A 55,371-nucleotide genomic window follows, 5' to 3' on the forward strand; every position below is an offset into this window, starting at 1 on the left:
GTGCGCGAGACGAAGAAGAACGAGAGGCGCGGCGCGAAGTCGTCGACGTCCATCCCGGCGGCGACGGCGGTGCGCACGTACTCGATGCCGTCGGCGAGGGTGAACGCGATCTCCTGCGCGGGCGAGGCGCCGGCCTCGGCCATGTGGTAGCCGGAGATCGAGATCGTGTTCCACTTCGGGATCTCGGTCTTGCAGTACTTGAAGATGTCCGCGATCAGGCGCAGCGACGGCTTCGGCGGGAAGATGTACGTCCCGCGCGCGATGTACTCCTTCAGCACGTCGTTCTGGATCGTGCCCGTCAGCTGGTCCGCCGGCACACCCTGCTCCTCGCCGACCAGCTGGTACATCAGGAGGAGGAGCGCCGCGGGGGCGTTGATCGTCATGGACGTCGAGACCTTGTCCAGCGGGATGCCGCCGAACAGGACCCGCATGTCGTCGATGGAGTCGATCGCCACGCCGACCTTGCCGACCTCGCCACTGGCGATGGCCGCGTCGCTGTCGTGGCCCATCTGGGTCGGCAGGTCGAAGGCGACCGAGAGGCCCATCGTGCCGTTGGCGATCAGCTGCTTGTACCGGGCGTTGGACTCCGTGGCCGTGCCGAAGCCGGCGTACTGGCGCATGGTCCACGGCCGGCCCGTGTACATCGACGGGTAGACACCGCGCGTGAAGGGGTATGCGCCGGGCTCGCCCAGCTTCTCCTGAGGGTCCCAGCCCTCCAGGGCGTCCGGCCCGTACACCGGCTCAATAGGCAGTCCCGACTCCGACTCGCGCGCCATCTGCTGTGCCTCCCGCTGAACGTACTGGCTGGTAATGAACCGACCCTCGCGACGGACTGTAGCGGCGGGCGTGCGGCCGGTGGAGAGCCGCAGGCTGGGACCTTGCTCACAACGTCGCTCCCCCCATCATGCGTGTGCCCGCGCGACCGGCGGCGGGTCGCGCGACCCGGGAGGGCTTTCGCGGGCGGTACGGGCTTTCGCGACCGGGCGCGGCGGGAATCATCCGGGGGACGGGCGAGTCACGGGGGCGGGGATGGACGTGAAGCTGCGCGGGAGCAGGCCGGGGCGGGCAGTGGTGGCGGTGGCGGCCGTTGCGGCGCTCGCGGCCGTCACGGCGGGATGCAGGCCCGCGACGGACACGGGGCCGGGCGCCGCCCGGCAGGCGGCAGCCGCCCCGGCGCGGAGCCCGGCCCACGCGCCCCCCGCGGCGGCGTACGAGCCGCCCGCGACCGTCGGTCCGCAGGGACTTGCAGGGCGGCGCACACCGCCCGGGCCGGCGACACCCCGGCCCGCCGCGCCGAAACCCCCGGCGCCCAGGATCCTCATGGCGAGCGGGTCCGACGGCGCCCAGGTACGGGAACTCCAGGCCAGGCTCCGCCGGACCGGCCACTTCCCGCGCACGCCGACCGGCCACTACGGTCCCGTCACCGCCGCCGCCGTCTCGGCGTTCCAGGCCGGGCGCGGACTGCCCCGCACGGGCACGACAGACACCGTCACCTGGAGCAGGCTGCTCGGGACGACCCGCGAGCCGACGCGCGCCGAGCTGTACCCGGCGACCGCCCGGCCGGTGGCACGGCCCGACCCGCGCTGCCTGACGGGGCGGGTGCTGTGCATCAGCAAGACCAGCCGCACGCTGTCCTGGATGATCGACGGGCGGGTCGTCTCGGTGATGGACGTGCGGTTCGGTTCGCAGTACACACCGACCCGCGAAGGCGTCTTCAGCGTGTACTGGAAGTCCCGGCACCACGTCTCGACGCTGTACGACACCCCGATGCCGTACGCCCTGTTCTTCAGCGGCGGGCAGGCCGTCCACTACTCGTCGGACTTCGCGGCGCGCGGTTACGGCGGCGCCTCGCACGGCTGCGTCAACGTCCGGGACGAGGGGAAGATCGCCGGCCTGTTCGCGCAGGTGCGCGACGGCGACAGAGTCGTCGTCCACTGGTAGGCGGCGACGAGGAGAAGGAGAAGAGTGGCGCGGGCGGGACCGGGGGAACGTGTCCCGCCCGCGCCTGTTGCGCGGAGCCGCAGGTACGGGGGGAACCCCGGCTCGTCGCGCTGCCGATGACCAGTCGGCTCACTCTCTACTGCGTCAGCGGCTCCAAAAACGTCACACCTGCCGGAGCGGAGATGAGAAAGCCCAGCTCAGCGAGGGTCAGTCCGCCTGCGTCAGCGCCGTGACCGGGGCGACGGACCCGGTGGCCGGGGAGGGCGGCGGGGTGTACGAGACCGCCGGCACGCGCCGCCGCACCCCGTCGGTGGCGCCCCCTCTCCCGTCGGCCGCCTCGCCGTCGCCGGTCCGGCCCTTGCGTCCGTCGCCGTGGCGGCCGTCCTCGTCACGGCCGCCGTTCCTCCCGCCGTCGGCGGAGCCGTCGTCCGGGCCGTCCCGGCCGTCGGAGCCGTCCAGCAGGTGGTCGCAGAAGCGCTCGACCCGGTCGGCGCCCCTGGCGGCCTCCTCCAGGCGCCGCTCGTGGTCGGGGGCGAGGCTGCCGGAGCGGTGGTCCCGGCACGCCCTGACCGTCTCGCGGTACCAGTCGTCGGAGCCCGGCACCGGGCCGTCACCGCCCGTTCCCGGGGCGCCGTCGCCGGGCCGGGTCGGGGACGTGGGCGGCGTGGCGGTGCCCGGTCCCGCGGAGGACTCGTGCGTATCGCCCGTTCCGCCGTCGTCCGGTGTCCCGTGCGCGTCGCCGGGTGTTCCGGTGCCGTCGGGGGACGGGCCGCCGGTGCCGTCATGTCCGGGGCCGGTGGTGCCGGGGGCGGGCGGGGGCGGTGTCGCGGCGGCGGACACGGTGGCCGCGGGCGCGGGGCGGTCGCCCGTGCCGAAGGGGCTGGGCAGCACGCCGGTGCCGGCCGCCACCGCGACGCCGCCGAGCGCGACGCCCGCGAGGGCGCCGGCCAGGCCGATGCGTACGGGACGCGCCCAGCGCAGACCCACGGGCGCCGCGCGGCCGATGCGCACCGTGGGGTTCTCGGGGGCGGCCGCCCTGGCCTTGCGGAACGCGGCGAGCGCGGCCGCCTCGCCGGGGAGTTCGCCGGACTCGTGGCCGCCGGCCCGGGCCACGCCGTCCAGGGCTGCGGCGAGGCGCTCGGCCTGGGCGCGCGCGTGGTCACCGACAGGCCCGACGGGTTCTCCGCGCAGCAGGCGCTCCGCCGCGTCCTTGTCGAGCCACTCGTACCGCTCGTCGGCCATCACATGTCCTTCTGCGTCCGCACGCGCCATTGCGTCACACCGGCGGACGTGACCCGGCCCCCCCGCGGACCCCGCTGCGGCGGCACCGCGCCGAGCTCCTGCCGCCCGCCGGCCGGGCCCGCGCCCGTACCGCTGACGCCTTCGCCGTTCTCGCGGCTGTCGTCGACACCACCCGCGCCGCTGCCGTCGGCGCGCGCACCGGAATCGGGGGCGTTCAGGAGTTCGGCCAGGCGCTTGAGGCCCCGGTGGGCGGCGGTCCGTACCGCGCCGGGGCGCTTGCCCAGAGTCTGGGCCGCGCTCTTCGCGTCGAGCCCGACGACGACGCGCAGGACGACCGCCTCGGCCTGGTCCTGCGGGAGCTGGGCGATGAGTGCGAGGGTGTCGCCGGTGGCGAGGGCCTCCATCGCCTCACCGGCGGTGTCGGAGACGCCGGGCTTCGCGGCGAGTTCCGTCTCGTCGGCGCCGACGACGGGTCGCCGGCCGCGCATCCGTATGTGGTCCAGGGCGCGGTTGCGCGCTATGCGCGCCGCCCAGCCCCTGAACCGGTCGGCGTCCCCGCTGAACCGGTCGAGGTCGCGGGCTATCTGGAGCCAGGACTCGGAGGCGACGTCCTCGGCGTCCGGGTCGCCGACCAGCGTTCGTATGTAGCCCAACAGCCGTGGGTGCACGGCGCGGTACACAGTACGGAAGGCGCTCTCGTCCCCGTCCTGTGCCGCGAGCACCGCGGCGGTCAGCTCCGCGTCGTCCCCCAGCACTCCCTCAACCTGTCCCGAGTCGCAGCTGGTCACCACTGCCGCGCAGCCCTGCGCGAGTCTGCACGCTACGGCGTCGCCGGGGGTCGCGTCCACGTCCTGCACACCGTGCGACCGCGCACTGACACAGAGCGGTGTGACAGAAAACGCATGCCCGGCGCTGAGAGTAGTACGGGCCGCCGCACGGTCCGCGGACGGCGACCGGGGCCTCTCCTGTGGGGGGTGGCGGCTCCGGTCGTCCTTCCGCGGCCGGCGGCGGCCCCATGCGCTGCCCGTACGGCGGATTCCGCTTCCGCGCCGGGGCGACCGGCTCGGCCCGCACGCCGGACCCCCTTACCCGCACCGCGACGACCGGCTCTCCCCGTACGCGAACGCCCGCGTCCCGCGCGGCCGCGACCGCCGTACGGCGAACAGCCTCCTCCCCGAGCTGCGGCGACCCGCTCTCCCCGTACGGCGAACAATCTCTTCCCGCGCCGCGGCGACCCGCTCTCCCCCGTACGGCGAACAGCCGCCTTCCGCGCCGCCGCGACCGCCGTACGCCAGGCACCCGCGTTCCGCGCCGCCGCGACCGCCGCGACCGCCGTCAGCGTGGGCCGGAATCGTTCGGGTCCTTGTCGCCCGTGCCGTCCCCGGAGCCGCCATCGGCCCGGGCGCCGTCGTCGCCGCTGCCGCCCCGCTCGTCCTCTTCGCCGCCCGGCCGGCCGTCCCCGGCCGCCGCTCCCCCGCCGTCGGCCCCGTCGGGGCGTGCGGCCGCGCCGCCTTCCGGCCCGGCCGGCGTCTTCGGCGCACCGGGCGCCGTGCCCGGCTGCGGGGCCTTCGTGCCACCGGAGGCTCCGGCGTCGTCCGGCTCCGCCGCGGAGCCCTCGCCGCCGGCGTCCGGCCGCCGCTCTCCAGCCTCCAGCAGGTCCTCGCAGTACGCCTCGACCGTCCGGTCCGCGTCGGCGGCGGCCGCCGCGAGCCGCTCGGGGACCGCACCCGGTCCTGCGACCGAGCGCCCCCGCGGCACGAGGTACGCGACGCAGTACGCCACCTCGTCGCGCGCCGCGAGCGCCGCCCACGAGGGGGTGACGCCGGCCGGCGGCGTCCGCGCCGCGTCCCGCTCGGCCGCCCCCGCGTCGTCCCCACGGCCCGTACCCGCCGGCACCCGCGCACCGTCGCCCGGGGCCGTCGCCACCGCGCCCGGCCCGCCCGAGCCGATCCCGAAGGGCGTCGGAAGCGCCCCCGCGCCGGCGGCCAGCGCCACTCCGCCCAGCGTCACCGTCGCCGCGAGCGAGGCGAACGCCGCCCGTACCGGCAGGGTTCCGCGCCGGCGCCGAGAGGGCCGCCAGTCGTCGCGCCCGCGCGCCCCCCACCGGCGGCGCCCCGGCGAGGCGAGCAGCCCCGAGTCGCGCGCCTCCCGGTACGCGGCGAGCGCCGCCCGCACGCCGGCCACCTCGCCGGACGCCGGCGACGACCGGCGTACGGCGGCCAGCAGCGCCTCGACCTCCGGCGCCGCCGGCTGTTCACCGGCCGCTTCCGGGCGCCGCGCGCGCGAGGCGGCCCCGCGCCCGGTCCGCGACCGTGCGCGCTCCTGTGCTCGTTCCGATGCCCGTCTCATGTCTCATCCTTCAGCGTGCGCGGCGCCGCAGACGTCACAACGCCGGGTCCGCCGTCCGCCAGTTGTTCGGCCAGCCGCTTGAGCCCCCGGTACGCCGACGTCCGCACGGACCCGCTGCGCTTGCCCAGCACCCTGGCCGCCGCGGGCCCGTCCAGTCCGACGACCACGCGCAGCAGCACCGCCTCGGCCTGATCACGCGGCAGCCGGGCGATCATCTCCAGCGCCTGCCCGGTCGACAGCGCCTCGATCGCGTCGTCGGCGGTGTCCTGCCGGCCGGGGAGCTCCAGCACGTCCTGCTCCATCAGCGACGTACGGGGTCTTCGCTTCTGCTTGCGCAGGTGGTCCAGCGCGCGGTGCCGGGCGATCGTCGCCGTCCAGCCGCGAAAGCCCGCCCCGTCGCCGCGGAAGCGCCCGAGGTCCCGGGCGATCTCCAGCCATGCCTCGGACGTCACGTCCTCAGCGTCCTCCCCCACGAGCCCCCGTACGTATCTGAGCAGCCCCGGATGCACCATCCGGTACGCCGCGGCGAAGCCTTCCTCGTCCCCCTGCTGGGCCCGCTCGACGGCAGCGCCCAGTTCCGCGTCGCACACCTGCGTACGACGCCGCTCCCCACCCCTGACCACACGTCCCTCTTCGTGCCGACCCGGCACTGGTCACCGTGCCCATGCCCCCTGGGAGGCACCGGCCCCCTCTTGCTCTGCGCCCGGGGGCGGAGAAACGTCACAGGGCGTCCGCCGCCGGGACTCAGCCGCCCATCTGCGCCTGGATGTGGCCGACCACCTCGTTGAACTCCTCGGTCGGCGAGAAGTCGACGTACTCGCAGTCCTCCAGCGCCTCGGGCACGTGACCGGGCGCCCAGTAGAACGCCTGGCCCGCCTCGTAGACCTGCTCGCCGTCCTTGGTGCGCATCCGCAGCCGCCCCTTGAGCAGGTATCCCCAGTGCGGGCACTGGCACATGTCGTCGGGCAGGCCCTCGGCCAGCGGACCCATGTCCGTGCCCTTGGGGAACCGCGCGAACGCGACCGTCATGTCGCCCCCGATCTCCCGCATGCGCAGCTCCACTCCGCCGCCTTCGATCGCGACAGGAGCGTCGTTCCGGGTCGTCGCCTGCATGACTCCTCCACGGCGGACCGGTTGCGGGGCTGAAATCTCCGCCTTCTCCCAGTCTGTCCCCGGCCGCGCGGCCGTGCGACAGGGCAGCCGGCGGACAGCGCGCGGTGATCCGCGCCCGCCCCGGTCCGCCCGGTCAGCCGTTGCTGCGGGCCCGGCGGGAGGCCGCGGCCCGCAGGACGCGCTTGCCCTCGTTGGAGAGCTGGAGGGCGTGGTTCAGGCCGCCGCCGGAACCCTCCGACAGCATGTCGAGGAGCTGGCACTGGCGGCGCAGTTCGCCGGCGGTGAGCGGGCTGATGCCGTCGGTCTCGCCGTGGCGGTACGCCTTCACCCGCTCCTCGTGGCCGCCGGGCGCCACCCCGTCGAGCCGCAGGTGGACCTCCAGCACGGCCGCCGAGCAGTCCTCGGCCCAGGCCCGCAGTGCGGGTCCGTCGTAGGCGGCGGGGACGGCGGCGGCCATGCGGATGGCGAAGCCGGCCAGTTCGCCGGGGGCCGCGCCCGCGACGCGCTCGACGACGGTGGCGACCCTGCGCAGCCGGCCGAGCCACGCGTCGCCGCCCTCCACCGCGACCCACAGCGGCCTGAGCGCCTCGTCCGTGTCGAGACCGATGCGCTCGGCACCCTCGACGTACTCCAGGAGGGGCAGGCAGCGGTCCAGGCAGGCCACCGCGCTCGCCGCCAGGGTCCGCTCGTCGGCACGGCCGATCAGTTCCACCAGGGTCACGGTGCCTCCCTCGGCACTGCTGGGCCCGCTCGGTGCGGGCCTTCTCCTTCCGACTGCGTACCGGGCGGCGATTACGTCACAGTGCGCTCATCGCCGCTCACAGCCCCAGGCGGTCAAGGAAGCGTGCGAAAAGCTCCTCGGCCACCGGATCGGCCTCTTCGCGCAGTACGTCGAGCAGCGCGCCGGAGGCCACCGTGCGTCCGGTGGCGGCCGCCCACTCCACGGCCTTCGCCGCGGCCCGCTCGGGCGGCAGGAACAGGTCCTCCAGGACCATTCCGTCGGCGCTCAGGTGTTCCGCCATGGCCTCGCGGCCCAGGCAGCCGAACCAGGACCCGTCCGCCGTGGCGGACGTGGCGGCCTCCACGACCACGCAGGCGCTGTCCATGACGAAGGCGAACAGCGCGGGCGTCCCCGTCTCCCCGCACACCCCGCGGGCGAGCGCCCCCATGTCACCGACCTGCGGCTCACTGGGCCGCGCCCACACCTGCCAGCCGTCGCCGCGCGTCTCGTGGAGCGACAGCCCCTCGCGTACGTCGGCGAGCGCCGCCAGCTCGGAGAGCGGCCGCGCGCTCCGGCCCACGACGAAGTAACCCCAGAAGCCCATGCCCCGATCCCCCCACGGTTTCCAACAGTGCTGTCATATTCTGCCCGCATCAAGTGCCTCTGAGGGCCGCTCTGTTGACGCGGCGGAGCGGGCTTCGGCCTTCAGGCGCTGCATGCGCGTCAGCGCGCGTACGAAGAGGATCGCGAGCACGGCGGACGCGATGTCGAGGAGGTCGGCGACGATGAGCTGGTCGAGGGCGTCGCGGATCGCGGCCGGCTCCTCGGCCGCCGCGTAGCGCCGCACGGCGAACCGGCTGAAGAGCGCCGAGACGACCCACAGCGTCCACCACGCGGTGAGGACGGTGTGCGGCTCCTCCTTGCGCGCGTTCAGGCCGTACGGGTCCTGCCTGCTGGCCGCCCAGACGTCCACGGCGACTCCGCGCGGGAGCCAGAAGTTGCCGATCGGGACGAACCAGGAGCCGATCGCCCAGCCGCGCCCCTTGCGCTGGAGGTCCGGCGCGAAGACGTCGGCGTTCTTCCGCACCCGGAAGAACCAGACGATGAACACGACGGCCGTGACGAGGAAGGCGCCGCCGTAGGCCACCGACGCGTAGGTCATCTGCGAGTCGACACGCTCCAGGTCGTCGACCGGCACGGCGGTGAAGCCCTCGGACGTCAGGTCGCTCCACATGCCCCGGGCGCGCATGGAGACGATCAGGGAGAACACGTCGGCCGCGACGACGGCGCCGAGCAGCACCGTCACGGCCTTCGCCAGCCCCACGGGCGAGCGCGGCACCGCGGGCCCTGCGGACAGCGGCACGGAGGGCGGCGGCCCCGCGGACAGCGGCACGGAGGGCGCGACGGGCGGCGGCGCGGCGTTCGCCGCGGCGACCGCACAGCCGTCGCAGAGCCCTTCGCCGGTGGTGACCTTGTCTTGACCGCAATTGGCGCACAGCACGGCTGGGCGACCCCCCAAGGTGACGGGACGCCCCTCCTCCGAGGCGTGGCGACGGCGCGGGCGCCGGCCGGCGCGCGCATGCGGAACATACGCGGCCGCCGGCCGGGCCGTCCATCGCGTATCGCCGGCTCAGCCCGTGCGCTCGGCGAGTGCCTTGAAGCCCTCCCAGCCGAGGGCCGGCGTGCCGGTGTCCCAGGTCTTCTGGGCCAGGGCGCGCATCGGGAGGTGGATGCCGCGCGCCACCTGCTCCTGGGTCTGCGCGTCCGCCAGGTCGCACCAGATGGCCAGGCGGCCGCCGAGGATCTGGTCCGCGTAGCGCGCGGGCACCGGGGTGGTGCCGCGCAGGACCTGCGGGGTCCAGGACTCGTAGATGCGGCGGCCCGTCGGGTACGTGAAGGTGTTGGGCTCGCCCAACACGTAGTACAGGAACTCGTCGTTGGCGTTGACCACCTTGCGGCCCTCGCTCAGGTACTCCTGCGGCTGGCGCGCGCCGATCTCCTTGCCGGTCCAGTACTCGACCTCGCGGTCCCGGTCGGCCGTGACGACGCCGCCGGCGTGCAGGCCGTCGTTCCACGCCTTGAGGGTCTTGCCGTGCGCGCGCAGCTTCGCGGCGCGGTCGTTGAGCCAGCCGGTGGCCAGGTCCTGGACCTTGGCGTTCGGGCCGTACTTGCGGACGGCCTCACCGGCGAGGCCCGGGTACGAGAGCTCCGGGTTCCGCTTGAGCAGGGCCGCGTACTCGTCGCCGCCGAGGTGCACGTACCTGCCGGGGAAGACGTCGGCGTACTCGCTCAGCAGGTCGTCCACGATCCGCGCGGACTTCGGGTCGGCGATGTCCACCGCGCCGGGTGTCGCCACTCCCCGCGAGTCGTGCAGCTGGAGGTCGGGGTGCGCGCGCATGACCGCGCCGAGGTGGCCGGGCGAGTCGATCTCGGGGATGACGGTGATGTGGCGGCTTTCGGCCAGCTTCACGATCCGCCGCACCTCGGCCTTGGTGAGGTGCTGCTGGGAGACGATCTCGGGGTGGCTGTCCGACTCGATGCGGAAGCCCTGGTCGTCGGAGAAGTGCAGGCCGAGCTGGTTGAGCTTGAGGTCGCCCATCTCGCGGACGGTGTCCTCGATCCAGTCGGCGGTGAAGTGCTTGCGCGCGGTGTCGAGCATGACGCCGCGCTGCGGCTTCGCCGGCCTGTCCCGTACGACGCCCTCGGACAGGCGGCCGTCGGCCGCCAGCGCCTGCTTGACGGTGCGGGTCCCGTAGAAGACGCCGGCCTGGTCGGCGCCCGTGACGCGGACGCGGCCGTCACGCACGGTGAGGGTGTACGACTCGGGCGCGCCGCCGGGGGCGAGCGCCAGCTCGATGTCCCCGGCGCGGCCGGACCCTGCGGCGTAGCCGCGCTCGATCTCCTGGGCCAGGAGCTTGCCCTCGTCGCCGAGCGCGCGGCTGTCGCCGGGAGCCACCACGACGCGCGTGGAGCGCTGCGGCCGCCAGCCGGGGCCGGAGGCGGCGTCGTAGTCCCGCACGGAGGGGACGGCGCTGGGCGCCTTCGTCGGGCCGGGCTTCGCGGACGGCTTCTTCGGCGGCGCGGCCGGTGGCGTCGCCGGGACCGTCCGCTTCGGCTGCGCGGCCGGGGTGGCCGGCGACGCCGAGGGTTCGGACGGTGCGGTCCCGGCGGACGGCTCCGCGTGGGTGACGGTGGCAACGAGCGGGACGGTCAGGGCGACCGCGGCTATGGCCAGCGGCCCACGAAATTGCGACATCATTGGACGAACGATGCACAACCAACCCCCCAATAGTCCACCAATCGGGCGGTATGTGTGGCCAACCTCTCCCGTTAGGGTGAGGTTCGCGCAACCGTCGGACAGGTGTCCCGGAGCGTCGTTAGCGTTCCGTCTCCACCACCCCGCCCGTCTCGCCGGCCCCATCCCGAGGAGCTCCCGCTGTCCAGCGAATCGCCGGGACGCACGGCCCTGCCCGCGCAGAACCGGGGAGCCGCCCCCGCCGGCTCCCCAGAGCCCCGCGCCGCCGTCGCGGCCGGGCTCGGCCGGTTCAACGCCGCGCCCGCCGGGGCCGCCGAGGCCGGCCTGCTCGCCTGCTGCGGCAGCCCGCGCTGGGCCCGGCGCGTCGCCGCGCACCGCCCGTACCCGGATCTCGGCGCGCTGCTGGCCGCGGCCGACGAGGCGTCGTACGACCTGTCGCACGAGGAGATCGCCGAGGCGCTGAGCGGCGAGTCCTCCGTCGGCCTGCGCGCGGGCGTGCCCGCCGTCGCGCACACCGCGCTGCGCGCCGCCCACGCGGCGTACGAGAGCAGCTTCGGCCACGCCTTCGTCATCTGCCTCGACGGCGTCCGGCCCGAGGAGCGGCTGGACCAGGTGCTCGCCGGAATCAGGTCCCGGCTGGGCAACGAGCCGGACGAGGAGCGGGCGGTCGCCGCCGACGAGCTGCGGGGACTCGCCCGGGAACGGCTCGCCCGTCTCGTTTCCGATCCACAGAAAGCGGACGTTTGTCCGACAAACCCCGATTGTGCAGGTCATAGCGGCTGTTCGGACCGGCCCGATAGCCCGTCCGTGCCCGTTTGAGTGCCACTTTGATCACACGTGTGGACCCCGCGCGAGCGAACCGACAACTCGTCGCTACGATGGCCGGGGCCGGTGGACCGTACCCGGCCGGGCCAGACCGACAGAGAAGCCGGCATGGCCCTGATCCCCGCTCCCGGAGGGTTTTTCCGTGCCGGCTGGAACGCTGTATCGCGGCCGGGAAGGTATGTGGTCCTGGGTGGCTCATCGAGTCACCGGCGTCCTCATTTTCTTCTTCCTGTTCGTGCATGTCCTCGACACCGCTCTCGTCCGCGTCTCTCCCGAGGCGTACGACGATGTCGTGGCCACCTACAAGACCCCGCTCGTCGCACTGCTCGAGTACGGCCTGGTCGCCGCCATCCTCTTCCACGCGCTGAACGGTCTCCGTGTCATCGCCGTGGACTTCTGGACGAAGGGCACGCGCTACCAGAAGCAGATGCTCTGGGCCGTCATGGCCGTCTGGATCGTGCTGATGGCAGGCGCCCTGTACCCCGTGCTCGGCCACGCCGCACGCGAAGTCTTCGGGAGCTGACGCACATGTCCGAGACCACCACTTCCGCTGTCGGTCCCGTGGAGGGCGCAAGCCTTTACGACGTGGACAACCCGGCTCCGCTCATCGAGCCGCCCCGCAAGCGCACCAAGAAGACCCCCAGGTCGACGCGCACCAACTTCGAGCTGTACGGCTGGCTGTTCATGCGGCTGTCCGGCATCGTGCTGGTCGTCCTGGTCCTCGGCCACCTGCTGATCCAGCTCGTGCTGGACGGCGGCGTGTCCAAGATCGGCTTCGCCTTCGTGGCCGGCCGCTGGGCCTCGCCGTTCTGGCAGACCTGGGACCTCGTCATGCTGTGGCTGGCGATGCTGCACGGCGCCAACGGCCTGCGTACCGTCATCAACGACTACGCGGAGCGGCCGAACACCCGCTTCTGGCTGAAGAACCTGCTGTACACCGCCACGGTGTTCACCGTCCTTCTGGGCACGCTGGTGATCTTCACCTTCGACCCGAACATCCGCTAGGCCCGGGGCTGAGGCAACCACCATGAAGATTCACAAGTACGACACCGTCATCGTCGGCGCCGGCGGCGCCGGCATGCGCGCGGCCATCGAGTCGACGAAGCGCAGCCGCACCGCCGTGCTGACGAAGCTCTACCCCACCCGGTCCCACACGGGCGCCGCGCAGGGCGGCATGGCCGCCGCGCTGGCGAACGTGGAGGAGGACAACTGGGAGTGGCACACCTTCGACACGATCAAGGGCGGCGACTACCTGGTCGACCAGGACGCCGCCGAGATCCTGGCGAAGGAGGCCATCGACTCGGTCCTCGACCTGGAGAAGATGGGCCTGCCGTTCAACCGCACGCCGGACGGCACCATCGACCAGCGGCGCTTCGGCGGCCACTCCCGCAACCACGGTGAGGCCCCGGTCCGCCGGTCCTGCTACGCGTCGGACCGCACCGGCCACATGATCCTCCAGACGCTGTACCAGAACTGCGTCAAGGAGGGTGTGGAGTTCTTCAACGAGTTCTACGTCCTCGACCTGCTCATGCAGGAGGTCGACGGGGTCCGCAAGTCCGCGGGCGTCGTCGCGTACGAGCTGGCGACCGGCGAGATCCACGTCTTCCAGGCGAAGGCCGTCATCTTCGCCTCCGGCGGCACCGGCAAGTTCTTCAAGGTGACGTCGAACGCCCACACCCTGACCGGTGACGGCCAGGCCGCGGCGTACCGGCGCGGGCTGCCGCTGGAGGACATGGAGTTCTTCCAGTTCCACCCGACGGGCATCTGGCGCATGGGCATCCTGCTGACGGAGGGCGCCCGCGGTGAGGGCGGCATCCTCCGCAACAAGGACGGCGAGCGCTTCATGGAGAAGTACGCGCCGGTCATGAAGGACCTCGCGTCCCGTGACGTCGTCTCGCGCTCCATCTACACGGAGATCCGTGAGGGCCGCGGCTGCGGTCCCGAGGGCGACCACGTCTTCCTCGACCTCACGCACCTGCCGCCGGAGCAGCTCGACGCCAAGCTCCCGGACATCACGGAGTTCGCGCGTACGTACCTGGGCATCGAGCCGTACACGGACCCGATCCCGATCCAGCCGACCGCGCACTACGCCATGGGCGGCATCCCGACGAACGTCAAGGGTGAGGTCCTCGCGGACAACACCACGGTCGTTCCGGGCCTGTACGCCGCCGGCGAGGTCGCCTGCGTCTCCGTGCACGGCGCCAACCGCCTGGGCACCAACTCGCTGCTCGACATCAACGTCTTCGGCAAGCGCGCCGGCATCGCCGCCGCCGAGTACTCCGCCGGGAACGACTACGTCGAGCTGCCCGAGGACCCGGCGTCGCTCGTCGTCGCGCAGGTCGAGCGCCTGCGCAACTCCACCGGCACCGAGCGGGTCCACGACCTGCGCCGGGAGCTCCAGGAGACGATGGACGCCAACGTGATGGTGTTCCGCACCGAGCAGACGATCAAGACCGCGGTCGAGAAGATCGGCGAGCTGCGCGAGCGCTACCTGAACGTGTCCATCCAGGACAAGGGCAAGCGGTTCAACACCGACCTCCTGGAGGCCATCGAGCTGGGCAACCTGCTCGACCTCGCCGAGGTCATGGCCGTGTCCGCCCTGGCGCGCAAGGAGTCCCGCGGCGGTCACTACCGCGAGGACTTCCCGAACCGCGACGACGTCAACTTCATGCGCCACACCATGGCGTACCGCGAGGTCGGCGACGACGGCACCGAGTCGATCCGTCTCGACTACAAGCCGGTCGTCCAGACCCGCTACCAGCCGATGGAGCGTAAGTACTGATGGCTACCCCGACTCTGGAAAAGGTCGACGACGCGAAGCCCGCGGCCGTCCCCTCTCCGTACATCACCGTCACGTTCCGGATCCGCCGCTTCAACCCGGAGATCTCCGCCGAGGCCGAGTGGCAGGACTTCCAGATCGAGATCGACCCGAAGGAGCGCGTGCTCGACGGTCTCCACAAGATCAAGTGGGAGACCGACGGCACGCTGACCTTCCGCCGGTCGTGCGCCCACGGCATCTGCGGCTCCGACGCGATGCGGATCAACGGCAAGAACAGGCTCGCCTGCAAGACGCTGATCAAGGACATCAACCCGGAGAAGCCGATCACGATCGAGGCCATAAAGGGCCTCACGGTCCTCAAGGACCTCGTGGTCGACATGGATCCGTTCTTCCAGGCGTACCGCGACGTCATGCCCTTCCTCATCACGAAGGGCAACGAGCCGACGCGCGAGCGTCTGCAGTCCGCCGAGGACCGTGAGCGGTTCGACGACACCACCAAGTGCATCCTGTGCGCCGCGTGCACGTCGTCGTGCCCGGTGTTCTGGAACGACGGCCAGTACTTCGGCCCGGCGGCGATCGTCAACGCGCACCGCTTCATCTTCGACTCGCGCGACGAGGGCGGCGAGCAGCGCCTGGAGATCCTGAACGACAAGGACGGCGTGTGGCGTTGCCGTACGACGTTCAACTGCACGGACGCCTGCCCGCGCGGCATCGAGGTCACCAAGGCCATCCAGGAGGTGAAGCGCGCGCTGATCACGCGTCGCTTCTGACCCTTCCGGCCGTACGTGCGAAGGCCCCGGCCCCCGGTTCTCTCCGGGGGCCGGGGCCTTTCGCCGTCATGTGCCAGTATCAGGACATTGCAGGCGCGCCGAGAGGAGCACCGGGGACCATGAGCGATCAGGATCCGAACCCGTACGCGGCGGACGGCGACCCGAGCGACTACCAGTGGGGCCCGGTCCCCGGTTACGGCTGTCCCGGCCCCGCGCCGGGCCAGGGCGCCGCACCGCAGTATCCGCCGACGTTGCCGGGGACGCCGATGCCCTGGGGCTTCGCGCCGGCGCCGCTGCTGTCGGTCGGGGACATCACCGTCCTGCCCGGGTCCGTCGTCACGCCGTCCGGCACGATGCCGCTCAAGGGCGCGGTGTGGACGGTCACGGACATGTCCAGGACCGAGGAGCGGATGCCGGCGGTCGCGGTCGTCCTCGCCGTCGTGTTCTTCGTCTTCTGCCTGCTCGGTCTGCTGTTCCTGCTGATGCGGGAGAAGGTGACGACCGGCTGGATCCAGGTCACGGTCACCAGCGGCGGCGGCCACCACTCCACGCTCGTCCCGGCCCTCGGCCCGCACACCTTCCCCCTGGTGATGGGGCAGGTCAACTACGCCCGCTCGCTGAGCGCCTGAACCGCGCGCGGCGCCGCCGGCGCCGCGTGCGGAACGTTCCCGGCGCGAGGCCGTCGGCGTACGCGCCGGGGCGTCAGCTCCCGGCCGGCATGTCGAGCGCGGCTCCGTAGAGGCGGGAGACCTGGATGCGGATCTCCACGCGCCGGTCCGGGTCCGGCTGCTCCTGGGACGCGGCGGCCGCCTCGCCCGCCGGGTCGATGATCTCCGCCTTGCCCTCGGCGACCGCGAACGACCAGACGTCCGGGCCGCTGACGTGCAGCGACGTGTGCGGGTCGCGGCGCAGCTGACGGACCTTGAGACGGGCCGCGGTGGACGAGACGCTCAGGACACGCTGCTCGTCGTCCCAGGTGTAGAGCACGGTCGACAGGTGCGGGTGGCCGGTGCTCCTGACGCTCGCCAGCACGCCGAACTGCCGCTGCCGCAGCAGGGCGGTCAGTTCGTCGTCCGTGAGCGCCCTGGGCGGCACACCGTCGTTCTTCGTGGGGGCGTTCGCGTTCATCGGGGAGCGGCCTTTCGTGTGATGGTCGGTCAGACACTAACGGTGTGAGGGGCGTTGGGCAGGCGGTCGGCCGGGGAGGCGCCGTCGTCCGCCCCGGCCGCCCCGGTGCGGGCGGGGCCGCGCAGCATCGTGGCGGCGACGACGAAGGCGGTGATCAGGAGACCGGCGCCCACTGCGAAGGCGAGGCGGTAGCCGCCGGTCAGGGCCTCGGCCCCGGTCCCGCCGCCGGCCAGGAGGCTTTCGGTGCGGGAGGCCGCCAGGGTGGACAGGACCGCGACGCCCAGGGCCATGCCGATCTGCTGGGTCGTGTTGAACAGGCCGGACGCGAGGCCCGCGTCCTTCTCGCCCGCCCCGGACATGCCGAGCGTGGTCAGCGCCGGCAGCGCGAGGCCGAAACCCGCGGCGAGCAGCATCACCGGGAGGAGGTCGACGGCGTAGTCGGCGCGCACGGGGACGCGGGTGAGGAGGCCGAGGGCGCCGACGAGGAGGACGATGCCCGCCAGCAGGACGTTGCGCTCACCGAAGCGGGCGTTGAGCCGGGCGGAGACGCCGAGCGAGACCGCGCCGATCACCACGGCCGCCGGAAGCATCGCGAGACCGGTCTCGGCCGCTCCGTAACCGAGCACCTTCTGGAGGTAGAGGGCGACGAGGACCTGGAAGGAGAACAGGGCGGCGACCATCAGGATCTGCACGAGGTTGGCTGCAGAGACGCTGCGCGAGCGGAAGATCCGCAAGGGCACGAGCGGGTTCTTCGCGGTGGCCTGCCGGACGAGGAAGGCGGCGAGGAGCACGGCGGCGAGGGCGCCGAGGCCGATGGTGCGCACGGAGGTCCAGCCGTACTCCTCGACCTTGACGACGGTGTAGATGCCCAGCATCAGCCCGGCCGTGACGAGAACGGCGCCGATGACGTCGGCCCCGGCCCGCAGGCCCAGACCGCGGTCGGCGGGGAGTACGGCGACGGCGACCGCGAGGGCGGCGACGCCGATCGGCAGGTTGATGAAGAAGATCCAGTGCCAGTCGAGTGCGTCGGTGAGCACGCCGCCGAGCACCTGGCCCAGGGAGGCGCCCGCCGCGCCGGTGAAGCTGAAGACGGCGATCGCCCTGGCGCGTTCCGCGGGCTCGGTGTAGAGCGTGACGAGGATGCCCAGGCCCACGGCGGAGGCCATCGCGCTGCCGAGCCCCTGGAGGAAGCGGGCCGCGATCAGCACGGCGGGCGTGGTCGCCGCGCCGGCCAGGAGCGAGGCGGCGGTGAAGACCGCGGTTCCGGCCAGGAACATGCGCTTGCGGCCGATCAGGTCGCCGAGCCGGCCCGCCAGCAGGAGCAGGCTCCCGAACGCGATCAGGTAGGCGTTGACGACCCAGCTGAGGCCGGCGGCGGTGAAGCGCAGATCGTTCTGGATGGCGGGCATCGCCACGGTCACGATGGACCCGTCGAGGATGATCATCAGCATGCCGGTGGCGATGACGCCGAGGGCGAGCCGGCGGGAGCGGGGGGCTGCTGGGGGCGGGGCGGATGCGGCGCGCATGCGGTCTCTCCTGACCTTGGGACGACAGGAGAGACCGTAGCAGATAGTTTTGTTGCAGACTATCTTTTACGGCACCGCTTACGCCCTACTGCCGGGACTGGCGCGCCCGGCGGGCGGGGCGCGGGTGCTCGGCGGGGACGGCCAGGCCGTCGCCGGCCAGCCGCTTCAGGGCGCGCAGCAGCCCTTCCCGGTCCGCGTCGGGAAGCGCCGCGAGGGCCTGCTCGTGCACGCGGTCGACGATCTCCTGACTGCGGGCGGCGACGCGGGCACCCTCTTCGGTGACCGCGACGATCCGCGCCCGCCGGTCCTTGCTGGAGGGGCGGCGCTCGGCGAGACCGGCCTTCTCCAGCGCGTCGACCGTCACCACCATCGTGGTCTTGTCCATGTCGCCGATCTCGGCGAGCTGGATCTGCGTGCGCTCCTCTTCGAGGGCGTGCACGAGGACGCAGTGCATACGGGCCGTCAGGCCGATCTCGGCGAGCGCGGCGGACATCTGGGTGCGCAGCACGTGACTGGTGTGGTCGAGGAGGAAGGACAGGTCCGGTTCGGTGCGGGCGGGCGTCATGGCGGTCATCCGGCCAGCGTAGAGCAATTCGATCTGTTACGGATTATCCAGAAGAAACGAATCCCCGCCCCCTCGCTCCGACGCGGGGCCGTCGGTCGTCTTGAACATGTTCAAAAAGAGGTCTAGATTCATTCCTGCCAGCCTTTTGAACATGTTCAAGAAAGGGTGGGGTATGGACCTCACTGTTGTCGCCTACGCCGTCTACCTGCTGATCAGCGTCGCGCTCACCGTCTGGGTCGCGCGCACCCTCAGCCGCAACGGGCGCATCTTCATCGCCAGCGTCGTGCGCGGCGACGAGAAGCTCGCCGACGCGGTCAACCACCTGCTGGTGGTCGGCTTCTACCTCGTCAACCTCGGTTTCGTCACCCTGTACCTCAAGGCGGCACAAGCCGTCGAGGACGCCCGGGGGCTCTTCGAGGCACTCTCGGTGAAGATCGGCGTCGTCCTGCTGGTCCTCGGCGTCATGCACCTCGGCAACGTCTGGGTCCTCAACAAGATCCGGCGGCGCTCCGTCATGGAACGCGAGCAGGTCCCCCCGGTCCCGCCGCAGGGCTGGACCTCCCCCGCGCCCGCCGGGGCGTGAGCACGATGAGCGGACTCCCGGTGAGCCGGCTGACCGTGCTGTACGACGCCCAGTGCTCCCTCTGCGTGCACCTGCGGAACTGGCTGCTGCGCCAGCGCCGGCTCGTGCCGCTGGACCTCGTCCCCGCCGGTTCGGTGGAGGCGCGGCGCAGGTATCCCCGCCTCGACCATGAACGCACCCTGCGCGAGATCACGGTCATCGGCGACAAGGGCCAGATCTTCGCCGGGCCCGCCGCCTGGGTGGTGTGCCTCTGGGCGCTGGCCGACCACCGCTCCAAGGCCCACTGGCTCGCCACCCCGGCGGGCGCCCCCTTCGTCCGGGGCACGATGCTCGCGGCATCCAAATACCGGGAGGTGTCGACGGCCGGCCGTGTCGGCGCGGGTGTGCCGGTGCCCTGCGACGACCGGTGCGCCGTACCCGGTTAGGCTCGGACACCGTGACTGAAGACAAGGCCCCCAAGAGCGAGCAGACCCGCACGCTCATCCTCGAAACCGCGCTCCGGCTGTTCCAGGAACGCGGTTACGACAAGACGACCATGCGGGCCATCGCCAAGGAGGCGGGGGTCTCGACGGGGAACGCGTACTACTACTTCGGTTCCAAGGAACACCTGGTCCAGGGCTTCTACGACCGGATCGCCGCCGAGCACCAGGCGGCGGTCCGGCCCGTACTGGACCGGGAGACCGACCTGGAGGCGCGGATGGCCGGGGTGCTGAGGGCCTGGCTGGACATCGCGGCGCCGTACCACGAGTTCGCGGCCCAGTTCTTCAAGAACGCGGCGGACCCGGAGAGCCCGCTCAGCCCGTTCTCCCCCGAGTCGGAGCACGCCCGCGAGGCGGCCGTCGCCGTCCACCGGGAGGTGCTCGCCGGCTCGAAGACCAAGGTCCCCGAGGAACTCCGGGACATCCTGCCCGAGTTGATGTGGCTCTCCCAGATGGGACTTGTCCTGTACTGGGTCTTCGACCGCTCGGACGACCGGGAGCGCAGCCGCCGCCTCGCCGACCGCGGCGCCCGCCTCACCACACGCGGGGTCGTGCTCGCCCGCTTCCGGGTGCTGCGTCCGCTCGTACGCGAGGTGCACGAGCTGTTCACGGACTTCCTGCCGGGAATGGCCGAGGCGGCGGCCGCCCGCAGGACGGGCTGAGACCGCCGCTCCCCGTCCGGCCCCCCGCCGGGGAGCCGGACCGCGTACCGGCTACGCCTGGCGGGACTCCAGTTCCACCACGGTGATGTCGGACTCGGCGCCCACCCGGACCGGCGGGCCCCACGCGCCGGCGCCCCGCGAGACGTACAACTGCGTGTCGCCGTAGCGTTCCAGGCCGGCGACGGTCGGGTTCGCCTGGGCGGCGAGGTAGTTGCCCGGCCAGAGCTGGCCGCCGTGGGTGTGTCCGGACAGCTGGAGGTCCACTCCGTGGCGCACGGCGTCGTGGATGACGATCGGCTGGTGCGCGAGCAGCACCGACGCGCGTGCGCGGTCGCGGTCCCCCAGTGCCCGTACGAAGTCGGGTCCCTGGCCCTCCCGCTCGCCCGCCACGTCGTTGACCCCGGCGAGGTCGAAGCCGGCGATCTCGACGCGGTCGTTCTCCAGCGGTCTCATGCCCAGTTCGCGCACATGGTCGACCCACTGCTCGGCGCCGGAGAAGTACTCGTGGTTCCCGGTCACGAAGTACGTGCCGTGCCGGGCCTTGATCCCCGCGAGCGGCTCGGCGGCGTGGCCGAGGTCGGCCACGCTCCCGTCGACCAGGTCACCGACGACCGCGACCAGGTCGGGCTGGGCGGAGTTGATCGTGTCGACGATCCGCAGCGTGTGCGCGCGTCCGAGGATCGGCCCGAGGTGCACGTCGCTGACGACGGCGATGCGGAACCCGTGCGCGGCGCGCGGCAGTTTCGCCAGCGGCACCCGGACCCGCTTGAGCCGCGGGCCGCGCAGCACTCCGTACGTCCCGTACCCCACGGTCCCCAGCGCGGCCACCGCCGCGCCGGCCCCCACCACGCGGGAGACGAACAGCCGCCGCGAGAAGTCCCCGGACGCGGTGGAACCGGCCGGCGCGCCGGGCGCGACGGGGGGCTCGGGCGCAGGGGGCGCGGGCGGTGCGGGTTCCGTCACGGTGTCGGTGTCGCCCGCGGCCGGTGCCGGGGCGGACGCCGAAGCGGTCGCGGCGGAGGAGGCGGCGGGCGCGGGTGACATGTCGGTGGTGGCGCGCGGCGGCGGGGTCGGGTCCGCGCCGGCGGCCGGTCCGGGCTCCGGCGCCCCGGGAACGGGCCCGGCGGCGGAGGTACCACCACCGCGCACCGCGGAGTCCCGGCGGCCCAGCGCCCACCGCAGCAGCGGGCGTACCGCCTCGCCGACCACCAGGGCCATCACCAGGTACAGCAGAACGGCCAGCCACAGGTACCCCGGCCAGGCCAGCACCTGCTGGACCCCGAACGGCGCGCGGGCCTGCGAGGCGACCACCGTTCCGACCGACAGCAGCGGCAGCACCACCGCCGCCGCCGTCCCGGCCCGCCGGGCGGCGCCGCCCGGCAGGGTCGTGTCGCGGACCAGCCGGCGCCACACGTACCAGTGCGCCCCGGCCAGCACGCCGAGGACCGTGAGGGCGACGAGAACGAAGACGACGACCACTGTTATCCCTGGCTCCGCTCGCGTCGCAGGGCCCGCACACCACGGAACCCGATCACCCCGACCGCCGTCCCCAGAAGAAAGGACGTGACGGCAAGCAGCAGGTGCACCCAGAAGTACGCAGTCGGGTCACCCGCGTCGTCGAAGGCGAGCCCGCTGCCGTCCGCCCACAGATTTTTGACGAAAGTGACCCAGATGAACCAGCTCCACACCCCGAAGGCGAGCAGGAACCAGGAGACGGAGCGGCTGAGCTTCATGGAGCCAGTATCGCCGCCTGCCCACGGTGCCCGCCGCCGGGGTGCGGACCCGGGGGCCGGCGCCCCTGCTGGGCCGACCCGGCTCCGCCCACGGCGGTTCACCCCCGCCATGTCCACCACCACAGACACGCCCTGTACGTTCACGTTCGTGTCTGCCGTTAACAGGACCGCGCTGACGGTCCTCTCCGCCGCGTTGCTGCCCGTACTCACCGCACTCCCCGCGCAGGCGGCCGTCGCGGACGACAAGCCGGGCGCCCGGCAGCCACAGCCACCCGCGGTGATGTCGACGGTCGGCGGGGCCCAACTCGGCCTGCCCGGAACGCAGGTGAGCCTGGGTCAGGGGGCGCCGGTCCTGCCCAAGGAGGTCAGCGGCCGGTCGTGGATCGTCGCCGACGCCGAGTCGGGCGACGTACTCGCCGCGCACAACGCCCACTGGCGGCTGCCGCCCGCGTCCACCCTGAAGATGCTCTTCGCGGACACGGTCCTGCCCCGTCTGTCGAAGTCGCAGGTCTACAAGGTGAAGGACAGCGACCTCGCGGGCGTCGGCGCGGGCAGCAGCCTCGTCGGCATCAAGGAGGACCACACGTACTCCGTCCACGACATGTGGCTGGGGGTGTTCCTGAGGTCCGGCAACGACGCCGTGCACGTCCTGTCGGAGATGAACGGCGGCTGGGACAAGACCGCCCGGGACATGCAGGCGCACGCCGAGGAGCTCCAGGCACTCGACACCACGGTCGTCTCGCCCGACGGCTACGACGCCAAGGGGCAGGTCAGCAGCGCGTACGACCTGACGCTCATCGCCCGCAGCGGCATGCAGAAGAAGGACTTCCGCGAGTACTGCTCGACGACGACCGCCACCTTCCCCGGTGAGAAGAAGAAGGGGAAGAAGCGCGAGAGCTTCGAGATCCAGAACACGAACCGCCTGCTGACGGGGGCCTGGGGCGTCGAGCCGTACAAGGGTCTCGCGGGCGTCAAGAACGGCAACACCACCCACGCGGGGGCGACGTTCACGGGTGTCGCGCAGCGCGGTGACAGGGTGCTGCTGGTCACGGTCATGAACCCGTCCGCCAGTGAGGGCAGCGCCGTCTACAAGGAGGCCGCCCGCCTGCTCGACTGGGGCTTCGAGGCGTCCGGCAAGGTCACGCCGGTCGGTGAACTGGTGCCGCCGAAGTCGGCCGACACGGGGCAGGGCAAGCCCGCCGCCCAGGGCAAGGGCGGCAGCGGCAAGGGGGCGGTCGCCGGTGACACGGCCGGCGCCGAGGACGCGCGGACGCGGCTCGCGGCACACGACGGCGGCGGTGGCGTGGGCACCGCGCTCGCGGTCGCCGGCGGCGTACTGGTGGTACTGGCCGCCGGGGTCCTCCTGGTCAACCGGCGCTGGCCGCTGCCCGGCCTGTCCCTTCGCCGCCGGCGCCGGTAGGGGGAGCGGAACGGCGGGGCGGGGGGCCGCCCCCAACGCCGGGCCGCTCGTCACGGTCCGTGCCGCGGGGCCGGTCCTCGTCGTCCGTCCGGGTCTCGTCGCCGTCCGTCCGGGTTTCGTCGCCGTCCGTCCGGGTCTCGTTCCCGTCCGCCCCGGCCTCCGGCGGCAGCTCGTCGGCGTGCCGCGTGGCCGTCCAGGCCGCGCAGCACAGCAGCAGCTTCGCCGTGAAGTTGATCCACAGCAGCAGGGCGACGGGGACGCCGAACGCCCCGTACATGCTCTTGGCCGCGACGCCCTTCATGTAGCTGCCGAGCAGCACCTTGAGCAGTTCGAAGCCGACCGCGCCGATGAGCGACGCGGTGATCAGCCGGTGCCGCACCGGGTGCACCCCCGGCAGCAGCGTCAGGACGTACAGCAGGATCAGGAAGTCCGCCCCGACGGCGAGGGCCAGCGCGGCGATCTGAAGGAACACGCCGCCCGCGCCGCTCTGGGAGACGCCGATCCGCTCGGCGGTCCAGCCGACGGCCGTCGAGCCGATCGAGGAGGCCGCCCACGACGAGAGCCCGATCAGGCCGAGACCGGCCAGCACTCCGGCGTCCTTGAGCTTGCGTACGAAGGGGTTCCCTTCGTCGGTGTCGTCCAGGCCCCAGACCGCCCGCAGGCACTCGCGCATCGACCCGACCCAGCCGATGCCGGTGAAGAGCAGCAGGGCTCCGGCGACCACGCCGATGGTGCCCGCGTTCTCCACGAGGGACGCCAGGTCGAGCTGGCCGGAGATGCCGGGGACCTGCTCGGCGATCTTGCTCTCCATCCGGCGCAGCTGTTCGTCGGAGAGCAGGGCCGCGCCGATCGCGGCGGCGACCGTGATCAGCGGGAACAGCGCGAGGAAGCTGATGAAGGTGATGGCGGCGGCCAGCCGGGTCCAGTGCGCGCGGTCGAGCGTCTCGTACGTACGCCAGGCGTGCGTGAACGTCAGCCGGGTCGCGAACGGGCCGACGACGGGCAGGTTCTTCAGCCAGTCCATGACGTCTGCCTACCCCGCGGGGCGAAAACCAGTGTCCGCGTCCCCCAGAAGCGCAGCACCGTCGCCAGCGCCATGCCGACGACCGCTCCCGAGACGGTGTCCGCGCGGACGGAGGTGAGACCGAGTCCGTGGTGCGACACGGCGACGCAGAGCAACTGGACCGCCGCGCCGGCCACGTTGACGCCGAAGAAGACGGCGTACCGCCGCAGCGTCGCCCGTACGCCCGCCGACCGCTCCCCCGCCGCCCGCCGCCGGTAGGTGCCGCACGCGTTTCCGGCGTACGCGACCGAGCAGCCGGCGACGAAGGACAGCGCCTTCGCCGTGAGCGGGTCCCAGCCGAGCGGGCCGCGCAGCCAGACGAACAGCGCGAGGTCGACGGCGTACGCGCAGCCGCCGGCCAGCGCGAAGCCGCGCAGTTCGGCCCAGGTCACCCCCGCCGCCCCTCTCACAGATCGGCCACCGCGAGCCCGTACATCGCCACCCAGACCAGGCCGATGACGGCCAGCCCCCGGTCCCGCAGGACGACGTCCTCGGGGGCTCCCGCCGTCCCCCGATCCGCGAACACGGCGTACCGCAGCACGGAGAGAATGAACGGGACCATCGACAACTGGCGCCACGGCAGCAGGCTGCCGTTGGCCGTGCCGCCGCTCTCCAGCGCCCACAGGCAGTACCCGAGTACGGCGACTCCGGCCGCGAGCTGCCAGACGAAGCGCAGGTAGCCGGTGGTGTACTCCCCGAGGAGGGCGCGGGTGGCGCCCCGCTTGCCCGGGCGGGCGGCCATCTGCACGGCCTCGGAGTAGCGCTTGGCCGCGACCATGAAGAGCGCGCCGAAGCCGGCGGTGATCAGGAACCAGCGGGAGAGGGGGATGTCCAGCGCGACACCGCCGATCATGGCGCGCATGAGGAAGCCGGTGGTGACGACGACGAGATCCACGACCAGGACGTGTTTCAGCCACACGCAGTACGCGAGCTGCATGACGACGTACGCCGTCAGGAGCGCGGCCGTCATCGGGTTGCAGAGCAGCGCCGCGAAGACGGCCGCGAAGAAGGCGAGGAGCGCCCCGGCCGCGTACGCCACCGGCACCGGGACCTGTCCGGCGGCCACGGGGCGGCGGCACTTGACCGGGTGCGCGCGGTCGGCGGCCGCGTCGCGGGCGTCGTTGACCAGGTAGACGGCCGACGCGGCGGCGGTGAACAGCACGAAGACGAGGGCGAGTTGGGCGACGGCGCGCGAGGAGGCCAGCTCGCCGGCGGCGGCCGGTGCGGCGAGGACCAGTACGTTCTTGACCCACTGGCGGGGGCGCGCGGTGCGCAGCAGCCCGGCGGGCAGGCTGAGCGGCCGCCGGCCCGGCGCTCTCGGCGGCGCGGCGCGGCGGGGCTGGCCGATGACGGGAGTGGGGGCGCCGGCCGGGGCGTTGGCGGTGCGCGTGCCGGTCGGGCGGGGGCCGCGGGGAGCGGGGCCGTGCGGGCCGGGGGCGTGCGGGCCGGGGGCGTGCCGGGCGGGGCCGTGCGTGCCGGGGCTGCGCCCGTGCTGGGTGGGGTGGTGGGTGCTGGTGGGACTGCTGCTGCGCTCAGGCATGGGCGGCGCCTCCTCGGGCCACGGCCGGGGCCACGCCTCCCACGGGGGCGGCGGCCCGCGACGCGGCGGTGGGAGCGGGGGCGGCGGCCGCCGCCGGCTCCGCCATCCAGGCCGCGCCGAGGCCCGCGGTGATTCCGCCCAGCAGGGCTCCGGCCAGCACGTCCGTCGGGTAGTGGACCCCGGCCACCAGCCGGGAGACGCACACCGCGGCGGCCAGTGGCGGCACGAGCCGGCGGCCGGCCGGGCGCAGCGCCCCGAAGGCCACCGCCGCGGCGGCGGCGGACGCCGCGTGCGAGCTGGGGAACGAGTGCCGCCCGGCGGTGCTCACCAGCGGCTCCAGCGCGGCGAGCCGGGGGCGGGCGCGGCGTACGGCCGGCTTGACGGCCATGCTGGCGAGGTGCGCCGCGCAGACCAGCGCCGTACCCCGCAGCCAGCCGCGGCGCCGCCGGTGGTCGGCCCCCGCGCCGATCAGACCGGCCGCGATCCACACGGCGCCGTGCTCGCCGCACCACGAGAGCCCCCGGGCGGCGGCCGCCACACGGGGGTCCGTGCCGCAGTCCCGCATGGCCGACAGCAGACGGCGATCAACCTCTCGCATCTGTCACCCCTCTTCCTTGGCGGCGGCCCGGCCAGTCGGCCGGGCGCAGGCAAGGGGCAACGCTGCTCGGATTAAGCAGACTAGTCATGTTAATTGCCTGCGACACACCACCAATCACCCGTTCGCCCAGCACAACAGGCGATTTACGTGATCCGGATGTTTAGGGGCGATACGGTCCTTGCCATGCCTGTCGACACCGCCCCTGTGGAAGTGACCGGTTGGGGCCGCACCGCCCCGACCACCGCCGCCCGCGTGGTCCGGCCGCGCTCGTACGAGGAGGCCGCGGCGGCGGTCCTCGACTGCGCGGCGCACGGAGCGCGCGGCGGCATCGCGCGCGGGCTCGGCCGGGCGTACGGCGACGCGGCGCAGAACGCGGGCGGCTCCGTGCTCGACATGACCGGCCTCGACCGCATCCGCGCCATCGACGCCAGGACCGGCGTCGTGGAGTGCGACGCGGGCGTGAGCCTGCACCGGCTGATGGAAGTGCTGCTGCCGCTCGGCTGGTTCGTGCCGGTGACCCCCGGGACGCGGTACGTGACCGTGGGCGGCGCGATCGGCGCCGACATCCACGGCAAGAACCACCACGGCTCGGGATCGTTCTCCCGCCACGTCCTCTCGCTCGAACTGCTCACCGCCGACGGCGAGGTGCGCACCGTGCCCGCCGGCACGGACCTCTTCGACGCCACGGCGGGCGGCATGGGCCTGACCGGCGTCATCCTCTCGGCGACCGTCCGGCTGCACCCGGTGCAGACCTCGTTGATGAGCGTCGACACCGAACGGGCCGCCGACCTGGACGACCTGATGGCCCGTCTCACCGCCACCGACCACCGCTACCGCTACTCGGTCGCCTGGATCGACCTGCTCGCGCGCGGCGCGGCCATGGGGCGCTCCGTACTCACCCGGGGAGAGCACGCACCCCTGGACGCGCTCCCGGCGCGCGCCCGCCGGGAGCCGCTCGCGTTCCGGCCGGGCAGGCTGCCGGCCGCACCCGGCTTCGTACCGGAGGGACTGCTCGGCCGAACGTCCGTGGGGCTGTTCAACACGCTCTGGTACCGCAGGGCGCCCCGCGCCCGGACCGGCGAACTCCAGAAGCTGTCGGCCTTCTTCCACCCGCTGGACGGGGTCCCGCACTGGAACCGGATCTACGGGCGCGGCGGCTTCGTCCAGTACCAGTTCGCCGTCGGGTACGGACAGGAGGAGGCCCTGCACCGGATCGTCGGCCGCATCTCGCGGCGGGGCTGCCCGTCGTTCCTGGCCGTGCTCAAGCGGTTCGGCGACGGCGATCCGGGCTGGCTGTCGTTCCCGGTGGCCGGCTGGACCCTCGCGCTGGACATCCCGGCCGGCCTGCCCGGGCTCGGCGCGTTCCTCGACGAGCTCGACGAGGAGGTCGTCGCGGCCGGCGGCCGCGTCTACCTGGCGAAGGACTCCCGGCTGCGGCCGGAACTGCTCGCCGCGATGTATCCGCGGCTGCCCGAGTTCCGGGCGCTGCGCGCCGACCTCGACCCGGGCGGCGTCTTCACGTCGGACCTCTCCCGCCGCCTGTCCCTCTGACCGACGGCCGCGGCCGTCGCGGTCCAGCCCCCAGGAGCGCATCAATGAAGGACGCCTTCGGCACCCCCCAGTCCCTGCTCGTCCTCGGCGGCACGTCCGAGATCGGGCTCGCGACGGCCCGTCGCCTGATCGCCCGGCGCACCCGTACGGTGTGGCTGGCCGGCCGCCCCTCCCCCTCGCTCGAAACGGCCGCCGCCGGGCTGCGGGCGCTGGGGGCAGAGGTGCGTACCGTCGCCTTCGACGCGCTGGATCCCGTGGCGCACGAGGAGAAGCTCGGCAAGGTCTTCACCGAGGGCGACATCGACATGGTCCTGCTGGCCTTCGGTGTGCTCGGCGACCAGGCGCACGACGAGGAGCAGCCGCTGTCGGCGGTCCGGGTCGCGCAGACGAACTACACGGGCGCGGTGTCGGCCGGCCTGATCTGCGCGAAGGCGCTCCAGGGCCAGGGCCACGGCTCCCTGGTCGTGCTCTCGTCGGTGGCGGGCGAGCGGGCCCGTCGGGCGAACTTCATCTACGGGTCGAGCAAGGCCGGCCTCGACGCCTTCGCGCAGGGCCTCGGCGACGCGCTGCACGGGACGGGCGTGCACGTGATGGTCGTACGCCCCGGCTTCGTCCGCTCGAAGATGACGGCGGGCCTGCCCGAGGCCCCGCTGGCCACCACGCCGGAGGCGGTGGCCACGGCGATCGAGGTGGGGCTGCGGCGGCGCTCGGAGACGGTGTGGGTGCCGGGGACGCTCCGCGCGGTGATGACCGCGCTGCGGCACCTGCCGCGCCCGCTGTTCCGGCGTCTGCCGGTCTGAGCGGGCCGGGCGGGGTCTCGCTGCTTCGGCGCGCCGGTCCGAGCGGGACCCGTCAGGGGTCCCCGCCGCTTCGGCGGCTGCCGGTCAGGGACGGGACCCGGCAGGGGTCAGGAGCGCAGGGAGGGGGCCGCGGGCTGGTCGACCGGTGAGTTCTGGGCCGGTACGACGCCCGCCGCCCCGCCCCCGAACGCGTACTCACGGAGTTTGCGCCACACCCCGTCGGCGCCCTGCTCGTACAGCGCGAACCCGGCGCACGCCCACTGGGCCTCGTAGTCGGCCAGCTCCTCGTACGCCCGGTCCATCCCCTCCTCGGAGATGCCGTGGGCGACCGTCACGTGCGGGTGGTACGGGAACTGGAGCTCACGCACCAGCGGCCCGGACGCGTCCCTGACCCGCTTCTGGAGCCAGGAGCAGGCCGCCGCGCCCTCGACGACCTGCACGAAGACGACGGGGGACAGCGGACGGAACGTCCCCGTGCCGGACAGCCGCATCGGGAAGGAGCGCCCGGACGCCGCGACCTGCGCGAGGTGCGTCTCGACGGCCGGCAGCACCTCCGCGTCGACCTCGGTCGGCGGGAGGAGGGTGACATGCGTGGGGATGCCGTGCGCGGCGGGATCCCCGAAGCTCACGCGCCGCTCCTGGAGCAGGCTGCCGTACGGCTCCGGGACCGCGATCGAAACGCCGAGCGTTACGGTCCCCACGTCGTTCTCCTCCGTCGTCCGGTGCGTCCTGTGCGGCGCCTGTGTGTGTCCTGCCAGTGTGCAGTGTGGCGGTCGCGGAGCCCTCGTGACCAGAGTCCTTGGTCCGGACTTCCGGCCCCGCGCCCCGTGCTCAGTGCTTGGCGGGCAGCAGACCGACCTTCTCGTAGGTCTGCGCGAGGGTCTCGGCGGCGACCGTACGGGCCTTCTCCGCGCCCTTGGCCAGGATCGAGTCCAGCGTCTCCGGGTCGTCCAGGTATTCCTGCGTGCGGGTGCGGAATGGCGTGACGAAGTCCACGACGACCTCGGCGAGGTCCGTCTTGAGCGCGCCGTACATCTTGCCCTCGTACCTCTTCTCCAGCTCGGCGACGGTCTCGCCGGTGAGCGTGGAGTAGATGGTCAGGAGGTTGCTGACGCCCGGCTTCTCCACCGCGTCGTAGCGGATCACGGTGTCCGTGTCCGTGACCGCGCTCTTGATCTTCTTGGCGGTGACCTTGGGCTCGTCGAGCAGGTTGATGAGGCCCTTCGGCGTCGACGCCGACTTGCTCATCTTGATCCCCGGCTCCTGGAGATCGAAGATCTTCGCCGTCTCCTTGAGGATGTACGGCGACGGGACGGTGAACGTGTCGCCGAAGCGGCCGTTGAAGCGCTCCGCGAGGTCGCGGGTCAGCTCGATGTGCTGGCGCTGGTCCTCGCCGACCGGGACCTCGTTGGCCTGGTAGAGCAGGATGTCCGCGACCTGGAGGATCGGGTAAGTGAAGAGGCCGACGGTGGCGCGGTCGGAGCCCTGCTTGGCGGACTTGTCCTTGAACTGCGTCATCCGCGACGCCTCGCCGAAGCCGGTGAGGCAGTTCATGACCCAGCCGAGCTGGGCGTGCTCGGGCACGTGGCTCTGGACGAAGAGCGTGCAGCGGTCCGGGTCGAGACCGGCGGCCAGCAGCTGGGCCGCGGCGAGCCGGGTGTTGGCGCGCAGCCCCGCGGGGTCCTGCGGGACCGTGATCGCATGCAGGTCGACGACCATGTAGAAGGCGTCGTGGGATTCCTGCAGGGCGACCCACTGGCGTACGGCGCCAAGGTAGTTGCCGAGGTGGAACGAGCCTGCGGTGGGCTGGATGCCGGAGAGCACGCGAGGACGATCAGAGGCCATGGACTCATTCTCTCAGGTGCCGAACCCGGCTCGGCTCTCCGGTGCGTCAAGAGGGTGAGGACGCGGGAGGCGATCCGGGCGGGAAGCCGCGGCGGCGTCGACGCCGCCGCGCCGCTCGCGCGCGTGCGGGCCGCGAGGTGTGCGGCGTACGGGCGACCGGTGCGCGCCCGCACGGCGAGCGCCCGCGGGGCCGGTGCGCCCCCTCGGAGCTGCGGCGGAGGCGGGAGACCCGGCGCGGGCGGGCTGCCGCGGCGTACCGGGCCCGGGGGTGGTCGGGGGACGGCCCGGCCTTCCGTGCCCGCTTGCTGCGTATTGTCGCGAATGAGACGAGAAACACAGGGCGCCCGGCGGGCCGCCGGGCGCCTCCCCGCGCGTGCCGGGACGTCGGCCCCGCGCCCCGTGCGCCGGGCGCGGGACCTCGCGCCGGCCCGTCCCGTCAGTCCGTCGGCAGGCCCGGCGCCGGGAAGGCGGCCATGAGGTCGGCGACCTCGGCACGGATCACGGCGAGTGCCTCCTCGTCGCCGGTGCGGGCGGCGGTGACGCCCCGGTCGATCCACTCGGCGACGGCCGGCATGTGGTCGGCGGTGAGTCCGCGCGAGGTGAGGGACGGCGTGCCGATACGGATGCCGGAGGGGTCGAACGGCTTCCTCGGGTCGTACGGGACGGTGTTGTAGTTGACGACGATGCCGGCCCGGTCGAGGGCCTTCGCCGCCACCTTGCCGGGCACGTCCTTGGGCGTGAGGTCCATCAGGATCAGGTGGTTGTCGGTGCCGCCCGAGACCAGCTCGAAGCCCCGGGCGAGCAGCGCCTCGGCCAGCGCGCGGGCGTTGGCGACGACCGCGTGCGCGTAGTCGCGGAAGGCGGGCTGGGCCGCCTCGTGCAGGGCGACCGCGATGGCGGCCGTGGTCTGGTTGTGGGGACCGCCCTGGAGGCCGGGGAAGACGGCCTTGTCGATGGCCTTGGCGTGCTCCTCGCGGGACATGAGCATCGCGCCGCGCGGACCGCGCAGGGTCTTGTGGGTGGTGGTGGAGACGACGTCGGCGTGCGGGACCGGCGACGGGTGCGCGCCGCCCGCGATCAGTCCGGCGATGTGGGCGACGTCCGCGACCAGGACCGCGCCGGCCTCCCGGGCGATCTCCGCGAAGGCCGCGAAGTCGATGGTCCGGGGGAGCGCGGTGCCCCCGCAGAAGATCAGCTTCGGGCGCTCCTTGAGCGCGAGGTCGCGCACCTCGTCGAAGTCGATGAGCCCGGTGTCGTGGCGTACGCCGTACTGGACGCCGCGGAACCACCTGCCGGTGGCCGAGACGCCCCACCCGTGGGTGAGGTGGCCGCCCATCGGCAGGGCCATGCCCATCACCGTGTCGCCGGGCTCGGCGAAGGCGAGGTAGACGGCGAGGTTGGCGGGCGAGCCGGAGTAGGGCTGGACGTTGGCGTGCTCGACGCCGAACAGGGCCTTGGCGCGGTCGGTGGCGAGCCGCTCGACCTGGTCGATGTTCTGCTGGCCCTCGTAGTAGCGCCGGCCCGCGTAGCCCTCGCTGTACTTGTTCTGGAGCACGGTGCCGGAGGCTTCGAGAACCGCCTGCGAGACGTAGTTCTCGCTGGGGATCAGGCGCAGGGTGTCGGCCTGGAGCAGTTCCTCGGCGCCGACGAGCGCGGCGAGTTCGGGGTCCGTGGCGGACAGGGCGGGGTGGCTGAGCGGGAGCGTCATGCGTCCTCCGGGGCGACGGTCGGTGTCCGTTCGTGGTCCCGGGGTGCCCAGGCGGGCGGCACCTCGTGCTGATGTTCCCGTACGGCTTCCCCGCGGTCCGTTCCGCGTACGCCAGTCGCCGTGCGTACGCCACACCCTAGCGGCCGCACCGTCGCGCATGGTTTCTTCGTCCGGCATGCGAGCGACGATAGAAAGGGGCGGGTGACCCGCCCCTCGCCGGACGGATTTGTTGCGACGATCGGAGAACCCGTGTCGACCACCCAAGCCGCCATCGCCTCAGCGGAGGCTCACAGCGCGCACAACTACCATCCGCTCCCCATCGTCGTCTCGTCGGCGGACGGCGCCTGGATGACCGACATCGAGGGCCGCCGCTACCTCGACATGCTCGCCGGGTACTCCGCGCTCAACTTCGGCCACGGCAACCGCCGGCTCGTCGAGGCCGCCAAGGCGCAGCTCGACAGGGTGACGCTGACCTCCCGGGCCTTCCACCACGACCGGTTCGCCGACTTCTGCGCCCAGCTCGCCGACCTGTGCGGCATGGACATGGTGCTGCCGATGAACACCGGCGCCGAGGCCGTGGAGACGGCGGTGAAGACGGCCCGCAAGTGGGGCTACAAGGTCAAGGGCGTGCTCGACGGCACGGCGAAGATCATCGTCGCGGCGAACAACTTCCACGGCCGTACGACGACCGTCGTCAGCTTCTCCACGGACCACGAGGCCCGCGCCGACTTCGGCCCGTACACGCCCGGGTTCGAGATCGTTCCGTACGGCGACCTGACGGCGCTCGACGCGGCGATGACCGACAACACCGTGGCCGTCCTGCTCGAACCGATCCAGGGCGAGGCGGGCGTCCTGGTGCCGCCGGCCGGATACCTGGCGGGCGTGCGGGAGTTGACCCGCGAGCGGAACGTGCTGTTCGTCGCCGACGAGATCCAGTCGGGCCTCGGCCGCACGGGCCGGACGTTCGCGTGCGAGCACGAGGGGGTCGTCCCCGACATGTACGTCCTGGGCAAGGCGCTCGGCGGCGGTGTCGTGCCGGTGTCCGCCGTCGTGTCGTCGGCCGAGGTGCTGGGGGTGTACGGGCCGGGCGAGCACGGTTCGACGTTCGGCGGGAACCCGCTGGCCTGCGCCGTGGGTCTCGAGGTCGTCGCGATGCTGCGCACCGGCGAGTTCCAGCAGCGCGCCGCCGAGCTCGGCGACCACCTCCACCAGCAGCTGGGCCTGATGGTGGGCGGCGGCGCGGTCGAGGCGGTGCGCGGGCGCGGGCTGTGGGCGGGCGTCGACATCACGCCGTCGCGCGGAACGGGCCGGGAGATCTCGGAGAAGCTGATGGACCGGGGCGTCCTGGTGAAGGACACGCACGGCTCGACGATCCGGATCGCGCCGCCGCTGGTGATCAGCAAGGAGGACCTGGACTGGGGCCTCGACCAGCTGGGCGCGGTACTGGCCGGCTAGGGCGGCGGGGCCGCCGGAGCGCTCCGGTGTCCGCCGTGGTGGTGCCACGGCGGACAGCGGGCGCGGGCGGTCTTTCGGTACGGGCGGTCAGAGGATGACGTGGGGCAGGAAGCGGGCGTACTCGTCCGTGACGAGGCCCGAGGACTCCCGGATGCCGAGGCCCGCCGCCTCGTTCTCGACGACCCACGCGCCGAGTACCACGCGGTTGCCGTCGAAGTCCGGCAGCGGCGCCAGCTCCTGGTAGCAGAAGCCCGGTCCCTCCTCGGCGGAGGCGCCCGGCGCCCCTCCCGGCGCGTGCACCGTGACGCCGGCGCCCTCGCGGCCGAGCAAGGGCTTGGCGACGTAACCGGGGCCGCCGGGAGCCGCGAGTTCACGCGGGCCGTCGAGGTAGGCGGCGAGCAGGTTCGGGTGGCCGGGGTAGAGCTCCCAGAGGATCGCCAGCAGCGCCTTGTTGGAGAGCAGCATCTTCCAGGCCGGCTCGATCCACATCGTGGTGCCGGTGCCGCCGCCGTTGTCGAGAGTGTTCACGACGTGCGGGCCGAAGCGGTCGGTCGTCAGCCATTCCCAGGGGTAGAGCTTGAAGCAGCCGCGGATGAAGCGCAGGCGGCCGTCGACGAAGCGGCCGGAGAGCCGGTCCCAGCCGATCTGCTCGACGGAGAGCGCCTCGGTCTCCAATCCCGCCTGCTGCGCGGTCTCGCGCAGGTAGGCGACCGTCATCAGGTCCTCGCCGAGCTCGTCGCCGTCCGAGTGGACGAAGTGCAGCGGACCGGGCGGCAGGAGGTGCGCCTGGTGCTTCCACGCGTCGACGAGCCGCTCGTGCAAGGAGTTCCACTGGTCGGCGCCGGGGAAGCGCTCCTCCATCCAGAACCACTGCGGACTGGCCGCCTCCACCAGCGAGGTGGGCGTGTCGGCGTTGTACTCCAGCATCTTGGCGGGGCCCGTGCCGTCGTACCGGAGGTCGAACCGCCCGTAGATCGAGGGGAGTTCGGCGCGCCTTCGCCACGAGTCGGCGACGCGCGAGGCCAGCCGCGGGTCCGTGATGCCGAGGTCGGCGAAGCGGTCGTGCTCGACGATGTGCGCGGCGGCCGCCAGGCACATGGCGTGCAGTTCCTCGACGACCTCCTCCATCGCCTCGACCTCGGGGAGGGAGAACACGTAGTACGCGCTCTCGTCCCAGTACGGGCGCAGCGACCCGTCCGGGAAGCGGGTCAGCGGGTAGACGAGGCCCTGCTCCTCGACGGTCCGCTGCCAGCCGGGGCGGGGTTCGATCGTGTGTCGCTTCATCGGTTGCGTGCCTGCGTGCCCGGGCCCGGAGGCCCTGTCAGCCGCCGCCGGAGCCGGAGGAGCCGAAGCCGCCCCGGTCGACCGCGGACTTGTCGAAGCTGCCGTCGCTGACCTTGCCGTCGCTGACGCGGCCGCCGTAGTAGTACCTGCCGGTGCCGTTCACGTCGCACTCGCGCTCGGGGAGCACTTCCTTGGTGACCCGGTCCGCGCACCGCCGGTCCGGTTCCGACCCGCACGCGGTGAGGGTCGCCGCGAGGACGCCCATGCCGCCGAGCAGCACCGTGCCCGACCTCAGCCTGCGTCGTCCAACCGCCATGTCCCGGCCACTCCCCCGTCGTGCGAACAGATCTCAGAACCGTCCGACAGACTAGAGGGCCCGCCGCCGCCGCCGGAACCGGGTACGCGATCACCGCCCCTCTAGAGTCGGTTTTGTGCTTCTCGGGATGATCTGCGCGCTCGCTTCGGCGGTCTGCATCGGTACGGCTTCCGTACTCCAGGCCGTCGCGGCCCGCGCCGCGCAGCCGGGCACCGGCAGCGGCGTCGACGTGACGCTGCAACTGCGCGCCATGCGCCAGTGGCGCTACCTCGTGGGCCTCGCGCTCGACGGCCTGAGCTTCGCGCTGCAGATCGTCGCGCTGCTCACGATCCCCATCTACGCCGTGGAGGCGTCGCAGGCCGCGAGCCTCGCCGTGACGGCGGTCGTCGCCGCGCGCGTCCTGAGCGTCCGCCTCCGGGGCCTGGAGTGGGCGGCGGTGGCGGTGGTCTGCGCGGGGCTGGCGATGATCGGGCTCTCCGTCGGCGCCGAGGGCGGCAGCGACGGCCCGCCCGCCCTGCCGTACGCCCTGCTCGGCGTCGCCTTCGCCGTGCTGCTCGCCGGCGCGGTGGCGGGCCGCCTGCCGGGCCGGGCCCGCGCCCTGGTGCTCGGGTTCGGCGCGGGCACGGGCTTCGGGGTGGTGTCGGTCTCGGTGCGGCTGATCGACGACCTGGCGCCGTCGGCGCTGGTGACCAATCCGGCCGTGTACGCGCTGCTGCTTGCCGGCGGTACGGCGTTCCTCCTCCTGACGTCGGCGTTCCAGCGCGGCTCGGTGACCACGGCGACGGCGGGGATGGTGATCGGCGAGACGATCGGGCCCGCCGTGGTGGGTGTGGTGTGGCTCGGCGACCGCACGCGGGAGGGCCTGGCGGTGCCGGCGGCCGTGGGCTTCGCGGTGGCGGTGGCGGGCGCCCTGGCCCTGGCCCGGTTCGGGGAGGCGGCCGCCGAGCTCGTGGCGGACGAGCCGCCGCCCGCCTCCTCCGTGCCCGACTGAGCCCCGCAACGGGAACTCTTTCGGATGGTTTATCGTTCATCTTTACGTGGGAAGGGACGCGCTGCCGTAAGGCGGCCGGCGGGCCCGCCCGCGTACGAGCCCCGGTCGGCCTCCCCCGTCCGGCCGGGGCTCCCCCCACCCGGCCGGCGGCCGGAGCACCCTCACGGCAGTGCCCGGCACAGGGCGTCCAGGGCGCCCGTCCAGGCGCTGTCCGGCGGTGTGGCGTATCCCACGACCAGCGCGTCCCCGTCCCGTCGCACCGACGGATGGCGGAAACTGCCGACGCCTTCCAGCGCCAGGCCCTGCCACGCCGCCGCCTGCACGACCGAGCGCTCCGTGCCGGCCGGCAGCTCCAGGACGGCGTGCAGCCCCGCCGCGATGCCCGTCACCCGTACGCCGGGCGCCCGGTCCGCCAGCGCCTGCACCAGCTGGTCGCGCCGCCGGCGGTAGCGCAGCCGCATGGCGCGCACGTGACGGTCGTACGCGCCGGAGCGGATGAACTCCGCGAGCGTCAGCTGGTCCGGGGAACCCGACATCCAGTCGACGACGCCCTTCGCCGCCGCCACCTCCCGCGCCAGCGCCCCGGGCAGCACCATCCACGCCAGCCGCAGCCCCGGGGCGAGCGACTTGCTCGCCGTGCCCAGGTAGACGCAGCGCTCCGGATCGAGCCCCTGGAGGGCGCCGACCGGCTGCCGGTCGTAGCGGAACTCGCCGTCGTAGTCGTCCTCCAGGACCAGCCCGCCGGTGGAGCGCGCCCAGTCGACGGCGGCCGAGCGGCGGTCCGCCCGCAGGGCGGCACCGGTGGGGAACTGGTGGGCCGGCGTCAGCAGCACGGCCCCCGCGTCCGGCAGCTCCCCCAGCTCGCCGGTGCGCGCCCCGTGCGCGTCCAGCCCCAGCGCCGGGGTGCCGAGGCCGGCCTCGGTGAACACGTCCCGGTGGAAGGGCAGGCCGTACGACTCGACCGCCACCTCCCGTACGCCCCGCCGCGCCAGCACCTTCGCGAGGAGCGACAGCCCGTGCACGAAACCCGAGCAGACGACGACCCGGTCCGGCGAGGCCCGCACGCCCCGCGCCCGCGCGAGGTACTCCGCGACGGCAGTGCGCAGCTCCACGCGCCCCCGCGGATCGCCGTACCCGAACGCGTCGTGCGGCGCGGTGGTCAGAGCGCGCCGGGCGGCCCGCAGCCACTGCGCACGCGGGAAGGACGCCAGGTCGGGGCTGCCCGGCATGAGGCTGTACGCCGCCGCGCGCCGCGCGCCCCGGCGCGGAGCGACGGCGGGCGCCGGGGTCTCGCGCGGCGCGGCCCGCGGCGCGACCCGGGTGCCCGAGCCCTGACGGGCGGTGAGCCAGCCCTCGGCGACCAGTTCGGCGTACGCGTCCGCGACGGTGTTGCGGGCGACGCCCAGGTCGGCGGCGAGCGACCGGGAGGACGGCAGCCGCGTGCCGGGGGCCAGCCTGCCGGTGCGGACGGCTTCGCGCAGGGCGTTCATCAGGCCCCTACGGAGCCCGGAGGCGCCGAGCTCCACATGCAGGTCGACACCGTAAGTGGCCCATGGATCCGTCACGGCAATGGACCATAGTGGTGCGCCAACACCGCCGTAGCGTCGACTCCATGACGACAGCGACGCACGCCACGCACCCGAAGACCGCCGAACACGCCCCCGAGCACCCGCCGCGCCTGGAATGGGCGAAGCTCGCCCCGGACGTCTACAAGGCCATGATCACGCTGGACGCCGCGGCCAGGAAGGGCCTCGATCCGGTCCTCCTGGAGCTGGTCAAGATCCGCGCCTCGCAGCTCAACCGCTGCGCCTTCTGCATCGACATGCACTCCAAGGACGCGCTGGCGGCCGGTGAATCCGTCGAGCGGATCGTCCAGCTGAGCGCCTGGCAGGAGTCCCGGCACTTCTACACCGCGAAGGAGGCGGCGGCGCTGGAACTCACCGAGGCCGTCACCGTCCTGACCGACGGCTTCGTCCCCGACGACGTCTACGCGCGGGCCGCCGAGCACTTCGAGGAGGCCGAACTGGCGCGCCTGATCGCCGCCGTCACGGTCATCAACGCGTGGAACCGCTTCGGCGTGAGCACCCGCATGGTCCCCGGCCACTACACGCCGGGCGACTTCGCGCACTGAGCGACGGCACGCCGCGAGGGGCCCGCCACTGCTGCGGCGGGCCCCTCGCTGCGTGCTGCGCGCCCGGTTACTTCTTGGGCATCCAGGACTTCCACGTCGACTCGTTCGCCTTGACCCACTTCTCGGCCGCGGCCTCCGGCGACAGCTTCTCGTCGGCGATCATCAGGGCGACCTCGTTCTGCTGCTCGGTCGTCCACTTGAAGTTCTTCAGGAACTCGGCCGCCTCGCCGCCGTTCTTCGCGAAGTCCGCGTTGAAGAACTTCTGGAGCGGCGTGTTCGGGTAGCCGCAGGCGATCTTCTTCGGGTCGGCGTCGCAGCCTTCCTTGTACTCCGGCAGCTTGACCTCGACCATGTCGATCTCGGCGTTCAGCCACTGCGGCGTCCACCAGTACGTCAGGAACGGCTTCTCGGCCTTCGCGTACTTCTTCATGGCGGTGATCTGGCTGGCCTCGGAACCCGAGTAGTTGGTCTTCAGGTCCAGCTTCAGGTTCTTGATCAGCGCGTCGTCGTTGGTGACGTAGTCGGGCGACCCTTCGAGGATCTCGCCCTTGTCGCCACTCTCCGCTGTCTTGAACTCGTCGGCGTACTTGTTGAGGTTCTTCCAGTCCGTGACGTCCGGGTGCTTGTCCGCGAAGTACTTCGGGACGAACCAGCCGATGTGCCCGGTGACACCGAGGTCGCCGCCCTTGACGACGGTCTTCTTGGTGTCGACGTACTGCTTCTCCTCCTTGGGGTGGCCCCAGTCCTCCAGGATCCCGTCGATGTCGCCCTTCGACAGCGCGTCCCACGCGAGGACCTCGCCCATCTGCTGGGTCTTGACGGTGTAGCCGAGCTCCTTCTCCAGGAGGTACGCCGCCACGGCGGTGTTGGCCTGGGCGCCGACCCACGACGGGACCGTCAGCTTCACGGTCTTCTTGTCGCCGGCCTCCTGGCTCTTGCCGGTCTCGGCGGCGCCGCACCCGCTGAGGGCGAGCAGGCCGAGGGCCGCGGCGGTGGCGGCGGCTGTGCGGGTGATCCGGGTGTTCATGCGCATGAAGGTGACTCTCTTCTTCTGGCGGAAGTGCGGAAGCAAGCGGGGAAAGGGGCGGTCAGCCGTCGTCGCGCCGGCGCGCGCGCCCGGCGCCCGGCTGGGTCAGGCGGTCCAGTACGAGTCCGAGGCACACGATCGCGGCGCCCGCGGTCATACCGACACCCATCTCGCCGCGCGAGAGGCCCTTGACGACGTCGTATCCGAGCGCGCCACCGCCGACGAGGCCGCCGACGACGACCACGGCGAGGACCAGTACGACGCCCTGGTTGACGGCGAGCTGGAGCGCCGGGCGGGCCAGCGGCAGCTGGACCTGGAGGAGCTGCTGCCGGGGTCCGGCGCCCAGGGAGCGTGCCGCCTCCAGGGCGGACGGGTCCACTTCCCTGATCCCCTGGGTGGTGATGCGGACGACGGCGGGCAGCGCGTACACGACGGCCGCGATGATCGCGGAGGCGCGCGTGACGCCGAACAGGGCGACCACCGGGATCAGGTACACGAACTGCGGCATGGTCTGCATCGCGTCGAGCACCGGCCGCATCCACCGTTCGAACCGGCCCGCGCGGGCCGCCGCGATGCCGAGCGCGAAGCCCAGCAGCAGCGTCACGAACAGGGCCGCGATCACCTGGGAGAGCGTGTCGAGGGACTTCGTCCACACGCCGAGAACACCCACGGCGCCCAGTGCGAGCGTCGAGGTCAGCGCGGTCGCCCAGGAGCCGACCAGCCAGGCCAGGGCGGCCACGATCAGCAGCAGCGCCCACCAGGGCAGCCACACCAGCCCGTCCCGCAGCGGGTTGAGCACCCACAGCGTGAAGTTCTCCGACCACACCTCGGTGCCGCCGAGCACCGGGACGCCCGATGCGAGGTGGTCGGTGATCCAGTCCTGCGCCTTGTTGACGGGCGTGGAGACGTCGTACGTCCACCCTTCCGGCCAGCTCCGCGTGAGCAGCGCCCGGCCGGCCGCGGCGGCGGCCGCCGTGACGACCGCGACGAGCGCCCAGGCGCGCGGGCCGTGCAGGAACTTCGGGCCGCCCGGCGCCGAGGCACCGATGCGTTCGCCGGCCGCGGCGGTCGTGCGGTCGAGCCAGACGGCGATCAGCACGATCGGGACACCGGCCGCGAGCGCCTTGCCGACGTCGACCGTGGACAGTGCCGAGTAGACCTCCTCGCCGAGACCGCCGGCGCCGACGAGGGCCGCGATGACGACCATCGAGAGCGCCATCATGATCGTCTGGTTGAGGCCGAGCAGCATCTCCTTGCGGGCGAGCGGCAGACGTGCCGTCCACAGCCGCTGCCATCCGCTCGCGCCGAGCGAGGCGGATGCCTCCAGTACCCCGGCGTCGGCGCCGCGCAGGCCGAGTGCCGTGAGGCGGGCCATCGGCGGGGCGGCGTAGATGACCGTGCAGAAGAGGGCCGCGGGCGTGCCGGTGCCGAAGACGAGGACGAACGGCAGCAGGTACGCGAAGGCCGGCATCACCTGCATGGTGTCCAGCACCGGGCGCAGCATCCGGTGGAAGCGGTCGGAGAGTCCGGCCGCGAGTCCGAGCGCGATGCCGAGCACGGAGGCGACCGCGACGGCGACGACCATCAGCGCGATGGTCAGCAGCGTGGCGTCCCACATGCCGAGGAGCCCGCACACGGTGAACACGACGGCCGCGATGCCCGCCGTCTTCGCGCCGCGCCGGTCGAGTCCGGCGGCGCGCCACGCGAACAGCACCGCGAGCACGGCGAAGCCGAGCCAGCCGAGCGCGTCGAGGCCGGCGTAGACGGCGTCGACGGCGTCGGTCGCGGTGTTGGACAGGTGCAGCAGGAAGTACAGGAACAGGGGGTGGGTCTCGCGGTTGTCGATGACCCACGCGTTGGCGTCGTCGAGCGGACCGGACACGTCGACGGTCAGGCCGGCGGGCCAGCCACCGCCGCCCAGGAGCGCGGCGCCCAGCGGTACGAGCACGAACGCGGCGACGGCGAGCGGCAGGAGCTTGCGGCCCGCGCGGTGGCGCAGGGCGGCGGCGAGCCGGCCGGGGCCGGGCACCGTCGTCTCCTTCGGGGGCGTGGTGACGGCCGCCGTCATGCGGCGACCGCCTTCGGGTCCTGGGCTCCGAGGCCGGCGACGACCGCGAGCAGCCCCTGGTGGTCGACGACGCCTATGCAGCGTCCGTTCTCCATGACGCGGGCGGGCGCGCCGGTGCGGGCGACGGCCTCGATGGCGGCGGAGACGGTGGCGTCGGGGGCGACGGAGGCGCCGTTCTCGGTCTCGGCCACGTCCCCGGCGGGGCGCATGGCCGTGCGTACGGTCATGACCTGCTCGCGCGCCACGTCGCGGACGAAGTCCCGCACGTAGTCGTCGGCGGGTGCCCCGACGATCTCCTCAGGGGTGCCGAGCTGCACGATCCGGCCGTCGCGCATCAGCGCGATCCGGGTGCCGATGCGCAGCGCCTCGCTGAGGTCGTGGGTGATGAAGACCATGGTGCGGCCCTCCTCGCGGTGCAGGCGTACGACTTCCTCCTGCATGTCGCGGCGGATCAGCGGGTCGAGGGCGCTGAACGGCTCGTCGAAGAGGAGCACCTCGGGGTCGACGGCGAGGGCGCGGGCGAGGCCCACCCGCTGCTGCTGCCCGCCGGAGAGCTGCCCGGGACGGCGCTCCTCCATCCCGGCGAGGCCGACCTTCTCGACGACCTCGGCGGCCTTGGCGCGGCGCTCTGCCCGGCCCATGCCCTGGATCTCCAGGCCGTAGGCCACGTTGTCGAGGACCGAGCGGTGCGGCAGCAGGCCGAAGTGCTGGAAGACCATGGAGGCGCGGTGCCTGCGCAGTTCGCGCAGCCGCGTCCTGTCCATGGACAGGACGTCCTCGCCGTCGATGGCGACGGCGCCGGAGGTGGGCTCGATGAGCCGGGTGAGGCAGCGTACGAGGGTCGACTTGCCGGAGCCCGAGAGTCCCATCACGACGAAGACCTCGCCCTTGTGCACGTCGAAGGAGACGTCACGCACGGCGGCGGTGCAGCCGGTGCGGTCCCGCAGCTCCTCGGCGGACAGTTCGGCGTACTCGGCGTTCGCCGGTACGCGGTCGGCCTTCGGTCCGAAGACCTTCCACAGGTTCCGTACGGAGAAGACCGGTTCGGCGTTCGTGTGTTCAGCGGCGGTCATCACGCATCACCTCCCGGTGTAGTGGTTTCTGCAAGCAGTTCGGCGCACTTCTCCCCGACCATCAGGACCCCGATCATCGGGTTCACGGCGGGCATCGTCGGGAACACGGACGCGTCGGCGATACGTACGCCTTCGAGGCCGCGGATTCTCAAGTCCGGAGCGACCACCGCGAGTTCGTCGTCGCCGTCGCCCATCCGGCAGGTGCCCGCCGGGTGGTACACGGTGTGCGCCACCTTCCGGGCGTACGCGCTGATGTCCTCGTCGGAGGTCACCTCGGGGCCGGGGCACACCTCGCGCTTCAGCCACTTGGCGAGCGGCTCGGCCTTGGCGATCTCGCGGGCGATGCGGATGCCGTCGACGAGCGTCTGGGCGTCGTAGTCGTCCTCGTCCGTGAAGTAGCGGAAGTCCAGCGCGGGCTTGACGGCCGGATCGGCGCTCGTCAGGAAGAGGCGGCCGCGGCTGTGCGGCTTCGGGATGTTCGGGGTCATCGACACGCCGTGCTCGGGCCGCTCGTAGCCGAGGCGCTCCGGGTTGTCGGTGAACGGGATCTGGTAGAAGTGGAACATCAGGTCCGGGCCGCGGCTCGCCGGGTCGCGCCGTACGAACAGGCCCGCGTCGGAGTCCATCGCGGAGTTCTCGGGTATCGGCCCGTCCGTCTCCCAGACGATGACCGACTCCGGGTGGTCGAGCAGGTTCTCGCCGACGCCCGGCAGGTCGTGCACGACGGGAATCCCGAGCGCCTCCAGGTCCTGCCGGGGCCCGATGCCGGAGTGCAGCAGCAGCCGGGGGGTGTCCACCGCGCCCGCGCAGACCAGCACCTCGCGGCTCGCCTCGACGAGGACCTCCTCGCCGTCCTTGGTCCGCACCCGTACGCCGGTCGCCCGCGTCCCCTCCAGCTCCAGCCTGTACGCCCAGCTCTCCAGCATGATGTGGAGGTTCGGCCGGTCCAGGAACGGGTGCAGGTAGGCCACCGAGGCGGACGAGCGCTTGTTGTCCTCGGGGTGGTAGGCGAGGTCGAAGAAGCCGACGCCCTCGTGGAACGGCTGCTGGTTGAACCCCTCGACGCGCGGCACGCCGACGGCGTCCTGGGCGGCGTCGACGAAGTCGCGGGCGATGGCGTTCCGGTCCTTCTCCGCCACCGGCACGATGTTGTTGCGCAGCTTGTGGAAGTACGGCGCCATGGCCTCGGCGCCCCAGCCCTTCGCGCCCGCGGTCTCCCACTCGTCCCAGTCGGACGGCAGGGGCTGGAAGGCGATGAGGGTGTTGTGCGAGGAGCAGCCGCCCAGGACCCGGGCGCGGCTGTGCCGGATGTGTGAGTTGCCGCGGGGCTGCTCGGTGGTCGGGTAGTCGTAGTCGAGCTCGCCGCCCAGCAGGCCCATCCAGCGCCGCAGGGTGAGGACGTCGGGGCGGTCGACGTCGGTCGGCCCTCCCTCGATGACGGCGACGCGGACCGACGGGTCCTCGGTCAGCCGGGACGCGATCACCGAACCTGCGGTGCCGCCCCCGACGACGACGTAGTCGTATACGGGCATGGGTTGCTGCTCCTCTTTCGTGCGGCCTCGGTCGCCGGGCCGGCTGGTCCTTCGGGACCGGTGGTACGGGGCGGGGGCCTCGGGTGTCGGGAAGGGCGGTCGGGCGGCGCGCCTCAGCCCGCGAACCAGCGCACCGGGCGCGGGTCCAGGTTCTGGTAGATGTGCTTGGCCTCCCGGTACTCCGCGAGTCCCGAGGGTCCGAGCTCGCGCCCGACACCGGACTTGCCGAAGCCGCCCCACTCCGCCTGCGGCAGGTAGGGGTGGAAGTCGTTGATCCACACGGTGCCGTGCCGCAGCCGCCCCGCGACGCGCCGGGCGCGTCCGGCGTCGGCCGTCCACACGCCGCCCGCCAGCCCGTACTCGGTGTCGTTGGCCAGCGCGACGGCCTCGTCCTCCGTACGGAAGGTCTCCACGGTCAGGACCGGCCCGAAGACCTCCTCCCGTACGACGCGCATCTCGCGGTGGCACCGGTCGAGGACGGTCGGCGCGTAGAAGTACCCGCCCTCGGGCCGTACGCCGGACGGTTCGGGCCGCTTGCCGCCGGAGCGCAGCACCGCGCCCTCCTCCAGCGCGGAGGCGACGTACATCTCCGTCTTCGCCAACTGCTGGGCGGAGACGAGCGGGCCGCACTCGACGCCGTCGGCCGTGCCGCGGCCGAGGCGGATCTTCTCCGCCCGGCGGGCGAGTTCGGCGACGAAGCGCTCGCGCACCGACTCCTCGACGATCAGGCGCGAGCCGGCCGAGCAGACCTGGCCGCTGTGGATGAACGCGGCGTTCAGCGCCTGGTCGACGGCGGTGTCGAAGCCCTCCTCGGTCGCGCAGGCATCCGCGAAGACGACGTTGGGGTTCTTTCCGCCCAGTTCGAGCGCCACCTTCTTCACGGTGACGGCGGCGGCCCGCATGACCTTCGTACCGCTGGCGAGGCCGCCCGTGAACGAGACGAGGTCGACGTCGGGGTGCTCGGCCATCCGCGCGCCGACGGGGTCGCCCGGACCGGTCACCAGGTTGGCCACGCCGGCCGGCAGGCCCGCCTCCACCAGCAGCTCCATCAGCGCCACGGTCGTCAGCGGAGTGATCTCGCTCGGCTTGAGCACGAAGGTGTTGCCCGCCGCCAGGGCCGGGGCGATCTTCCAACTGGCCTGGAGGAGCGGGTAGTTCCACGGCGCGATGAGCGCGCAGACGCCGACCGGCTCGTGCACGACGACGCTGTGGATGCCGGGCGAACCGGCGTCGACGACCCGGCCCCCGCCCTCGCCGACGACGAGTTCGGCGAAGTACCGGAAGGCGTCGCTCACGCAGTCGACGTCGACCCGGCCCTCCTCCAGGGTCTTCCCCGCGTCGCGGCTTTCGAGCAGCGCGATGTCCTCACGGTCCCGCTGGAGCAGGTCCCCGACCCGGCGCAGCAGCGCGGCCCGCTCGACCACCGGGGTACGGGGCCACTCGCCCGAGTCGAAGGCCGTACGGGCGGCCGCCACGGCGGCATCGACGTCCGCGGCACCCCCCTCGGCGACGACGGCGAAGGGCTTGGCGTCCGCGGGGTCGATGATCTCGCGCGTGGCACCGGAAGCGGCTGCCTGCCACTTCCCGCCCACATGGATGGTCTGTTGTCCCGACACTTCGCGTTTCGCCTTCCATTCCCGATATGTACGGCCGGTAAAGACCGGCGACCGGGAGCCCTCCCCCCAAAGGCGATAACCATGCGCAACACATGGCCGAAAGTGCCCTGTGTCACGACCAACATGCAACAAAACCGGTCAGACTACCCCGCAAAGCGCATCGCAGTCACTCGGTTACGGGTTCCGATCGGCATGCGTGCGACGGCGGGGGGTGGGTGCGGGCGGGCTGGGGCGTGGAGTGGGTCGGGGGACGGGCAGGTAGGGCGGGGTGGGTGGGCGGTTTCCGTGATGACTGGGCTCTGTCGCCGGCTGTCCAGCGGGCGTCACCGGCTGTCAGCCGGGCGCCGGCGAGGCTCCCGCGACGGCGACGGCGACGGCGACGGCGACGGCGACGGCGACGGCGAATTACACCGTCATGGCGTCAACGCGGGGAGCACAGCGACGACCGCTGTCGCGGCGCTCAAACGGCGAAATTCGGCCCCGCCAAACGGCAGCGGAGGACGAGGGAGGCGGCGAGGGAGGCACGTACAGACCACGCACGGCCCGGCCGCGCCCTTCCCCCTCCCCCATGCTGTCACTCTCCGTTGCCGTCCGGAGGGGTCGTACGTTCAGCCTCCCAGCAGCGCGCCGACCGCAGCCACAGCGGCGGCCCCGGAGGCCAGGAACTCGACGCCCGGCCCCGCCGCCACCAGCGCGTCACGCAGCCGGGCGAGGCGGCCGGGGGTAGCCTCGCCGCCGCCCTCGATCTCCTCCTCGGTAGACACGAGCTCGGCGTCGAGCACGACGGTGGCGTCGCTGGCGACGAGCCGGTCCAGGTCCGCCCGCAGCTGCCGTACGGCGAGGAGCAACTCCTCTTGCGCCGGGTCACGGGACGGCACGGCGACGTTGTTGGTGTTGCTGACGGTGTTGCCGTTCCCGATGCCGATGGCGCTGTTGTGCACGGTCCCGACGTGGACCGACCGCTGCTCGTCAGAGGTTCCCATTGCGTACTCCCCCATCGCTGCCGGCACTGCTGCTGTTGCTACTACCTTGGCTGTTGACGCTCGTCGTCGTAACCGTGTTCCTGTCACCGATGCCGAAGGCGCTTCCGTACGCGGACTCAGCGGACCCATCAGCGGCCTTAATGGTGACGACCCCCGTCTCGACGCGCACGATTCTCCGCCCGAACTCGCCGGTCTACCATCCCACTTCCTGCAATGCGATCCGGGTGAGCAAACACCATCTGGTGCGAACGGCCGGACAGTCTGCACCTGCCTGCGCAGAGAGGGCGAAGCTTGAGAGCCGGGCTGGGAGCCCTGGGGTCGCCCGGTCAAGATCGGCGAGCTGTCGCTCGTCAAGGGGGCGGCCACGCGGTCCCGCCGCAGGCCCCGGGGAGCGCTGAGCCGGGAAAGGCGGCGGGCTTTGTTGGGCCTGGGGCGTTGATTGCTTCTGGTGTGGGGGCCGCCTTTCTGGAGGGTGGCGTCGGAGGCCCGCCCCTCAAGGGCGCTCCTGCGTCGCGTCGCCTGCGGCGATTGCGCTGCGCTCCACCCTTGACCGCCGAACCTCCGACGCAAGGCTTAAGGGGGGCGGCCCCCGGGGGGAGCCCACGGGAAAGGCTCGGAGAGTGGTTGCACGTACGTCGCCGGGTTGGAGACCGGTGGGCGGGGCGCGACGGCTTCTGGGGTGGTGCGGCCCCTGGCTCAGCGGCTGACGGGAACGGCCGTTGGTGCGACACCACCATCGCGACCCGTGCCAGCACACCGGGCGATGGGGCGGGGCGCTTCCGGGCGACGTGCGGGCGTGCGGGCGTGCGTGAAGACGGCATGGGGGCGGGGCGACTCCGCCCGGCCGGGCGGCCAAGTGCACACCTTGACCGGTCACCGATGGCCGGTGACCGGCTAGACGTTCACCCGTTGCCCCGGGGACCCGCTGAGACGTAAGGCCGTTCGTGGCCCCGATGACCGGGTGGGACGTAAGCCCGTCGGTCCGGTGACCGGGTGGGACGTAAGTCCGTTGGTGAGCGGCGGGTGGGTGGGTGCGTGGTGGACGGTTTCGGGGCAAATGGCGCGGCCGATCGCGGGCAGATGGGGGTAGGCGACCCTCTGTGGGTCCTCACCCCCACCTAGCGAGCCGAACCGATACGGATGTGTCGGCTGAGACCGGTGAGGCGTTCCGGCTCACCAAGTGTGGACTTCGTCCCACCCCCGATGTGCAGCGCCGCAGATCTCGACGATGTGCACGTCTAGGCGCAGCCCGTCGGTCGCCGGTCGCCGGTCGCTCACAGCGCCCACCAGCAGTACAACCGCGACCCAGAGACCCGAGCGCGCTGAGCCAGTCCGGCCAGATTGCGCAAAACACCGGCCGCGAACTCGACGTCCACGTGTAGCTGCCGCAGTTCATCGGTCCTCGACCACAACTCGGCGCAGCGAACGATGTCGTCCCGCGTCGCCGTGACAAGGGCGTCGGTCAGCGCGTCCGACACGCTGACGACGAACGGCGGACCCTCTTCCGGCAACGACACGACACCGCCGGACTTCGAACGTCGACCGACTTCCTCATAGCTGCATCCCGTCATCACGGCTTCGAGCCGAGCGATCGAGACAACCGGGTCGATGCCCTTGAGACACACGACGTCGTACTCCACCGACCCCGGCCCACCCGGATACCGAAGGACCGCGACGGCGGCCTCGTCGTCAGCGGCGGAGAAGTAGTCGCACAGCGGCATGCCGCCGATTCTGGCATCCACGACTGACAGTCAGTCGGAGACCGTGAGTGAGACCGTGAGTCCTCTAGGCAGGGGCGTGCAGGCCACCCTGATGGCGTGTCGGGCTGTCAGGCCGTTGGGCTGGGACCAACTCAACACATCGCGCACGCACCACCCCAGCGACTCATCCCACACGGGGCAAATAGGACGACAGTCCTCGCCATCTGTGGAGTTCGGTTCATCCCTGCCCCATCCGCAGGCGCCAAGTACGTCCAGATCAACTCCGCACGTCGACCGGCAAGGCTGGCCGCCCACCGAGCCGGGGCGCTCGCGTGCATCCCCATGTCGGTGTCGCACCAGCGGCCGTCGTCGCACCCGCCGAGACAGGGGCCGAGCCACCCCAGAACCGACCGCGCACCCCACCACACACCCGCAAGCCACCAAACAAACGCCCGCCCCCATCCCGCTCCCGTGCAGGGCGTTTTCCTGGCGCCGTCCCCCCATAAGCGTTTGCGGTGGGCCGGGGTGGTGGGTCAAGGGTGGGCCGTAGGTCCATCGCGCAGCGACGCGACGTAGGAGCGCCCTTGACGCGCCACCCCGGCCCACCGACACTCAAGCGCCCGGGGACGGCCCCACACCCCCCAGAAGCAACAAGTGGTTCCCGTACCTCCGCCCCACCCCCGCCGCGCCAACAACAACGCCCCCGGCAGCCGATTCATCGACTACCGGGGGCGTTGCCACATCAGCACATCCGCGCATCAACCCATCAGCACATCCGTGCATCCGTGCATCCGTGCCCCATCAGGCTGACGGCGTCAGGCCGTACCTCAGGTCAGATCAGGCCCAGCTCGCGTACCGCGGCGCGCTCCTCTTCGAGCTCCTTCACCGACGCGTCGATGCGCGCGCGGGAGAACTCGTTGATGTCCAGGCCCTGGACGATCTCGTACTTGCCGTCCTTGCAGGTGACCGGGAAGGAGGAGATGAGACCCTCCGGCACGCCGTACGAACCGTCCGACGGGATGCCCATCGACGTCCAGTCGCCGGCCGCCGTGCCGTTGACCCACGTGTGCACGTGGTCGATGGCCGCGTTGGCGGCGGAGGCCGCCGAGGACGCGCCGCGCGCCTCGATGATCGCCGCGCCGCGCTTGGCGACGGTCGGGATGAAGGTGTCGGCCAGCCACTGCTCGTCGTTGACGACCTCGGCGGCGTTCTTGCCGGCGACCTCCGCGTGGAAGATGTCCGGGTACTGCGTCGCCGAGTGGTTGCCCCAGATCGTGAGGCGCTTGATGTCGGAGACCGTGGCGCCGGTCTTCTTCGCGAGCTGCGACAGCGCGCGGTTGTGGTCCAGGCGCGTCATCGCCGTGAAGCGCTCGGCCGGTACGTCCGGTGCCGCAGCCTGCGCGATGAGCGCGTTGGTGTTGGCCGGGTTGCCGACGACGAGCACCCGGATGTCGTCGGCGGCGTTGTCGTTGATGGCCTTGCCCTGCGGCTTGAAGATGCCACCGTTGGCGGACAGCAGGTCGCCGCGCTCCATGCCCTTCGTGCGCGGGCGGGCGCCGACGAGGAGGGCTACGTTCGCGCCGTCGAAGCCGACGTTCGGGTCGTCGGTGATCTCGATGCCCTGGAGCAGCGGGAAGGCGCAGTCGTCGAGCTCCATGGCGGTGCCCTCGGCGGCCTTCAGGCCCTGCGGGATTTCCAGGAGACGCAGTTTGACCGGCACATCCGCGCCGAGCAGGTGGCCGGAAGCGATGCGGAAGAGCAGCGCGTAACCGATCTGTCCGGCCGCGCCGGTGACGGTGACATTCACGGGAGTGCGGGTCATGGCGATCTCCGTAAGACAGCTGGCGGTGGGGGTCCCTGCCCCTCGTTGCTGGATATCCCGCACGCCCAGGCGTCTGTTCGGCGTCTGAATCTTGACGTGAAGAGATATCCAGCGGTCAGGCTATCCGACCCCGGGAGTCCCGGTCTCCCGACCCCGTGTGGTGCGGCGCACATAACCCCCGAACGCCGGGCGGCCGCCCGCGCCAGGGGGGGGGGAGCGCGGGCGGCCGGCCGACCGGGGTGGTGTTCACCCGTGGGGGGACACCATCCGCCTGCCCGCTTCCGGCGCGCGCATTCCCTCTTCTGCTCGTCTCTTCTCGGTCTTCACATGCCTTCACAGCTTGTGACAGATCTTCGCGGCTGCTCCCCGGCCTACGCCGTCCTTCACCACCGCTCATGACGGCTGATCACACCACTCGGGCGACGCGCCCGGGATCCGGTCCTCACCCCAGGCCCTACCTGGCCCTACCAGGCCCTACCTGGCTCTATCAGGTACTCACAGGCCCTACTCCTGAGTGGTGCAACCCTTCACGCCCGTCGCGAGGGTTGCGCACGCCTTCGCGTCAGTGGCCTTGGTCGCGGCGACCATGGGGGTGTACGCGTCCTTGTCGGCGTCGACGAGGCCGTTCTGCGGTTCGGGCTTCTCCGCACCGCCCGAGCCGGCAGCGGGAGCGGCGTCCGAGGCGATCTCCACCTTGTCGCCGACCGCGGCCTGCGTGATACGGGCCCATGCCGCGCCACACGTCTTGCTGTACCGGACCTCGACGAAGGCGGTACCGACCGTCGCGCTGGCCGTCGTCTTGGCGAACTCACCGCCGCAGCCCATGGCCTCCGGGTCCTCACCGGTGCAGTCGTTGCCGCTGCACTTGACGCCGGGGGGCAGCTTGGGAGCCGAAGTGGCCGGTTGGGTCTTCGGCTTGTCCTTGGCTACGGGACCCTTGTCCTTGCCGCCGAAGTCGGTCAGCAGTACGGCGGCCGCTATCACCAGCAGCGCGCCCACGACGCCGGCGAGGAACATGGTGACCTTCCGGCGCCTGCGCCGGCCGTCCGGCGAACCGGCCCCGGGGCCCGCCCCCGGCCCCCTGCCGTTCTGCTGCTGGTTCGAGTGCTGCTGGTTCTGGTGCTGCTGCTGGGGGGATATGAAGTCCTGCGGCGAGCCCGTCGGCGTACGGCGGCCGGGTGTTCCGCGGCCTGCTGCGCCCGCGCCCGCGGCCGGGCCGGCACCCGTACCGGAAGCCGGGCCGAGGGAGTCCGCGCCGGGGCCCATGGCCGTGCCGGCGAAGCCGCCGCCTGCGGCCGGACCGTTCGGGTCCGTGGCGGTGCGGCGGGCCTGGCGGCCCCCCTTGGCCGGCGCGGGGGTCTGGTCGAACTCGCCCAGCGCGGCACGTGCCTGCGAGATGCGAATCGCTTCCATCGTCATGTCGTGACGCATCTCGGAACGGCTCCAGGCGCGCTCCGCGAGCTCCCACATGGTGGTCAGGTGGCCCGCGTTCGTGCCGGTCACCTCGGCGAGCGCCAGAACCGCGCCCTTGGGCGCGAGCAGCCGCCCGTTCAGGTAGCGCTCCCAGGACGTCTTGCTGTACCCGGTCCGGTCCGCCACCGCGGCGACGCTGAGCCCGCTGCGGTCAACCAGCCGGCGCAGTTGGCTGGCGAACTCCTTGACCTGCGGATCGAGATCCTCCGGTAGAGCTTTCCAACGAGGCATTGCTTCCCCCTTGTCCCCCCGTACGTGCCTGATGTGCCCCGTGCTCGCGTGCTCCCCCCACTACGCCCCTTCCGCCGCCGGCGTGCCGGGCCAACAGGAGGGATGCGCCAAACCAGGATGTCAGTTCCTGGGGTGGGAGCGCACGGGAGCATTCGGGCGTCCGGCGCGCCCCTTGCGCGCCCCCGCCCGATTCCCGGGAACAGTGTCCCACCGCCAGGGCCCGGCGCGATCCGTCGCCCCATCTGTCACGCAGTGATCAGGCGGTGGCGGAATGGTCACCTCCGTGCCACAGGGACCCGACAGCTCTTGAACGGAATTGACGCGTCCCTGACGCTGAAAGCCGTGCCGACGCCCGTCCTTCCTCGGGGGAGAGGGCGGGCGTCGGACGCAACGCCGGTTCAGCGGACCGTGAAGCGGACCGCCGACTCCAGGAGCGGGATCTCCAGCCAGGGCTCGGGCTGCGCCATCAGCGCGAGCATGACGATGGCGAAGCCGAGCAGGCCGTACGTCGCCATGTCGGTGAAGCGCGAGCGTACGGCGAGCATGCCGACCGAGGGGATCAGGCGTCGCAGTACGGCGCCGGAGAGCAGCGCCAGGCCGATCATCAGCGTGCCGATACGGAAGCCGATCCCGAACGCGTCGACCGCCACGAGCAGCAGTCCCAGCGCGGTCGTGCCGAGCACCACGAGGAACGGCCACTGGCGAACGGGGGCCGCCGCGTCGCCGGGAGCCGCACGTCCGCCGCCCTCGGGCCGGGCGGTGTCCCGGGTGAAGAGGGGGAAGCGCCGGGTGGTGCGGACGGGGCCGTCCGGACCGGGCGCGCTGACGACTCCCTTGGCGGCGGGTTCGGGTTCGGGCCCGGATTCGGGCTCGGCTTCGGGTTCGGGTTGGGGGTGCGGTCCGGATTCGGGTGCGGAGTCGGGTGCAGGTCCGGATGCCGGATCGGCTGCAACTCCGGATACGGGATCGGATGCAGGCCCGGATGCGGGATCGGGTGCCGACTCGGTGGAATCGGCCGTGCCGGCCTCGGGCTTGTCGCCGGCCGTGCGCGTACCGCCTGCCTCACGGCTACCGCCGGCCTCACGGCTACCGCCTGCCTCGCCGGTCCGGCCTACCTCACCGGTCCCGCCAGCCTCGCCCGTCCCGCCGGCCTCGCCGGTCCTGCGGGTCGTGTCGGTCCCGGGGGTCTCGTCGGACCCGCCGGCCGCGGCGGTCTCGTCGGTCCCATCCGTCGGGCCTGCGACGTGCGGGTCCGTACCAGCGGCTGCACCGGCACCCCCGCCCGCGGCCGTACGAGCGCCTGCGCCCGCACCAGCGGCCGTGCCGGTACCCGCACCAGCACCCGCACGCGCACCGGCAACCACACCGGCCGCCGCACCCAGACGCCCGGCACCGTCGCCCATGACATCGCCCGCGGCGTCGCTCCTGAGGCCGCTCGTGGCATCGGCGGCAGCGTCGAGCGTGACATCACTCGTGATGTAACCGGGGGCATCGCCCGGGCCGTCGCCGGTGACGTCACCGGCGACGGCCGGTTCGTCGGGACTCGTAGCAGCACCCATCGGAGGGGCTTCCTTCCCGCTCAGCCCGCGGCCACGTCGACCGCGTCGGCGGCCGCGCGCTCCGCCGCCTCGACGACGTTGACGAGCAGTTGGGCGCGGGTCATCGGGCCGACGCCGCCGGGGTTGGGGGCGACCCAGCCTGCGACCTCCGCGACGCCCGGGTGCACGTCGCCGACGATCTTGCCGTCCTCGTCCCGGCTGACGCCGACGTCGAGCACGGCCGCGCCCGGCTTGACGTCCTCGGGCTTGATGAGATGCGGCACACCGGCCGCAGCGATGATGATGTCGGCCTGGCGGAGGTGGGCGGACAGGTCGCGCGTACCGGTGTGGCACTGCGTCACCGTAGCGTTCTCGGACTTGCGGGTCAGGACCAGCGGCATCGGGCGGCCGATGGTGATGCCGCGGCCGACGACCACGACGTTGGCTCCCTTGATCTCCACGTCGTGGTGGCGCAGGAGCTGGACGATGCCGTACGGCGTGCAGGGCAGGGGGCCGGGCTCGCCGATCACGAGCCGGCCGAGGCTCATGGGGTGGAGGCCGTCGGCGTCCTTCTCCGGGTCCATCAGCTCCAGGACGCGGTTGGTGTCGATGCCCTTGGGGAGCGGGAGTTGGACGATGTAACCCGTGCACTCCGGGTTCTCGTTGAGCTCGCGCACGACTGCCTCGATCTCCTCCTGGGAGGCGGTCGCGGGCAGTTCGCGCTGGATCGACGCGATGCCGACCTGGGCACAGTCGCGGTGCTTGCCCGCGACGTACCACTTGCTGCCCGGGTCGTCACCGACCAGCAGGGTGCCGAGCCCGGGGACGACGCCCTTGGACTTCAGCGCCGCCACGCGGGCGGTCAGGTCGGACTTGATCGCGGCTGCGGTGGCCTTGCCATCGAGAATCTGGGCAGTCATGCCCCCATCCTCGCGGATGGACCCGCCTCGGTACCAATCAGGCCGGTCCTGCCGAGGTTGCACTTGCACAACGCATGTGGAACTCGACTGGACAAAGACACGAGTGTCCTACAACGATGATCGGCGCAGTGCCGCGGACAGCGGCGGGGGGGCACCGCTGGTTTTGTGTTGTGACGTTCCTCCGCTCGGGCCGCGACGTCCCCAGCACTTCCAACGGAGGAACACCGCCATGAGTTTCGGCGACCCGAACAACCCGTACGGCCAGCAGCCGCAGCAGCCCCCGCAGGGCCAGCCCGGCTACGGCTACCCGCAGCAGGCCCCGCAGGGCGTGCCCCCGCAGCAGGGGTACGGCTACCCGCAGCAGGGCGCTCAGCAGCCGGGTCAGCCCTACGGCGCGTACCCGCAGCAGCCGGGCACCCTCCAGGCCAACAACGGCCTGATCAACGTCCCGGTTCTGGGCACCGTCCAGGTCGCCACGATGGGCCGCCGCTTCGGCGCGCGCGTCATCGACGCCGTCATCATCTCGGTGCTGTACTTCATCCTCAGCGCCGTCGGCGTCGCGGGAGCGGTCGGCGCCGCCGAGAGCGTGGAGGACTGCACGGGCCTCGACCCGCTGACCCCTGCGTACCAGGACTGCGTCAACAACCAGGCCGAGGCGGCCGGTGGCATGATGGCCGCGTTCCTCGGCATCATCCTCATCTTCTTCCTGGCCACGCTGCTCTACGAGTGGCTGATGATCTCCTTCCTGGGTGCCACGGTCGGCAAGCTGTCCCTCGGCCTGAAGGTCGTCAAGGAGAACACGGGCACGGTCCCGGGCCTCGGCGGCGGCTTCATCCGCTGGATCATCCCGATGGCGGGCGCGCTCCTGTGCGGTATCGGCCAGCTCCTGGTCTACCTCTCCCCGTTCTTCGACAACTCGGGCAAGCTGCAGGGCTGGCACGACCGTGCCTCCGGCACCATCGTGATCAAGAAGTAACGCACACGCACGCGCGAGAGGCCGCGACCCCCGTGGGG

The 55,371-nt window shown here is 72.4% G+C and carries 53 protein-coding genes and 1 riboswitch; of the genes, 17 read left to right on the forward strand and 36 right to left on the reverse strand.

Going from position 1 to position 55,371, the window contains the following annotated elements; translation table 11 throughout:
- A partial coding sequence (locus tag ACWGH0_RS25030) for a methylmalonyl-CoA mutase family protein (protein ID WP_453406468.1) occupies positions 1-776 on the reverse strand: 776 nt, incomplete at its 3' end.
- Positions 777-1,071: 295 nt separating this feature from the next.
- Between ACWGH0_RS25030 and ACWGH0_RS25035 the strand changes: the two genes are divergently transcribed.
- On the forward strand, positions 1,072-1,941 hold the full coding sequence (locus ACWGH0_RS25035) for a L,D-transpeptidase family protein (protein ID WP_453406518.1): 870 nt from the start codon (positions 1,072-1,074) through the stop codon (positions 1,939-1,941).
- A 207-nt stretch (positions 1,942-2,148) separates the two neighbouring features.
- Here the strand turns inward: ACWGH0_RS25035 and ACWGH0_RS25040 are convergent, their stop codons facing one another.
- From ACWGH0_RS25040 to ACWGH0_RS25080, 9 genes are all read right to left on the reverse strand, one after another.
- Complete coding sequence (locus ACWGH0_RS25040) at positions 2,149-3,183, reverse strand: hypothetical protein (RefSeq protein WP_453406469.1); 1,035 nt, start codon at positions 3,181-3,183, stop codon at positions 2,149-2,151.
- Positions 3,183-3,938, reverse strand: a complete 756-nt coding sequence (locus tag ACWGH0_RS25045; protein ID WP_453406519.1) for an RNA polymerase sigma factor — start codon at positions 3,936-3,938, stop codon at positions 3,183-3,185. Before ACWGH0_RS25045 ends, ACWGH0_RS25040 begins: the two co-directional genes overlap by 1 nt.
- A gap of 580 nt (positions 3,939-4,518) precedes the next feature.
- Complete coding sequence (locus ACWGH0_RS25050) at positions 4,519-5,532, reverse strand: hypothetical protein (RefSeq protein ID WP_453406470.1); 1,014 nt, start codon at positions 5,530-5,532, stop codon at positions 4,519-4,521.
- On the reverse strand, positions 5,529-6,155 hold the full coding sequence (locus tag ACWGH0_RS25055; protein ID WP_453406471.1) for an RNA polymerase sigma factor: 627 nt from the start codon (positions 6,153-6,155) through the stop codon (positions 5,529-5,531). Before ACWGH0_RS25055 ends, ACWGH0_RS25050 begins: the two co-directional genes overlap by 4 nt.
- Before the next feature lie 121 nt (positions 6,156-6,276).
- Positions 6,277-6,645, reverse strand: a complete 369-nt coding sequence (locus ACWGH0_RS25060) for a hypothetical protein (RefSeq protein ID WP_453406472.1) — start codon at positions 6,643-6,645, stop codon at positions 6,277-6,279.
- 133 nt (positions 6,646-6,778) lie between these two features.
- On the reverse strand, positions 6,779-7,366 hold the full coding sequence (locus ACWGH0_RS25065) for a hypothetical protein (RefSeq protein ID WP_453406473.1): 588 nt from the start codon (positions 7,364-7,366) through the stop codon (positions 6,779-6,781).
- Between the two features lie 97 nt (positions 7,367-7,463).
- Entirely contained in the window at positions 7,464-7,970 is a 507-nt protein-coding gene (locus tag ACWGH0_RS25070) for a hypothetical protein (RefSeq protein WP_453406474.1), read from the reverse strand.
- A gap of 33 nt (positions 7,971-8,003) precedes the next feature.
- Positions 8,004-8,867: a DUF4328 domain-containing protein gene (locus ACWGH0_RS25075; protein ID WP_453406475.1), complete on the reverse strand. Its 864-nt coding sequence runs from the start codon at positions 8,865-8,867 to the stop codon at positions 8,004-8,006.
- A gap of 129 nt (positions 8,868-8,996) precedes the next feature.
- Positions 8,997-10,625, reverse strand: coding sequence for a beta-N-acetylhexosaminidase (locus ACWGH0_RS25080; RefSeq protein ID WP_453406476.1), 1,629 nt, complete (start codon positions 10,623-10,625; stop codon positions 8,997-8,999).
- 102 nt (positions 10,626-10,727) lie between these two features.
- On the opposite strand from ACWGH0_RS25080, the gene ACWGH0_RS25085 reads away from it, so the two are divergent.
- The 6 genes from ACWGH0_RS25085 (at position 10,728) to ACWGH0_RS25110 (ending at position 15,625) form a co-directional block, all read left to right on the forward strand.
- Complete coding sequence (locus tag ACWGH0_RS25085) at positions 10,728-11,441, forward strand: 2-oxo-4-hydroxy-4-carboxy-5-ureidoimidazoline decarboxylase (RefSeq protein WP_453406477.1); 714 nt, start codon at positions 10,728-10,730, stop codon at positions 11,439-11,441.
- A 148-nt stretch (positions 11,442-11,589) separates the two neighbouring features.
- Positions 11,590-11,970, forward strand: a complete 381-nt coding sequence (sdhC, locus tag ACWGH0_RS25090; RefSeq protein WP_453406478.1) for a succinate dehydrogenase, cytochrome b556 subunit — start codon at positions 11,590-11,592, stop codon at positions 11,968-11,970.
- Positions 11,971-11,975: 5 nt separating this feature from the next.
- Positions 11,976-12,452: a succinate dehydrogenase hydrophobic membrane anchor subunit gene (locus ACWGH0_RS25095; protein ID WP_453406479.1), complete on the forward strand. Its 477-nt coding sequence runs from the start codon at positions 11,976-11,978 to the stop codon at positions 12,450-12,452.
- A 22-nt stretch (positions 12,453-12,474) separates the two neighbouring features.
- The gene (gene sdhA, locus ACWGH0_RS25100) at positions 12,475-14,229 is read left to right on the forward strand and encodes a succinate dehydrogenase flavoprotein subunit (RefSeq protein ID WP_453406480.1); all 1,755 of its coding nucleotides are present in this window, start codon (positions 12,475-12,477) and stop codon (positions 14,227-14,229) included.
- Positions 14,229-14,996: a succinate dehydrogenase iron-sulfur subunit gene (locus ACWGH0_RS25105; RefSeq protein ID WP_453406481.1), complete on the forward strand. Its 768-nt coding sequence runs from the start codon at positions 14,229-14,231 to the stop codon at positions 14,994-14,996. Before sdhA ends, ACWGH0_RS25105 begins: the two co-directional genes overlap by 1 nt.
- Before the next feature lie 119 nt (positions 14,997-15,115).
- Positions 15,116-15,625 carry a hypothetical protein gene (locus tag ACWGH0_RS25110; RefSeq protein WP_453406482.1) on the forward strand — a complete coding sequence of 170 codons (510 nt, stop codon included), beginning with the start codon at positions 15,116-15,118 and terminating at the stop codon, positions 15,623-15,625.
- A 73-nt stretch (positions 15,626-15,698) separates the two neighbouring features.
- Here the strand turns inward: ACWGH0_RS25110 and ACWGH0_RS25115 are convergent, their stop codons facing one another.
- The 3 genes from ACWGH0_RS25115 to ACWGH0_RS25125 all read right to left on the reverse strand — a co-directional run bounded on the left by ACWGH0_RS25115 (position 15,699) and on the right by ACWGH0_RS25125 (position 18,224).
- Complete coding sequence (locus ACWGH0_RS25115; protein WP_453406483.1) at positions 15,699-16,124, reverse strand: pyridoxamine 5'-phosphate oxidase family protein; 426 nt, start codon at positions 16,122-16,124, stop codon at positions 15,699-15,701.
- A gap of 29 nt (positions 16,125-16,153) precedes the next feature.
- Positions 16,154-17,650 (reverse strand): MFS transporter, encoded by a 1,497-nt coding sequence (locus tag ACWGH0_RS25120; protein WP_453406484.1) that lies wholly within the window; start codon positions 17,648-17,650, stop codon positions 16,154-16,156.
- Positions 17,651-17,735: 85 nt separating this feature from the next.
- A complete protein-coding gene (locus ACWGH0_RS25125) occupies positions 17,736-18,224 on the reverse strand; it encodes a MarR family winged helix-turn-helix transcriptional regulator (protein WP_453406485.1) in 489 nt (162 codons plus the stop codon).
- A 163-nt stretch (positions 18,225-18,387) separates the two neighbouring features.
- Here ACWGH0_RS25125 and ACWGH0_RS25130 point away from each other — a divergent pair, with 163 nt between their 5' ends.
- The 3 genes from ACWGH0_RS25130 to ACWGH0_RS25140 are packed head-to-tail and all read left to right on the forward strand — an operon-like array spanning position 18,388 to position 19,939.
- Positions 18,388-18,798 (forward strand): hypothetical protein, encoded by a 411-nt coding sequence (locus tag ACWGH0_RS25130; protein ID WP_453406486.1) that lies wholly within the window; start codon positions 18,388-18,390, stop codon positions 18,796-18,798.
- 5 nt (positions 18,799-18,803) lie between these two features.
- On the forward strand, positions 18,804-19,223 hold the full coding sequence (locus tag ACWGH0_RS25135) for a thiol-disulfide oxidoreductase DCC family protein (RefSeq protein WP_453406487.1): 420 nt from the start codon (positions 18,804-18,806) through the stop codon (positions 19,221-19,223).
- An 11-nt stretch (positions 19,224-19,234) separates the two neighbouring features.
- Positions 19,235-19,939, forward strand: coding sequence for a TetR family transcriptional regulator (locus ACWGH0_RS25140; RefSeq protein ID WP_453406488.1), 705 nt, complete (start codon positions 19,235-19,237; stop codon positions 19,937-19,939).
- A gap of 51 nt (positions 19,940-19,990) precedes the next feature.
- On the opposite strand, the gene ACWGH0_RS25145 is transcribed toward ACWGH0_RS25140, so the two are convergent.
- Together ACWGH0_RS25145 and ACWGH0_RS25150 are read right to left on the reverse strand one after the other, a co-directional pair.
- Positions 19,991-21,418, reverse strand: a complete 1,428-nt coding sequence (locus ACWGH0_RS25145) for a metallophosphoesterase (protein ID WP_453406489.1) — start codon at positions 21,416-21,418, stop codon at positions 19,991-19,993.
- Between the two features lie 2 nt (positions 21,419-21,420).
- Positions 21,421-21,672, reverse strand: a complete 252-nt coding sequence (locus ACWGH0_RS25150; protein ID WP_453406490.1) for an SCO4848 family membrane protein — start codon at positions 21,670-21,672, stop codon at positions 21,421-21,423.
- Here ACWGH0_RS25150 and ACWGH0_RS25155 point away from each other — a divergent pair.
- The gene (locus tag ACWGH0_RS25155) at positions 21,611-23,092 is read left to right on the forward strand and encodes a D-alanyl-D-alanine carboxypeptidase (protein WP_453406491.1); all 1,482 of its coding nucleotides are present in this window, start codon (positions 21,611-21,613) and stop codon (positions 23,090-23,092) included. The two genes, ACWGH0_RS25150 and ACWGH0_RS25155, sit on opposite strands and share 62 nt — an antisense overlap.
- Here ACWGH0_RS25155 and ACWGH0_RS25160 read toward each other — a convergent pair.
- Genes ACWGH0_RS25160 through ACWGH0_RS25175 form a run of 4 tightly spaced genes read right to left on the reverse strand, consistent with a single transcriptional unit; the run spans position 23,040 to position 26,293 of the window.
- Positions 23,040-24,116 (reverse strand): YihY/virulence factor BrkB family protein, encoded by a 1,077-nt coding sequence (locus ACWGH0_RS25160; RefSeq protein WP_453406492.1) that lies wholly within the window; start codon positions 24,114-24,116, stop codon positions 23,040-23,042. The two genes, ACWGH0_RS25155 and ACWGH0_RS25160, sit on opposite strands and share 53 nt — an antisense overlap.
- Positions 24,104-24,547 (reverse strand): GtrA family protein, encoded by a 444-nt coding sequence (locus tag ACWGH0_RS25165; protein ID WP_453406493.1) that lies wholly within the window; start codon positions 24,545-24,547, stop codon positions 24,104-24,106. Before ACWGH0_RS25165 ends, ACWGH0_RS25160 begins: the two co-directional genes overlap by 13 nt.
- A 14-nt stretch (positions 24,548-24,561) precedes the next feature.
- Complete coding sequence (locus ACWGH0_RS25170) at positions 24,562-25,695, reverse strand: decaprenyl-phosphate phosphoribosyltransferase (protein ID WP_453406494.1); 1,134 nt, start codon at positions 25,693-25,695, stop codon at positions 24,562-24,564.
- Positions 25,688-26,293 carry a phosphatase PAP2 family protein gene (locus ACWGH0_RS25175; RefSeq protein ID WP_453406495.1) on the reverse strand — a complete coding sequence of 202 codons (606 nt, stop codon included), beginning with the start codon at positions 26,291-26,293 and terminating at the stop codon, positions 25,688-25,690. The genes ACWGH0_RS25170 and ACWGH0_RS25175 overlap by 8 nt, the downstream gene beginning before the upstream one ends.
- Before the next feature lie 183 nt (positions 26,294-26,476).
- On the opposite strand from ACWGH0_RS25175, the gene ACWGH0_RS25180 reads away from it, so the two are divergent.
- Positions 26,477-27,844 carry an FAD-binding protein gene (locus ACWGH0_RS25180; RefSeq protein ID WP_453406496.1) on the forward strand — a complete coding sequence of 456 codons (1,368 nt, stop codon included), beginning with the start codon at positions 26,477-26,479 and terminating at the stop codon, positions 27,842-27,844.
- 44 nt (positions 27,845-27,888) lie between these two features.
- Complete coding sequence (locus ACWGH0_RS25185) at positions 27,889-28,644, forward strand: decaprenylphospho-beta-D-erythro-pentofuranosid-2-ulose 2-reductase (protein WP_453406497.1); 756 nt, start codon at positions 27,889-27,891, stop codon at positions 28,642-28,644.
- Between the two features lie 107 nt (positions 28,645-28,751).
- Here ACWGH0_RS25185 and ACWGH0_RS25190 read toward each other — a convergent pair whose 3' ends face one another.
- The 3 genes from ACWGH0_RS25190 to ACWGH0_RS25200 form a co-directional block, all read right to left on the reverse strand.
- A complete protein-coding gene (locus tag ACWGH0_RS25190) occupies positions 28,752-29,345 on the reverse strand; it encodes a 2'-5' RNA ligase family protein (protein WP_453406498.1) in 594 nt (197 codons plus the stop codon).
- A 130-nt stretch (positions 29,346-29,475) separates the two neighbouring features.
- Positions 29,476-30,489, reverse strand: coding sequence for a tryptophan--tRNA ligase (trpS, locus tag ACWGH0_RS25195; RefSeq protein WP_453406499.1), 1,014 nt, complete (start codon positions 30,487-30,489; stop codon positions 29,476-29,478).
- A 436-nt stretch (positions 30,490-30,925) separates the two neighbouring features.
- Entirely contained in the window at positions 30,926-32,197 is a 1,272-nt protein-coding gene (locus tag ACWGH0_RS25200; RefSeq protein WP_453406500.1) for a serine hydroxymethyltransferase, read from the reverse strand.
- A 38-nt stretch (positions 32,198-32,235) separates the two neighbouring features.
- A riboswitch (ZMP/ZTP riboswitch) is annotated at positions 32,236-32,326 on the reverse strand.
- Between the two features lie 120 nt (positions 32,327-32,446).
- Between ACWGH0_RS25200 and rocD the strand changes: the two genes are divergently transcribed.
- On the forward strand, positions 32,447-33,652 hold the full coding sequence (gene rocD, locus ACWGH0_RS25205) for an ornithine--oxo-acid transaminase (RefSeq protein ID WP_453406501.1): 1,206 nt from the start codon (positions 32,447-32,449) through the stop codon (positions 33,650-33,652).
- Positions 33,653-33,739: 87 nt separating this feature from the next.
- Here rocD and ACWGH0_RS25210 read toward each other — a convergent pair whose 3' ends face one another.
- Together ACWGH0_RS25210 and ACWGH0_RS25215 are read right to left on the reverse strand one after the other, a co-directional pair.
- Entirely contained in the window at positions 33,740-34,936 is a 1,197-nt protein-coding gene (locus ACWGH0_RS25210; protein WP_453406502.1) for a glutathionylspermidine synthase family protein, read from the reverse strand.
- Positions 34,937-34,973: 37 nt separating this feature from the next.
- Positions 34,974-35,252 carry a hypothetical protein gene (locus tag ACWGH0_RS25215; protein WP_453406503.1) on the reverse strand — a complete coding sequence of 93 codons (279 nt, stop codon included), beginning with the start codon at positions 35,250-35,252 and terminating at the stop codon, positions 34,974-34,976.
- A 127-nt stretch (positions 35,253-35,379) separates the two neighbouring features.
- Between ACWGH0_RS25215 and ACWGH0_RS25220 the strand changes: the two genes are divergently transcribed.
- The gene (locus ACWGH0_RS25220; protein WP_453406520.1) at positions 35,380-36,243 is read left to right on the forward strand and encodes a hypothetical protein; all 864 of its coding nucleotides are present in this window, start codon (positions 35,380-35,382) and stop codon (positions 36,241-36,243) included.
- Between the two features lie 161 nt (positions 36,244-36,404).
- On the opposite strand, the gene pdxR is transcribed toward ACWGH0_RS25220, so the two are convergent.
- A complete protein-coding gene (gene pdxR / locus ACWGH0_RS25225; protein WP_453406504.1) occupies positions 36,405-37,808 on the reverse strand; it encodes a MocR-like pyridoxine biosynthesis transcription factor PdxR in 1,404 nt (467 codons plus the stop codon).
- Positions 37,809-37,855: 47 nt separating this feature from the next.
- On the opposite strand from pdxR, the gene ACWGH0_RS25230 reads away from it, so the two are divergent.
- On the forward strand, positions 37,856-38,374 hold the full coding sequence (locus ACWGH0_RS25230; RefSeq protein ID WP_453406505.1) for a carboxymuconolactone decarboxylase family protein: 519 nt from the start codon (positions 37,856-37,858) through the stop codon (positions 38,372-38,374).
- A 67-nt stretch (positions 38,375-38,441) separates the two neighbouring features.
- On the opposite strand, the gene ACWGH0_RS25235 is transcribed toward ACWGH0_RS25230, so the two are convergent.
- From ACWGH0_RS25235 to ACWGH0_RS25285, 11 genes are all read right to left on the reverse strand, one after another.
- Positions 38,442-39,407 carry an ABC transporter substrate-binding protein gene (locus ACWGH0_RS25235; protein ID WP_453406506.1) on the reverse strand — a complete coding sequence of 322 codons (966 nt, stop codon included), beginning with the start codon at positions 39,405-39,407 and terminating at the stop codon, positions 38,442-38,444.
- A gap of 55 nt (positions 39,408-39,462) precedes the next feature.
- Positions 39,463-41,469, reverse strand: a complete 2,007-nt coding sequence (locus ACWGH0_RS25240; protein WP_453406507.1) for an ABC transporter permease — start codon at positions 41,467-41,469, stop codon at positions 39,463-39,465.
- Complete coding sequence (locus ACWGH0_RS25245; RefSeq protein WP_453406508.1) at positions 41,466-42,542, reverse strand: quaternary amine ABC transporter ATP-binding protein; 1,077 nt, start codon at positions 42,540-42,542, stop codon at positions 41,466-41,468. The genes ACWGH0_RS25240 and ACWGH0_RS25245 overlap by 4 nt, the downstream gene beginning before the upstream one ends.
- Positions 42,542-44,074, reverse strand: coding sequence for a GMC family oxidoreductase (locus ACWGH0_RS25250; RefSeq protein WP_453406509.1), 1,533 nt, complete (start codon positions 44,072-44,074; stop codon positions 42,542-42,544). The genes ACWGH0_RS25245 and ACWGH0_RS25250 overlap by 1 nt, the downstream gene beginning before the upstream one ends.
- Before the next feature lie 113 nt (positions 44,075-44,187).
- Positions 44,188-45,690, reverse strand: coding sequence for an aldehyde dehydrogenase family protein (locus tag ACWGH0_RS25255; protein WP_453406510.1), 1,503 nt, complete (start codon positions 45,688-45,690; stop codon positions 44,188-44,190).
- Between the two features lie 608 nt (positions 45,691-46,298).
- The gene (locus ACWGH0_RS25260; protein ID WP_453406511.1) at positions 46,299-46,673 is read right to left on the reverse strand and encodes a hypothetical protein; all 375 of its coding nucleotides are present in this window, start codon (positions 46,671-46,673) and stop codon (positions 46,299-46,301) included.
- Between the two features lie 1,274 nt (positions 46,674-47,947).
- Positions 47,948-48,415, reverse strand: a complete 468-nt coding sequence (locus ACWGH0_RS25265; RefSeq protein ID WP_453406512.1) for a hypothetical protein — start codon at positions 48,413-48,415, stop codon at positions 47,948-47,950.
- A 790-nt stretch (positions 48,416-49,205) separates the two neighbouring features.
- The gene (locus tag ACWGH0_RS25270) at positions 49,206-50,195 is read right to left on the reverse strand and encodes a malate dehydrogenase (RefSeq protein WP_453406513.1); all 990 of its coding nucleotides are present in this window, start codon (positions 50,193-50,195) and stop codon (positions 49,206-49,208) included.
- A gap of 504 nt (positions 50,196-50,699) precedes the next feature.
- Positions 50,700-51,899, reverse strand: a complete 1,200-nt coding sequence (locus ACWGH0_RS25275) for an XRE family transcriptional regulator (RefSeq protein ID WP_453406514.1) — start codon at positions 51,897-51,899, stop codon at positions 50,700-50,702.
- A 398-nt stretch (positions 51,900-52,297) separates the two neighbouring features.
- Positions 52,298-52,582 carry a DUF3017 domain-containing protein gene (locus tag ACWGH0_RS25280; protein ID WP_453406515.1) on the reverse strand — a complete coding sequence of 95 codons (285 nt, stop codon included), beginning with the start codon at positions 52,580-52,582 and terminating at the stop codon, positions 52,298-52,300.
- Positions 52,583-53,478: 896 nt separating this feature from the next.
- A complete protein-coding gene (locus ACWGH0_RS25285) occupies positions 53,479-54,357 on the reverse strand; it encodes a bifunctional methylenetetrahydrofolate dehydrogenase/methenyltetrahydrofolate cyclohydrolase (protein ID WP_453406516.1) in 879 nt (292 codons plus the stop codon).
- Positions 54,358-54,586: 229 nt separating this feature from the next.
- Between ACWGH0_RS25285 and ACWGH0_RS25290 the strand changes: the two genes are divergently transcribed.
- Entirely contained in the window at positions 54,587-55,333 is a 747-nt protein-coding gene (locus ACWGH0_RS25290; RefSeq protein ID WP_453406517.1) for an RDD family protein, read from the forward strand.
- Positions 55,334-55,371: the final 38 nt, after the last annotated feature.

It is taken from the genome of Streptomyces sp. NPDC054887 (assembly GCF_053610585.1).

Coding starts and splice junctions, on each gene's coding strand:
- ACWGH0_RS25040 (WP_453406469.1), bottom strand. CDS start 3,183: ATGGCCGACGAGCGGTACGAGTGGCTCGACAAGGACGCGGCGGAGCGC.
- ACWGH0_RS25050 (WP_453406470.1), bottom strand. CDS start 5,532: ATGAGACGGGCATCGGAACGAGCACAGGAGCGCGCACGGTCGCGGACC.
- ACWGH0_RS25060 (WP_453406472.1), bottom strand. CDS start 6,645: ATGCAGGCGACGACCCGGAACGACGCTCCTGTCGCGATCGAAGGCGGC.
- ACWGH0_RS25070 (WP_453406474.1), bottom strand. CDS start 7,970: ATGGGCTTCTGGGGTTACTTCGTCGTGGGCCGGAGCGCGCGGCCGCTC.
- ACWGH0_RS25080 (WP_453406476.1), bottom strand. CDS start 10,625: ATGATGTCGCAATTTCGTGGGCCGCTGGCCATAGCCGCGGTCGCCCTG.
- ACWGH0_RS25095 (WP_453406479.1), top strand. CDS start 11,976: ATGTCCGAGACCACCACTTCCGCTGTCGGTCCCGTGGAGGGCGCAAGC.
- sdhA (WP_453406480.1), top strand. CDS start 12,475: ATGAAGATTCACAAGTACGACACCGTCATCGTCGGCGCCGGCGGCGCC.
- ACWGH0_RS25105 (WP_453406481.1), top strand. CDS start 14,229: ATGGCTACCCCGACTCTGGAAAAGGTCGACGACGCGAAGCCCGCGGCC.
- ACWGH0_RS25110 (WP_453406482.1), top strand. CDS start 15,116: ATGAGCGATCAGGATCCGAACCCGTACGCGGCGGACGGCGACCCGAGC.
- ACWGH0_RS25115 (WP_453406483.1), bottom strand. CDS start 16,124: ATGAACGCGAACGCCCCCACGAAGAACGACGGTGTGCCGCCCAGGGCG.
- ACWGH0_RS25120 (WP_453406484.1), bottom strand. CDS start 17,650: ATGCGCGCCGCATCCGCCCCGCCCCCAGCAGCCCCCCGCTCCCGCCGG.
- ACWGH0_RS25125 (WP_453406485.1), bottom strand. CDS start 18,224: ATGACCGCCATGACGCCCGCCCGCACCGAACCGGACCTGTCCTTCCTC.
- ACWGH0_RS25130 (WP_453406486.1), top strand. CDS start 18,388: ATGGACCTCACTGTTGTCGCCTACGCCGTCTACCTGCTGATCAGCGTC.
- ACWGH0_RS25135 (WP_453406487.1), top strand. CDS start 18,804: ATGAGCGGACTCCCGGTGAGCCGGCTGACCGTGCTGTACGACGCCCAG.
- ACWGH0_RS25155 (WP_453406491.1), top strand. CDS start 21,611: ATGAACCAGCTCCACACCCCGAAGGCGAGCAGGAACCAGGAGACGGAG.
- ACWGH0_RS25150 (WP_453406490.1), bottom strand. CDS start 21,672: ATGAAGCTCAGCCGCTCCGTCTCCTGGTTCCTGCTCGCCTTCGGGGTG.
- ACWGH0_RS25160 (WP_453406492.1), bottom strand. CDS start 24,116: ATGGACTGGCTGAAGAACCTGCCCGTCGTCGGCCCGTTCGCGACCCGG.
- ACWGH0_RS25170 (WP_453406494.1), bottom strand. CDS start 25,695: ATGCCTGAGCGCAGCAGCAGTCCCACCAGCACCCACCACCCCACCCAG.
- ACWGH0_RS25175 (WP_453406495.1), bottom strand. CDS start 26,293: ATGCGAGAGGTTGATCGCCGTCTGCTGTCGGCCATGCGGGACTGCGGC.
- ACWGH0_RS25180 (WP_453406496.1), top strand. CDS start 26,477: ATGCCTGTCGACACCGCCCCTGTGGAAGTGACCGGTTGGGGCCGCACC.
- ACWGH0_RS25185 (WP_453406497.1), top strand. CDS start 27,889: ATGAAGGACGCCTTCGGCACCCCCCAGTCCCTGCTCGTCCTCGGCGGC.
- trpS (WP_453406499.1), bottom strand. CDS start 30,489: ATGGCCTCTGATCGTCCTCGCGTGCTCTCCGGCATCCAGCCCACCGCA.
- ACWGH0_RS25200 (WP_453406500.1), bottom strand. CDS start 32,197: ATGACGCTCCCGCTCAGCCACCCCGCCCTGTCCGCCACGGACCCCGAA.
- ACWGH0_RS25210 (WP_453406502.1), bottom strand. CDS start 34,936: ATGAAGCGACACACGATCGAACCCCGCCCCGGCTGGCAGCGGACCGTC.
- ACWGH0_RS25215 (WP_453406503.1), bottom strand. CDS start 35,252: ATGGCGGTTGGACGACGCAGGCTGAGGTCGGGCACGGTGCTGCTCGGC.
- ACWGH0_RS25220 (WP_453406520.1), top strand. CDS start 35,380: ATGATCTGCGCGCTCGCTTCGGCGGTCTGCATCGGTACGGCTTCCGTA.
- ACWGH0_RS25230 (WP_453406505.1), top strand. CDS start 37,856: ATGACGACAGCGACGCACGCCACGCACCCGAAGACCGCCGAACACGCC.
- ACWGH0_RS25235 (WP_453406506.1), bottom strand. CDS start 39,407: ATGCGCATGAACACCCGGATCACCCGCACAGCCGCCGCCACCGCCGCG.
- ACWGH0_RS25240 (WP_453406507.1), bottom strand. CDS start 41,469: ATGACGGCGGCCGTCACCACGCCCCCGAAGGAGACGACGGTGCCCGGC.
- ACWGH0_RS25245 (WP_453406508.1), bottom strand. CDS start 42,542: ATGACCGCCGCTGAACACACGAACGCCGAACCGGTCTTCTCCGTACGG.
- ACWGH0_RS25250 (WP_453406509.1), bottom strand. CDS start 44,074: ATGCCCGTATACGACTACGTCGTCGTCGGGGGCGGCACCGCAGGTTCG.
- ACWGH0_RS25260 (WP_453406511.1), bottom strand. CDS start 46,673: ATGGGAACCTCTGACGAGCAGCGGTCGGTCCACGTCGGGACCGTGCAC.
- ACWGH0_RS25270 (WP_453406513.1), bottom strand. CDS start 50,195: ATGACCCGCACTCCCGTGAATGTCACCGTCACCGGCGCGGCCGGACAG.
- ACWGH0_RS25275 (WP_453406514.1), bottom strand. CDS start 51,899: ATGCCTCGTTGGAAAGCTCTACCGGAGGATCTCGATCCGCAGGTCAAG.
- ACWGH0_RS25285 (WP_453406516.1), bottom strand. CDS start 54,357: ATGACTGCCCAGATTCTCGATGGCAAGGCCACCGCAGCCGCGATCAAG.
- ACWGH0_RS25290 (WP_453406517.1), top strand. CDS start 54,587: ATGAGTTTCGGCGACCCGAACAACCCGTACGGCCAGCAGCCGCAGCAG.